Source organism: Nostoc sp. PCC 7524, from assembly GCF_000316645.1.
Classification (GTDB): domain Bacteria; phylum Cyanobacteriota; class Cyanobacteriia; order Cyanobacteriales; family Nostocaceae; genus Trichormus.
On sequence record NC_019684.1, the window covers coordinates 922,745 to 980,415 of the forward strand.

Consider the following 57,671-nt stretch of genomic DNA (forward strand, 5'->3'; position numbering starts at 1 on the left):
TTCGTTGAAACGTAAAATTACTGCTTATCTTCAGGAACATGGCGTTAAAGATGCCAGATATATTGCTGATCTATTAATAGACATGGGTATCGGTGAAGAGCTAGAGTTTTTGTTACCTATCTTAAAAGGTGATCATGGTGAATGGGCGGTGCAGTTTGCCTATAACCTTACTTGCTGCTTTAGTAACAATCAAATGATTCTCAACGCTGTTGATCGCTCTTCCAAGATTGTTTTTGCCCTCAAAAGCTATTCGCATTTTGATCACAGTGGCAAGAAACAGTTAATGCAAGTGACGGAAGGAATAGAAACCACGATCGCAATTTATCAAAATCAACTCAAACGCAATATTGATGTGGTTCGAGATTATCACAATCTGCCCGACATTTGGGTTTACTCTGACGAACTGGTTCAAGTTTGGACTAACCTGATTTTCAACGCAATTCAGGCGATGGAATCAGGGGGAACATTGACTATTGCCACCCAAACCCAGGAACAAGGCATTAATGTCAGCATTACGGATACTGGTTCTGGCATTCCTCCAGAAGTACAGCAAAAAATCTTTGATGCCTTTTTTACCACTAAACCAGCTGGCGAGGGAAGTGGACTAGGGCTGCACATTTGCAAAAAAATTATTGACAAACACCAAGGACATATAAAAGTAGAGAGCCAACCAGGGCATACTCAATTTAGTGTTTGGTTGCCGATAGAATCTGTTTAGAGGAAATTTAACTATGTCTGATGCAGCTATTCTCTGTGTTGATGATGAAGCTTCAATTTTAAAAGCTCTCAAAGAACAATTAAAACGATTATTTGGCAATCAATATGTCTATGAGGTTGCCCAAAGTGCTGAGGAAGCCTGGATTGTAATTGATGAATTAGAAGAGGAGGAAATCAAAATTCTGATTATTGTCTCTGATTGGCTGATGCCAAATGTCAGAGGAGATGAGTTCTTAACTCAAGTTCACGAACGCTTCCCTGACGTGATTACCGTCATGCTGACTGGACAAGCTGACGAAGCAGCAATTGAGCGTGCCAGACAGCAAGCCAATCTTTATGCCTGCATCCGTAAACCTTGGGCTGAAGAAGAGTTGCAACAAGTGATTAACACAGCTTTAAATTAGACTGTAAAGTGAAACTGTCTTCAGGTTATTAGTGTTAAAGATTGGTTTTTGAAGACGCGATTAATCGCGTCTCTACAAATTTTTTGCAAATGATCTGGTTTTGGGGATTTAAATCTTTGGCAGAACTAACTGAGTTTTTGATCAATAGGGTGATTTTGAATAGATTTGGTTAAACCATCGGTTAAGCTGCGGAAATACAAACCGCCAACAGTCAGTAAAAATATAATATATCCTACTGCTTGTACAAGGTAGAGATGTTCTCTGTAGCCAAATAAAGATTTGAGAATAATACCAGGAAAATCTTGATCAGGTAATATTTTGTCAGTATTCCAAACCATTGGCCCCAAAATACAAGAATGGATTTTGGTAAAGTGTGCGTAATAAACACACAGACTTTCGGAAGCGCGACTGCTCAGAGCCAGATTAGCTACAGCATCGTCAAAATGTTTTAAAGCAGAAACTACTAATCCGGCGACAATCAACACCAGTAACACACCCATTACTTGGAAGAACTGGCGGATATTGATTTTGACACCTAATTTAAATAAGAGTACACCTATGGCTGCGGCTGTTGCTAAACCTGCAAGAGCGCCAATTGTCGGGATTAGTCCCTGTTGAAAATTGGCCGCGATAAACAGGACTGTTTCAAAGCCTTCACGCACAACAGCAACCAAAATTAAACTAAAAACTCCCCAAGCAGCATGAGAGTTTTGTTTGAGTGCGTCTGTCACTGCTCCTTCAACTTGCGCTTTCATGAATCTGGCTTGCTTTGTCATCCAGATTAGCATCCAACTGAGCATAGCGATCGCTAACACACTAAACACACCTTCTAGCATTGGCTCAACTACAGAGGTGTATTGTGGATTAGCTGCTCCTATGGCTTTAATTAACCAACTGAAAAGTACACCAATCAGCGCGCTGACGACAATCCCCACGCCGATACCAGCATATACCCAAATATTCAGGCGGGATTGTTTAGCTTTTTTCAAAAGTGCCAACACAATCCCCACCACCAAAGCAGCTTCAACTCCTTCGCGGAGTGTAATCACAAAAGTAGGTAGAGCAGTGCTAAAGTTCATTGTTATTTAGTCATTAGTCATGGATCATTAGTCATTAGTCCATAGTTTTTGACTATTGACTATGGACTATTAACTATCAGCTAAAATCGCGTAACATTTTTTTCAGTTCGAGGTTATGTAGTTCTTCTTGCCCAATCATGGTACGGGCAAATTCTTCCAAATAAATACTAGCATCGGCAACAGTATCGAGCAGGGTTTTATACATTTCTAATGCTTTTCTTTCGTGATTTAAGCTTTCTTCCAAGATATCTTTGACAGAATGCTTGTAAGTTTCTTCCATTGGTGCAATTCTCAGGGTGGGATGTCCATCTAAACCTGTGAGAATTTCACCTGCTTGTTGAGCATGAAGTAAAGATTCACTGGCTTGGGCTTTGAAAAAAGCTACAATGGGCAGGCGGTTAGGGCCAGTCACCATCAGGGAATAGTGTGTGTAGCGCACTACTCCTGCAAGTTCAAATTCCATGATGGCGTTTAATAGGTCGATGGTCTTTTTTTGATCAAGCTCTTGCATTAGTCGTTAATTACAATTACGAAGGGAAATTTATGAGTAAGGAGTTATCGTGTTAAAAGTCTAGTTGTAACTTTTCAAAATCACCTCACTGCTTACTCATTTTAAACTCCTTAGTTTGTTACTTATGGTACTTGACAATACTATCTTGGACACTATTTTTGTGCTTGGGGGCTAAATTAATCCAGGACTTACGCAGGTGTCACACTCAACCTATCTTGTAGGGTGCGTCAGATGCCAAGAATCTTTTGAGAATCGCGAAAAACTCTAATCTGACGCACCCTATGAATATGCCAGTTGCGTAAGTCCTATAAGTATTGGCAGTAATCAAGCTTAGTAAATCTCATTACCGTAAGCAACATTGATCTAATACAATCTCTACCTATTTTCTCATGAATCTTTCATGCTGTGCCTCCAATACACCGGCTTCTATTACGAATACAAGGCTTTCGGAATTAGATTTAAATAATACTCATGTACTATCTATTGGCGAGCGCATTGTGCCAGTTGCATAAGTCCTGAAATCGTTATCAGCAGAATATTTTATCAATGAACTAAATTACGTGAATATATTTAGTTTACAGTATTAATTAATGATGGTATTTATAACTGTTTTAGACCTAATTTTATGCTTTCACTTTCTCTATAGTGCTAGTAAGGTAAACAAGAGTATTCAGACATATCAGCATCAAATACCCTTGGTAAGCTTTAATGCAGTTATTTTAGTTGAATTCTTATTCATGAAATGAGGAATTGTCTGGAATTTTTAATTTTTAGTGGGAAATTGTTGACTAAGAGATATGCTGGTTTAAACTAATTCCTTGAACTACAATTTTTGAGGTATAAAGTGTGCTGAGAATGGTTCTCACGTCAAAACGCGCCTCGCTCATCTTGATGGGAGCTTTGAGTTTTTATGTAGTTATGAGTGCATCTGCACCAGCTTATGCAATGCACATCATGGAGGGTTACTTACCCGCAGGATGGGCAACTTTTTGGTGGGTGGTGGCTTTACCGTTTTTAATTTTGGGGGTGCGATCGCTAACTCGCATCACCAAAGCTAATCCAGAACTCAAATTACTGCTAGCGTTGGCAGGAGCCTTTAGTTTTGTTTTATCGGCTCTGAAGTTACCCTCAGTTACAGGTAGCTGTTCCCACCCCACAGGAACAGGGTTAGGTGCGATTCTGTTCGGCCCTTTAGCAATGTCGGTATTGGGGACGTTGGTACTATTATTTCAAGCGTTGCTGTTGGCGCATGGTGGCTTAACTACACTGGGAGCAAATGCTTTTTCGATGGCGATCGCCGGGACGTTTGCGGCTTACTGGATATATCATCTAACAATGCGGCTCACTGGTAAGCAAAAAATCGCCATTTTCTTAGCCGCCGCACTAGCAAATTTGCTCACCTACATTATTACCTCTATCCAACTCGCTGTAGCTTTTCCTGCACCTGTGGGTGGTGTGATGGCTTCGTTCGTCAAGTTTGCCGGGATTTTTGCGATTACCCAAGTTCCCTTAGCTATTAGTGAGGGATTATTGACTGTCTTGGTATGGAACTGGCTACAATCCTACACTCCTCAAGAACTAGAACTATTGCAATTAATTCAACGGGAACCTCAAAGCAATGAATCAATCTAAACAAGGAATGAGCAACTGGTTTTTGATATTAGCAGTCATCGCCTTAGCAGTTACACCTTTAATATTTGTCCGGGGGGCGGAATTTGCAGGTGCAGATGGCGAAGCAGAAGCAGCAATTGGTGAAATTAAACCAGGATATCAACCTTGGTTTAAACCATTATTTGAACCGCCTAGCGGGGAAGTGGAAAGCTTATTGTTTAGCTCACAAGCTGCTGTAGGTGCGGGAATTATTGGTTACGCAATTGGTTTATATAAGGGGCGTTCTCAGCAACAAAGGAATAAGGAATGACCCTGCAAATAGACACACTAGCTTATACAAATAAATTGCGGCGATTAGCACCAACACAAAAATTGCTGTTTGCGATCGCCTTACTCATTATCACAGCCTTTGCTCATCCCCCAGTGCAAATCTTGATTGCTATTTGGATTAGTATTTGGACAATATTTTATGCAGGTATCCCAGCAAAAACTTATCTGAGGTTAGTCTATATTCCGATAATTTTCTGGTTAACCAGTTTACCAGCGTTAGTAATTAATGGTATAGATACTTCTCAGATCAGTTTAGCGCAAAATGATACCATCCTAGGATTGAAGCTTGGTTCAAATTATATTTATATTAGTAGCCACGGAATTGAGCAAGGATGGCGAATTTTAACGCGGGCGATCGCTTCTATTTCCTGCCTGTATTTTGTCATGTTAACTATTCCATTTACTGACTTATTACAAACTTTAAGAAGAGTAGGTTTACCAGCACTGCTCACAGATTTATTATTATTAATGTATCGGTTTATTTTTGTTTTATTAAATACCGCCTCAGAATTATGGATTGCCCAGCAATCTCGCAGTGGCTACCGTACATTTAGCCTAAGCATAAAAAGTTTATCTTTATTAATTGGACAATTATTTCAGCGCACCATAGAAAAATATCGCCAAGTTTCCCTAAGCCTAGAATCACGGGGGTTTAACGGAGAATTTCAAGTGTGGCATTCTTCTCGTTATCATCTATCAAAGCGTTACGCCCTAGAAGCCATTATGGGATGTTTAATATTGTTAGAATTAGAATTTAGAATTGCTTTTTTATAAAAAATGCAGCAATCATTACTAGAATTTCAACAGGTACATTATAGTTATCCTGGTACACAAAAAGCAGCTTTAAATGGAATCACGCTGCGAATTCCATCAGGAAAGAAATGTGCCTTAATTGGTAAAAACGGTTGCGGCAAAACTACACTATTTCTATTAGCTAACGGTCTATATAAACCCCAAAAAGGTGTCATATCTTGGCAAGGTCAGCCTTTACAATATGAGCGTCATTCTCTCATGAAGTTGCGCCAAAAAATTGGGCTAATATTTCAAAATCCCGAACAACAATTAGTAGCCTCTACTGTAGAAGAAGATATTTCCTATGGCCTGTGTAATTTAGGATTACCAAAGACCGAGATTCAACAACGAGTTGAGCAGGCTTTAATAGAATTTGAACTGACTGAATTGGCTGAAAAACCAGTACATCACTTGAGTTTAGGTCAGAAAAAGCGCGTTTCCCTAGCTGATGTCATGGTGTTAAAGCCAGAATTACTCCTACTAGATGAACCAACAGCGTATCTAGATAGACCACAAACTCGTAATTTCATCGCTATTCTAAAAAAAATTCATACATCCGGTACAACGATACTCATGGCCACCCATGATTTAGACTTTGTTTATAGTTGGGCAGACTGGATTTTTGTCATGGATGAAGGCAAATTAGTTTTAGAAGGACAACCACAAGATTTATTTGCCCAAAGGGATATTCTCGAACAGCTACAGTTAGGCTTACCACTCATATATGACATATTATTTTCTGAAGGAAGAATTCCAGAAGAGTTAGTTCTAGATCAGTTTCGTCAAAAAATATTAAATATGTTGCTGTAGTTGTTGGGTTCATATACAGATAAAAAATGATTCACATCTTTTCCTCTGTTTCTTAGTGTCTCTGTGGTTAAAAAAACTGAACCCAATATTTTCAGAAGTTGATAATTTCTGCAATTTACAATTATTATGTTGGCAAAATAAATAAAAATTAATAACTTGCTAAATAACTACATTATTTGATGTGTATTTTATTGTCTATCTTCCCTAAGTAACAGGCTAAAATCCCCCAATAGGGCATTGAAAAAAAGTGAAAAATATTGTTTTTTATTAGTTTGATGCCTGAATTTGCACAATTAAAATTGTGTGACCTCATACTTTCGATACAGGGCATATTATGCACATACCTGATGGATTTGTTTCTGTACCAGTGGCTGGTGCTACTGGTTTAGCGAGTTTTGTAGCATTGTTTTTTGCCTGTGAGCGATCGCAAGCAGCATTTGGTGTCCGTCGCGCCCCTATACTAGGCTTAACTACTGCCTTTATTTTTGCGGCTCAGATGATTAATTTCCCTGTGGCGGGGGGTACAAGTGGACATTTGCTAGGAGGAGCTTTAGCAGCAATTGTCTTGGGTAGCCCTTGGGCGGGGATGCTTTGCATCGCCACAGTCTTAATTATCCAAGCTGTGTTGTTTGCCGATGGTGGGATCACTGCCTTGGGAGCCAATATCTTAAACATGGCAGTGATTGGCGTTTGGGTAGCCTGGATATTAACTCAAACTTTGCAAAGGTTACTTGGCGGTTCTAAAGAACGCTTACCATTAGCAGCTGGAATTGCGGCTGGTGTGAGTGTCGTCGTAGCAGCTATAGCTTGTGCTATTGAATTACTGCTGTCTGGAACCGCATCTATAGCCGTTTTACCAGCGATGGCTGGTGTTCATATCTTGATTGGTGTGGGTGAAGGGATAATTACTGGCGGCGTGTTGACATATTTAGCCAAAGCACGTCCAGATTTACTACCAGGGGAACAGGAAGAGATGCGCGGCTGGGTAGTACCTGTCGTTAGCATTGTCTTAGTGGCTGGTTTACTATCACTGGTTGCCTCAGCTTGGCCTGATGGCTTAGAAAAGGTAGCAGAAGACTTAGGCTTTATCGACTTAGCTGAACAAGTCAGGGTAGCTGTACCAACACCCTTAGCAGACTACGGAATTGAAGGGTTGGGTGTAATTGGTACAAGTATCGCTGGGCTGTTAGGTGCGGCAGTTTGCTTTGTTGTTGCCTTTGGGATAGCCAAAATAGTGAGTCCGAAGAATGCTTAATTAGGGGATAGGTGACAGGTGACAGGTGACAGGTGACAGGGAAAGACTAAATCTGATACATCTTAATTTTGAATTTTGAATTGCGTATGGCTTTACCGTTACGCTTGCATCTATCTCTGGTGATTGTTGTTGGAACAGCCTTATTAAAGCATCATGCTTGGTATTGGCTGGGTGTGTATGGTGCGATCGCTCTCATTTGGTTAGCAGTTTTACGCCCACCAATCCGTCAAATGGGAGGACTACTAGGCACAGAATTAATTTTCTTATCTCTAGTCGCCTTACCCTTGGGATGGGAACGAGCCAGTTTTCTTTTAGTTCGTTCTCTTGTCTGTCTCATCACCATGAATAGTTTTTTATTAACACTACCCCCCCACAGTTTCGGTATCGCCCTCAAGAGTTTACCTGTACCCAACGCTTTAAAGGAAAATTTACTTCTGGCTGGACAATACCTAGAAATATTACTAGCGGAAGTCAAACGGATGCAGCGTAGCGCCCAACTCAGAGGACTCAATGGCGCATCTGGCTGGTTGCGCTATGCCAGTGCAGCCATGATTGGCACTTTGTATATCCGCAGTTTGGAAAGGGCAGAACGAGTCTATGGTGCCATGATCCTTCGGGGTTACAACGGGCAATTACCCATAAATTCGACATTCCAAGCCAAAGAACGTTTTATTTTGCTGATGGCTTGGGCTTTTGCTATTTGTTTTACCCTCAGTTCCTATTGGCACAGTACAGTCGTGATATAGAGTTGTGAATTTTGAAATCTTTGACTTCTCACCCCCAACCTTTCACCCATAATCCCCACGCTGGCATAGTGGAGGTAAAAAACTTAGTGTATGCCTATCCGCACCAAGAACCTGTATTACAAAATATTTCTTTTACTTTAAATGCAGGCGATCGCGTGGCATTGATGGGTGCAACTGGTTCTGGTAAAAGCACCTTATTAGAAAACCTCATTGGCTTAAAACAGCCGCATTCAGGCAAAATATGGATTAATCATATCCCTTTAGAAGCCAAAACCTTACCCCAAGTCCGGCGATACATCGGCTTTGGCTTTCAAGATGCCAACGACCAATTATTTATGCCCACTATCTTAGAAGATATTACCTTTGGTCCACGCAATTACGGTGTACCAACAGCCATAGCTAGCGATCGCGCCCACCAATTATTAGCAGATTTTGGTCTAGCAGCCTACGCCAACCGTTCCGCCCACGAACTATCCGGGGGACAAAGACGACTAGCAGCCCTCGCTGCAATTTTGGCACTAGAGCCAACAATTTTGATTTTAGATGAGCCAACAACAGGATTAGATCCCGCATGGCGGCGACACTTGGCGCAAGTATTATTAAATCTACCAGTGCAAGTCATATTAATTGCTTCCCATGAATTACATTGGTTAGGTAAAGTAACTCATAGAGCTTTGGTACTATCTGGTGGTAGCATCGCCATCGACAGTGAAATTCAACCACTGTTACAAGACGGGGAAACTTTAGAACAATTAGGTTTACCCATAGGTTGGTAAGTGTTATGACTGTAACTGCCACAGACAGTCCCTGTTCACCATTAAAGCCACTCCTACTACTCCCCACAGGCTACAAGAGCCTGATACCCTCTTAACTAAGAGTTGAAATCTGGGGAATTTATGGTTAACGCCCAAGAGATTAAATTGCTAGTTGTCGATATAGACGGCACTATTTCAGGAGAGTCAAATACTGTTAGTCAGGCTGTCAAGGAAGCGATCGCCGCAGTCCAAGCTAAAGGTATACCAGTCGCGATCGCCACTGGTAGAATGTATCGCTCGGCGTTACGCTTTCACCAAGAGTTAAATTCTACTCTGCCGCTTATGGCCTATCAGGGGGCTTGGATTCAAGATCCCACTAGCCAAACAATTCATCAACATCTACCTGTATCTAGAGATGTTGCCGAGCAGCTACTAGACTATTTTGAACAGCCAACGCTGCGATCGCTGCTCTCTGTTCATTTCTACATCAATGATCAGCTGTATGTCCGGGAAGTCACCCCAGAAACTCAAGCCTATGCCGCCCGTTCTGGGATTACTCCCATTGCTGTAGGAGATTTGCGCCAAACTCTCTCTAATGAACCTACCAAGATTTTAGCCCTCTGTGACGATACCACTGTGATCACAGATTTACTAGGCAATTTACGCCGCCAGTACACTCCGGCTGAACTGTATATGACAACCTCCGTCGCCACTTTCTTTGAAGCTACCAATGCCGTTGTTAACAAAGGTAATGCTGTACGTTACCTCGCAGAAGAAATCTTGGGGTTAAAAAGTCACAATGTCATGACTATTGGCGATAACTTCAATGATTTAGAAATGCTGCAATATGCCGGTATTGGTGTGGCCATGGGAAATGCACCGGAGGATGTGCAGGCGATCGCTAATTGGGTAGCTCCTAGTGTAGAGGTAGATGGAGTAGCTACTGCGATTGAAAAATTTCTACTGTCTTAAGAAGACTCACTAAAATCAGAAAGAACACCGACGACTGGCCGTGTTTCGTCTCGGTGTCCTTGCTGGTTCGCTCCTCACACACCTGCTAATATAACCGAGGTCAATCATTGAGTCAATACCTAGTTATAAAAGTTTTTCTTTTCTTGCTCAGAAACAACACTGATCATTGACACAAAGTAGGAAAACCCAATTGTGCGGGTGTGATTGCAGGAGCGGAATCTAGAGTTAGCAAAACACAGTAACAAGATTTCACTTCCGACTGGAGTTATAAAATTAGCTGTATCGAAAGTTATAGCTCCCAAGGTGCGATCGCTCCTAATTTGTTGACTAGCAAAAATCTCAAAACTGACTGCGTGATCATCAACAATCCCAATCTTGCTTGGGTTAGTTCTGGTAAAGCCGTTTTGACTGCACCCCAAATGCGACACTGACACCAAAAATCCTCAAAAGCTTGACTCAAATCTAGTCCTACTTTTTCCCAGTTGATCCTATCCCCATGATCAGGAAACTCTAATTCATCTACGGTTTTGACTAATTCCGCAATCAAACGACTCTCAGCTGGATGATTGAGACGAAGTTTAGCATCACTATTGAGCCAAGGTATGGATGCTGTTGTCGCCAAACTTCCTAGTTGATATTGATCGCTGGGTGTGTGGAGTTGAATCAACCCCTCACGGTGAGCCAGCAAAATTAGCGAATAGCAACGCGCATGAGCATATTGAATTGCAAATAAGCGAGATGGATTGTGAAGTTTTTCACGACTTTTCTCATTTTCCAGTGGCGTTGAGATGTAAATTTTTTTTACAACCAAATTTTGTAACCAAGTAGCTAAAAAAAAGTGACTGACTTCTAAATGAATCCAACCTGGAGGCACAATCTGCACATTCAAGGTTTCACCACAGGTATCCGATAGGTGGTTAACAATGGCTCTACCTATCTCTAAAGCATCTTGATTATGAGATTTTGCTAGCTGCAAAGCTAAACCTGAAATATACAGAACCCGCTCACTGTCTCTAGCTCTATGTAGAGGTATCTTTCTATTTTGTAGATGTAGCTTTTCCCTACACTGATCGTAAGCATCTAGAGCAGTTAGTAAATAACCGTATACTAACTGCTTAATAGCAGTATTTTTACTTATTAATCGATTGTCGTACACTTAGCTTTTCGTTAAAAGCACTGTCGCGGAAATTACTGGCATATCTGTCATCTCTCTGAAGATATAATATTCTTCTGTAAGGAGAAAAATGAGATTAGCATAAAATTTGATAAATATTCGATGAATAATATGTAAACTTTACTACCATCATTGTACAGTAAGAAGTATAACAAAATAGTAGGGCGCAAATTGCTCTCTACTTTTTGGATGGCTGGCGCTGTTAGGCGTTAAGCCTACTTCAAAAAACACAAAGACACTCCTTGCACTTTTTTTATGTCGTCTTTGTCTTCAGCCGAACGCTCTTTGTTACCTATGCAATCTCCATCCTCCTTTTCTGAGGCATCACGCCCTTTTCTAACTTGGCAACGCATTCTTGACTGGGCTCAAGAACACTATCGCTGCCGCACCTTTAGCAAAGATGAACGCATTCCAGCCCGGCCTGGTTTGCTGTACTTGGTGCAAAGGGGTGCGATCCGCATGGTAGGAACCGCCCAGGTTAGTGCTACTGCGAGCCAGTTAACATCTCGACGCATCAACAGAACTCCAGAAGAAGCTTTCTTGGGTTTTGTAGGAGCAGGACAGCCATTTGAAATCGTGGCTCAGTCGCCATTCACCCTGCAAGCATACGCTCATGTTGACCAAACAGCAGTGCTATGGATGTACTGGCATGATTTAGATAACTGGCCTCACTTCCGTCGGGAAGTTATGGATGCCTTCAGATACCAGCACCAGCGTAAACTTTTGTGGCTGAGTGCCTTGGGGCAACGGCGCACCATTGACCGACTCTTAGGATTCCTCACTTTGCTAATTGAGGAATACGGAGAGCCTGCCATGAGCGAAACCGACCCCGATGTGATTCGTGGCTATTGTTTGCCTTTCCCCCTTACCCATGCCCAAATCGGTAGTGCGATTGGTTCCACCCGTGTAACCGTCACCCGCTTAATGGGCAAGTTACGTCAACGCGGCTTAATTCTTACCCAAGGGGATAATCTGATTTGCTTGCCAGCAGAGTCGATTAATAGAGCCAGCTAAAGTATTATTGACTGTCTTATGGGCATCTACGGTTGGGAACTGCCGCTCTGGCTATCAGCAATAGCAAACAGATGTCGGTGAGTTGTGATGGTCAAACTTAGGTAATCAGTTCCTGCCCCCGATTCAGTCAGCAGTAAGTCAGCGCCAGCAACACTCGCTTACTGCTAAGTTTAAAAAAATCTGTTTGACCACCACAAACAGATTATGCAATCGGGCAGATTTCTAGTGAAAAGGCCTCAATGTTCAATTTGTTCCATTGATCAAGGCAATTAGGGAGGACGAATCGTTCTTGGTATGGAACAGGTTATAGCCCTGCGTTCGCCCCAACGGCAAGGGCTAGATTGAACATTGAGAAACCGCCTTTGATTAATAGACCATCGTCCATAGTCAATGGTCTAAAGTGCAAAGTAAAACTTATCACTAAATTAATAAAGATTTTTTAATAACACAGGACTTACGCAGGTGTCACACTCAACCTATCTTGTAGGGTGCGTCAGATTAGAGTTTTTCGCTATTCTCAAAAGATTCTTGGCATCTGACGCACCCTCTGAATGTGCCGATTGCGTAAGTCCTATAACAGTATGAGGTTTGAATACTGAAGATATATTTGTCGCCATATTAGAGTTACTTAGTCAATAGTCAATAGTGATTATTGACTATTGACCATTGACTTATTGACTAATCCTCTTCAGCAGAATTCGGTAACACTGCATCTAGTGCGCTGACCACTAATTTTTTCTGTGTCAATTTCAACACATCCTGATTCCAGTCAGGCGTAGCAAACTGGGGCAATATTTCTTGACTAAAAGCTTCGGCTGCTTTGGAACGATAGCGATTAGGATTACAGATTAGCCATAGTGTCCGCTTAACAACAACACCTTCAATGGGGGTGCAGTGGAGTACACCCATCTGCAATTCTTTGGCGATCGCGCTAGTGGAAACAAAGGCTGCACCCAAACCTGATTGCACAGCATTTTTAATTGCTTCGATGGAATTGAGTTCCATTTCTATTTTAAAACGCCTAGTATCAAGCTCACAGCGTGCTAGCACCTGATCAATGACTTTGCGAATTGTGGATTGTGAATCTAAAGCAATGAATTGTAATTTATATAGGTCTTCTTTTTGGATGGTTTCTAGTTTGGCAAAGGGATGAAAGATGGGTAGAATCAACGCCAGTTCATCTTCAGCGTAGGGAATGATTTCCAAAGATTCTGCCAGTTCCCCAGGGATTTCACCGCCAATAATGGCCAAATCTACCTGACCATTAGCAACACTCCAAGCAGTACGTCGGGTCGAGTGGACGTGCAGTTGCACAGCGACATCGGGATATTTTTGACGAAACATCCCAATCATTTTAGGTAAGAGATATGTCCCGGTAGTTTGAGAAGCACCCACAATTAAAGTGCCACCCTGGAGATTTTGTAAATCCTCAATCGCGCGGCAAGTTTCTTGACACAAACTAAGGATTTTTTCACCGTAACTCAATAGTAGATGCCCTGCTTCGGTTAATTGTGCGCGTCGTCCGCCACGGTCGAATAAGGGTACATCCAACTGCCGTTCTAAATTCTGCACTTGCAAGCTGACGGCAGGTTGGGAGACATAAAGACTATCAGCGGCGCGCTTGAAGCTCCCTTCTACGGCGATCGCTTTGAGAATGCGTAACTGATCTAAAGTGAAAGGAAGGTCAGACATAAGGCTCAACCCACAAACTTTGAAAGGAGCAACTTTGGCAACCAATCCAGCATCACAGCTAGCAAGCTGGGCATGATTGGTTGCATTTTACACTTGAAGGCTTAACTCGAAAAAGACAGTACCACAACATTTTGATCAAAGTCCCCTGTGGAATACTTTGTGGTATTGGTTGTATATACTTAACGTTTCTTTAAATAACTTCACCTGTGTTTATGATGCTTAATACTTGGTTAACTCCGAGTCACTTTGTCATGTTGGGGTTACTGTTAACATTTGCGATCGCTCACAGTGGGGGAGCGGCTTTGCGACCTTGGGCGGAGAAGGTCATTGGTCCAAGGCTTTATCGCATTGTGTTTGCATTAATTAGTTTACCTTTGGCTGTGATTGTCATTATTTACTTTTTTAATCACCGTTATGATGGCTTGCAACTTTGGCAGGTACAGGGTGTACCAGGAGTGAAAGCGATCGTTTGGGTGTTATCAGCGATTTCATTTTTATTTTTGTATCCTGCCACCTTCAATCTACTAGAAATTGCTGCTATTCAAAAGCCCCAAGTACATTTGTATGAGACAGGGATTATCCGTATAACCCGTCACCCCCAAATGGTGGGGCAAATAATTTGGTGCCTTGCCCATACATTGTGGTTGGGTACTAGCTTTACCCTAGTGACATCCATTGGCTTAGTTTTGCATCATTTATTTGGAGTGTGGCATGGCGATCGCCGTCTGAGTTATCGTTATGGGGAAGCCTTTGAAATAGTAAAACAACGCACTTCTATTATTCCGTTTGTAGCAATTATCGATGGTCGCCAGTCGCTTAACTGGCGGGAATTTATTCGTCCTGCTTACCTAGGTGTAGGTATTTTTGTCGCCCTGCTTTGGTGGGCGCATCCCTTTTTGCTGGTAGCAACTAGCAAAGTAAGTTGGTAGGTTTATCATGATCCCCAATATCCAAAAAAAATACCAACTTAGTGAAATTTCCTACTTATCAATTGCTACCAAATCAATGTAGGATGAATGGAAACAGCTGTTAGTGGGGGTACGCTCATTCGTTTTAATCTTGTTTATAGTGGTAGGTCACTGAGCATTTGCTTCTGTGGGAGAGTATACGGCACAGCATTTAAAATATCCTCTCCAAGAGAGCGTGCCAGGACTTGAAAAGCCAAAAAGCCACCATTACAATCGTTCTGGCTTTTTTGTCACAGCCAAAAGCAATTTTGAAATATAGCTGCTATAAGGCGTTGACTAGCTTGCTAACTTCTTCTGCTGATAGCTAGTTTGATAATAAAACCCTATAATTCTAGAGGCGTCATGGTGTTGTCGGTTAGTGAGCGGACATTTACTCAAGAAGTTTTAGAATCTCCGATTCCGGTTTTAGTTAATTTTGAAGCACCTTGGTGTGGTTTATGTCGGATTATCCACCCTTTGCTCCTGCAATTTCAAGCTCAATGCGGTGAGCAAATTAAATTAGTGGGGATTAACGCCGATGAAAATTTTAAACTTTCCAACACTTATCGCCTAAAGTCACTGCCAACTTTAATTTTGATTGAAAATGGCATGATTCGGCATCGTTTAGAAGGTTTTCGAGGTAGAGATGACTTACGTCTAGCTTTAGAAGAAATTAAACTCAGTTATAGTCATCGTTCCCCAGCTTACAACAGCTCCAAAACAGCAGACCTGGAATATCATTTAGCATGATTGAGGATTGGGCATTAGTGATCAGGGATTAGGTCATGCTTATGGGAACTCCAAAACAGAAATTATCTAATCTCTGGAATCAAAACAAATTTCTCTCCCCCTGCTTCCTGCTCCCTGCTTCCTTGCTCTCAAAGCAATGGGATATTTTTTTAATTGGCAGTCCCGATTTGCCCGTACCCATTACCCCTAATTCCCAGTTCCTAGTCCCTAAATCTAAAACCATGCTTAATTACCCCACCCAAATGTGATTGAGTGGGGTATTTTATCATCTAGGGTGTGTGTCACAATTGTTAACAGTTCCGACCTGGACATTTGCTGGCAGCGATGACTGTACAGTAAAGTCCAAAGTTAGTCAAGAATCCTAAAAGTACGCCTCAGTGATGGAAGTAATCTATCAATACGCCTGGCTGATTCCGGTATTGCCACTTTTGGGGGCAATGCTAGTTGGTCTAGGCTTAATTTCGTTAAACCAGACGACAAACCGCCTGCGACAGCTAAACGCTGTGTTGATCATTTCCCTGATGGGCGCAGCAATGGGACTGTCGTTGGCCTTACTTTGGAGTCAACTCCAAGGACACGCAACCTATCTCCGCACCCTGGAATGGGCAGCAGCAGGCAATTTCCACCTGAGTATGGGCTATACCATCGACAATCTCACAGCTTTAATGCTGGTGATTGTGACTACAGTAGCATTCCTAGTCATGGTGTATACCGATGGCTACATGGCTCATGACCCAGGCTACGTGAGGTTTTACGCCTATCTCAGCTTGTTTGGCTCATCCATGTTGGGTCTAGTTGTTAGCCCCAACCTTGTGCAGATTTACATATTTTGGGAACTGGTCGGGATGTGTTCCTACTTGCTGGTCGGCTTTTGGTACGATCGCAAGGCAGCCGCAGATGCTTGTCAAAAGGCATTTGTGACCAACCGCGTTGGTGACTTCGGTTTACTCCTCGGCATTCTGGGGCTATTTTGGGCTACAGGCAGTTTCGAGTTCGATGTCATGGGCGATCGCCTAGCACAGCTAGTAGAATCAGGCTCGGTGAGCAATTTCTTGGCTGTTGTATTTGCGATTTTAGTTTTCCTCGGCCCAGTTGCCAAGTCTGCTCAATTTCCCCTGCACGTCTGGCTACCAGACGCGATGGAAGGCCCCACTCCCATTTCTGCCTTAATCCACGCGGCCACAATGGTAGCAGCAGGCGTGTTCCTAGTTGCCCGGATGTACCCCGTATTTGAACACGTCCCAGCTGCAATGAACGTGATTGCCTTTACGGGGGCATTTACGGCGTTTTTGGGTGCTACCATTGCGATTACCCAAAACGACATCAAAAAGGGCTTGGCTTACTCCACCATCTCCCAGCTAGGCTACATGGTCATGGCTATGGGAGTAGGTGCTTATAGTGCGGGTTTATTCCACCTGATGACCCACGCCTATTTCAAGGCGATGCTGTTTTTGGGTTCTGGTTCCGTAATTCACGGCATGGAAGCCGTTGTTGGTCATGACCCAGCCTTGGCCCAGGATATGCGCTTAATGGGTGGACTGCGGAAGTATATGCCCGTGACCGGACTGACCTTTTTGATTGGTTGTTTGGCAATTTCTGGGATTCCTCCCTTTGCTGGCTTCTGGTCAAAAGACGAAATTTTGGGTGCAGCCTATGCCGCTAACCCCCTGTTATGGTTTATTGGCTGGATGACTGCCGGAATCACAGCTTTTTATATGTTTAGAATGTATTTCTCGACATTTGAAGGCAAATTCCGGGGTAATGACGAGAAAATCAAAGACAAGCTCAAAAAAGCTGCCTCTACAATTGTTCTAGAATTAGGTGCAGAACAACCAGCACCAAATTTTGGCCCTGGGGCAATGAAAAAAGGAGAATTGGCAGCCACAGAGGATCATCATGGTTCCCACGGTCATCACAGCGATTCTCCCCATGAGTCTCCCTGGACGATGGCCTTACCATTGCTAGTGTTGGCTATCCCTTCAATGTTGATTGGTTTAGTAGGTACACCCTACAACAATTACTTTGAACGGTTCATTTTTTCTCCCACAGAAAGCCTCACGGAAATTCTAGAAAAAGCTGCCGAGTTTGATCCCCATGAGTTTTACATCATGGCGGGTGGTTCAGTCGGTGTTTCCTTAATTGGGATTACCTTGGCTTCTTTGATGTACTTGCAGCGTGTGATTGATCCAGCTGCGATCGCTGCTAAAATCAAACCACTCTATGAACTATCCCTGAACAAGTGGTACTTCGATGACATTTACCACCGTGTGTTTGTCCTGGGTTTACGTCGCCTAGCTAGACAAGTCATGGAAGTAGACTTCCGCGTTGTGGATGGTGCTGTTAACCTCACTGGCTTTTTCACTTTAGTTAGTGGTGAAGGTTTGAAATACCTGGAAAACGGACGTGTTCAATTTTATGCCCTGATTGTGTTTGGGGCAGTGTTGGGCTTAGTAATTTTCTTTGGTGTTACTTGATTTACATAGGGGTGGGCTGCTGTCTGCCCCTAAGTTTTTTCCGAGTCTTAATTTAGACTCCTTTTTTTGGTTGCTAGTTCAGTAAATTTAACTAAGTACCTAAACAGAATTAATTACACATATTGTTTTTCTGTAACCTGTTCCCTCTCTCCACGAATGAATTTAATTTTATGCAACTACTTATACAGAATTGATTCTAGTGTTCTAGAAGGCAAATGCTAGAATCAAAAGCGTGTGGAGTGAGCGACTTAAATGCCTACTGATGCTCAACTAAGAGGTTTATATCGTTTTACTTATTGGCTAACGTATATTCTGTTTCAGCCTATACATCTTGTCTGTATTGATGAGCGCACAAATAATCTGTATGTTTTGGCTGGAAATACTGAAAATCTAGAGTTCCAGATTACGCCAAATGGAGAGGTGTTCTGATGAGTCAAGTCAACTATGCTGCTATGTCAGATCAAGAGTTAAGACAACACTTTCTCAGACATCGTGAGGATAAGGCAGCTCTTCGAGCTTATTTAGATAGACTCGGCGATCGTCCACGCAACGTTATTACAACTGTAGATGATCCTGACTTTGATAGTAAGATTCATGCAGCTGTTTTACAACAAATGCAAGCAGCAGATGATCATGGTGAGGCGGAAGTTTAACAGTGAATGGTCAATCAATCATGCTCTTCGGGAGTATTTCTTCTGAAGGCTGGCTGGAAGATTTAGCTATTCGTTTTGTTTCCTTTAATGAAGTGGAATTGCCAATAGATAGCACGCGATAGGATAGTTTGGCGATTTGCTCAAGAGAATCAAATGATTTTGCTAACAGCTAACCGTAGTATGAAGGGTGAAGATTCCTTAGAGCAAGTTCTTCGAGAAGAATGTTTACCAACTTCATTGCCTGTAGTTACCATTGCAAATATTAATCGGATTGTTGAACGGGAATATCGAGAACAATGTATTGACCGCTTGATTGAGATTGCACTTTATCTTGAGAATTATCGGGGCGTAAGTCGTTTGTTCATCCCATAGATTTGAATTTGGCGATAGCGTTTAGCCAGAGTTTTGATACGACGCTTGAAGGGAGTTGTAAACCGAACTTCTGCCATAAATTCAGGGTTTTATATCGTCCCAAAGTTCTGATACTGGGAAAGTTTGTCCTGCTGCTGCTTGTCGCACAGATTCTTGTAGCTCGGCTAATATTTGTGCTTTTGGCTCTTGTTCATCAATCCAAGCTAAACCACTGACGTTATCAGAATTGACGGAACTCATGAGATGTTGCCACAGTTCTATAGGGACAAGTACATCTGTGGTTTCTCCATCTACGTTGGTGACATAACGAATCTGACTGGCAATTTTGGAATTAACCATAGGGTGTTGCTCCTGTCAAGCTTTTGCAACAAATTGCTGTTTTCGATAACCACCAAACAGTATGGTCTATTCTAGTAATGCCTGGGTTGCGCTACGCTATTGCATCCCTAGAATTTTAGTCTAAAGGCTTTTTGAGGAAAAATTTTTGACTTGAGGACACATCAGAAATTAAATTACCGCGATCGCGCATCATACCCCCCAGCCGATATTCAGTAACCCATCAAGTGAAAAGAGACTCGCAATCACAAAATAGGGATTGCCAATTTGATTAAATCAAACTAACAATAAATGCCAAATCGTCAAAAAGCTGTTAGTTAATAACTAGTGGCTTTTTGGCAACCATGATTTTGATAGCAGACGAATTGTAATGAATACAGCTAATTTTCCGTGGCTGACGACGATTATCTTATTACCGATCGCTGCGTCGCTACTGATCCCGATTATCCCAGATAAAGACGGTAAAACAGTGCGCTGGTACTCCCTGATTGTGGGGCTGATAGATTTTGCACTGATTGTTTACGCTTTTTATACCGGGTATGACTTCTCCAATCCCGATTTGCAGATGGTGGAGAGTTACCCTTGGGTTCCACAACTAGATTTGAATTGGTCAGTAGGGGCAGATGGCTTATCTATGCCCCTGATTATTTTGACTGGATTCATCACCACCTTAGCGACTTTAGCAGCTTGGCCTGTGACCCTCAAGCCCAGGTTATTTTACTTTTTACTATTGGCGATGTATGGGGGTCAGATTGCCGTGTTCGCCGTCCAGGATATGCTGCTATTTTTCCTGGTGTGGGAGTTGGAGTTAATTCCGGTTTACCTGCTATTGGCGATTTGGGGTGGTAAAAAGCGGCAATATGCAGCGACAAAGTTCATTTTGTACACCGCAGGCGGTTCGCTGTTTATTTTGGTGGCAGCGTTGACAATGGCCTTTTATGGCGATAATGTCACCTTTGATATGCGATCGCTCGCTCTCAAAGATTACGCCCTGAATTTCCAATTGTTACTGTATGGTGGCTTGCTGATTGCTTACGCCGTTAAGTTGCCTATCATTCCCCTACATACCTGGCTACCAGATGCCCACGGTGAAGCTACAGCCCCTGTACATATGTTGCTGGCTGGGATTTTGTTAAAAATGGGTGGTTATGCCCTGATTCGGATGAATGCCGGGATACTACCCGATGCCCATGCCTACTTTGCCCCAGTTCTGGTAATTCTGGGGGTAGTTAATATCATCTATGCTGCCTTAACATCCTTTGCCCAGCGCAACCTCAAACGCAAAATTGCTTACTCGTCTATTTCGCACATGGGGTTTGTCGTCATCGGGTTTGCCTCCTTTACCGATTTAGGCTTGAGCGGGGCAGTGTTACAAATGGTATCCCACGGCTTAATCGGGGCGAGTTTGTTCTTCCTTGTCGGTGCGACTTATGACCGGACACACACCCTCATGTTGGATGAAATGGGTGGTGTTGGTAAGCGGATGCAGAAGATTTTCGCCATGTTTACCGCTTGTTCAATGGCTTCCTTAGCACTGCCAGGAATGAGTGGTTTCGTAGCGGAGTTAATGGTATTTGTTGGCTTTGCTACCAGCGATGCTTATAGCCCTACATTCAAAGTGATTGTGGTATTTTTAATGGCAGTGGGTGTGATTTTAACACCTATTTATCTGCTGTCGATGTTGCGGGAAATTTTCTACGGACAAGAAAACGAAGAATTAGTTTCTCACCAGGCGTTGATTGACGCTGAACCCCGTGAAGTCTTCATCGTTGCTTGTTTGTTAGTACCAATTATTGGAATTGGTTTCTATCCCAAGTTACTCACTCAAATGTACGACTCTACAACTGTACAAATGACAGCTAGGTTGAGAGATTCTGTACCCACCTTGGCACAGGAAAAACCAGAAGCAGCAAAAGTGTCCTTCAATGCACCAGCAATTGGTAATTAATTGGAAATTGATAGCTGCAAGAGAAGATTGTCTGAGAGTAGGTTTGATACCTGCTCTTTTTTTGGGCATTGGGTGAAAGTTTTTCTTCCCTACTCCCAATCCCCAATCCCCTTACTTAAAAGACCATAGCGAGTTATAGTTTAGATGCCATTGGTAATAGTTACCAAAATTTCGATGTTCATCGAAGCGATCGCTAGTTACCAAAATGCACACATTAGATCAATACTATCGTGGCAAATTTCTCTATCTAGAACTAGAACCAGAGAAAACCTCTCATGTTAAACTACAACTTGTTACACTGTTTACCATCTTCAGAAGAACTACCGAACTCTGAGGATACACCTGTGGATAATGAAATACAAGATTTAATTCCTAGTTTACTGAAAGCTACTTTGGCTTTAGTTTGGTCAGACCGATGGGATTGGTACTTTGGTGTAGACATGGGTATTTATTATGACCCAAAAAAACCCGCGATCGTCCCTGATGGTTTTCTCAGTGTCGGAGTCAAACGTTTTATAGATGGCGATTTGCGTCTTAGTTATGTCCTCTGGGAAGAAGAAAACCCGCCAATCTTAGCAATAGAAGTAGCATCTCCTAAACATTTAGGAGAATACAGTACCAAAAAAGATATCTATGCTGAAATGGGAGTATTGTACTACGTTGTGTACAATACTTTCCGTCGCAAAAAGCCGCCTTTGGAAGTTTATCGCCTAGAAGATGGGGAATATTTCCTCATGACAGGAAATCCAATTTGGTTGCCAGAAATTGGTTTAGGAATTGGTAGAGAACGAGGACTTTATCAAGGGATAGCCAGGGAATGGCTGTACTGGTATGACGAACAAAAACGCAGATTACTGACACCAGAAGAACGGATTATGGAAGCGGAAGAACGAGCCAGTATTGAAGCACAGGGTCGTTTAGATGCAGAGGAAAGGGTACAAAAGTTGGAAGAAAGGTTAAAGGCGTTAGGTTATGAGCCAGAAACTATAGTGTGACATAACCTTTGGATGCGATCGCGTAATTATTGATGTTTGACCTCGCTTTCTGTCTGGGAGTGAGGTTTTTTTTAACGCAAAGCAGCGCGGAGGTTAACGCAGAGGGTGATTTTTGAATGTTAGTTAGTTTGGTGGTTGGGGAATTATATCTATATTAGGATATTCGGCAATTGATGATGTAATTTATCAAGGTTGGGTGTCTGCTTAGTCTATTTAGGCAAAGTTTTATGGATGTTCAATTAGGGTTCGGTTCTATCCCCAAACCTCAATATGTTTTTGTCAGCAAAGAAAATGATTATTGCTGGTATATGCTGTCGGATGATACTAAACAAATTCCTATTTATGATCGAGCTTTGACAGGGTTAATTACAGGTATTGAAGTAAATAAAAAAGTTGAGACATCACACGGGGAAGCAGAGAAAACAGATTTACATATTTTGGCAGATAAACCTTATGTGGTTCGCTCAGGTAGTGAATCTTATTTTTCTAAAAGTTTATTGCTTTCTCTTGATGCTTTAACATACGAACAGTTATCTCAGCCTCTGACAATTGCTGTTAGCCCTGGTGATAAAACTATAGTATTTTGTACAATCTATAATCCTGTAACTTATCGTGCTGTTGGTGTTAGTTGGGATGGACATAAAGAAATAGATTGGCAAGCTTTAGGGCTAAAAGTTAGTTGTAAAATTAACAATATTCAAAATTCTCATCAAGAGCTGACATTATCTGAAAACCGTGCAGGGTTCATAGCTCAAACGGATACGTATTTATCACAATTAAATTGGACATCACAACAGGGAAGAGAGTATTTACAGCAAAAATATGGCAAGCGATCGCGCTATCATCTTTCTGAAACAGAAATGCTCGATTTTATCGATTATCTCAAGCTACAACTAACCCATAGTTAACTTGCATTAGTTATAGCTAATACAAGCTAAAATATCTTCTTGCGTTAAATAAGGAAAATCATCAAGTATTTCCTCGTATGTCATCCCAGAAGCAAGATAAGATAACACATCATACACAGTTATTCGCATTCCCCGAATACAAGGTTTACCGCCTCTTTTTCCTGGTTCAATGGTAATAATGTTGTGGTAATTTACAGCCATAATCACAAGCTAGCATTAAAAATTTGTTGTGCAGTTAAATTCAAATCAGGGAAGGTTACAGATTGAATAAGGTTGTCACTTCTAAATTTTCTTACAGTATATTCACCTTCTTCTAAACAACAAACTAAAATAGTAGGCTGTTTAGGATTACCTATAAACTCTCTACCTCCCAATCCTGCATAATCTACAATCCAGTATTCAGGAATCCCCATTACTTCATAATCAGCGTATTTTTTCAAATAATCATCACGCCAATTTGTGAGGCAGTGCGTTGGACGGGTTTCCCGGCTTGTAGCAACTGCCGTACTTACAACTTCAATAATTAGTGGGATTGATATTCCTTGAATGACAGTAGATTCTTTTTTCCATAGAGGTTCATTGGTTAAATTGGGTCGATTTAATAACAGCACATCCGGCGAGTAAGCTGATTCATTTTCAGGTGGTTTGACTAATGCTGTCTTGGGTATGAAATAGGGGAGATTTAACCGGATACACTCTCTAGTAATTTCAAAGGCTAAAAATCCAGTTACTTCTTCATGTTCTCCTGTTGGTTGTGGCATTTCAACTACTACTCCATCATGGAGTTCATAACGTTTCCCTGTTTCATCTGGATATTTAGCAACAAACTCATCAAATGTAGTCAGCTTGCGTAGGGCTTGAGTCATGGTAAGTCACAAATAACTTAGTTGTATATCTCTTGAGCAGTGTTATGTATGATTTAACCTCCTGTTTGTTATTTTAACTGTCATTACTTTCAGGAAAATTTGCAGATGCGTACTGCAAAGAGAATTGTTAACAATGTATTGCATTGCAATGCAAAATAGTGCAAAGTAATATTATGGAAAATAATCTAAGCTAAAACAGTTATGAGTAAAGAAAATATTACATTTCGGATAGAGAGTGACAAAAAGCTGGCACTGGAAGCAATTGCCAAAGGTATAAACCGCGATCGCTCTTATGTACTCAATGAAGCTATAGATGCTTATCTAGAGATGCACCAATGGCAAATAGAAGAAATTCACAAGGGAATTGCTGAAGCTGATGCAGGAGACTTTGCCAGCGATGAGGAAGTAATGGCAACTTTTGCAATGCTTACCAATGCAGATTAAATGGCTACGTCGCGCGCTGCGTAATTTAAAACAAGCACATGATTACATCCTCAAAGACAATCCACAAGCAGCGCGAGAAGTCATATTGAGGATTCAAAGTGCTGCAAACCAATTGGAGAGTTATCCCTTGATGGGACGACTAGGACGTGTGGAAGGTACAAGAGAATTAGTAATTGCTAATACGCCATACATTCTGATTTACCGAGTCAAACTAGAGTCTGTGGAAATTCTTCGCGTTCTCCACACTTCCAAACGCTATCCAGATTGAAGCGAACTTGAAAAATACTCATCATTAACGAAAATTGTATAATCCCGCTATTGATTACATATATCTGGGTGTGAATTAGGCTCATCTAATTCAGCAAAAGCTATTTTCAGACTGTAAAGAGAATAATGTTAAGTCGATTTGGTCTTGCTCAGTCCATGTATCGCTTTCGTCGATGATAGCTAAATTATTCTGCACTAAATCATTAAGAATTAAGTTTGCCAAGCGTAGTCTTTCATTTGGTGGTAAGTCACGAATCACTTGGTTGTATATTTCCTGAGCAGTATTAGACATGATTTAACCTCCTGCTCGTTATTTTAACAGTCATTAAACTGTATTGAAGTGTATTTTTAATGAGTGCGTAGACGCAAAGCGGCTTGTCTCTGACATCGCTTTACACCAAACTTAGGCGATCGCTACTAATATGACTTATTCTGTATGATCAGGACAAAGCAATTTATATTGGGTTACTAAATGAACTCAAAAGTTGAATTATTAACACGTATTACCCAAACTCCTGGTCAATGTGGAGGTCGTCCTTGTATTCGCGGTATGAGAATCCGCGTGAGCGATATTTTAGAAATGCTGGGGGAGAATGTTACCGTTTCTGAGATTCTAGGAGATTTTCCCGACCTCGAAGCAGAAGATATTCAAGCCTGTTTGTTGTTTGCTGCACGCCGAACAGATTTTCCCCGACTGACAGCATGAAAATTTGGATTGACTCTCAGTTTTTATTACAAATTTTCTGGTTTATTAGCAACTTCTAGCCAGCCTTGAATCGCATCTTGTAGCATCTCTAATAGATGTTCGTAACTATCTCCCCAAGTGTGACATCCTGCTAAAGCTGGTACAGAACCACACCATACATCATCTTCTTGTCAGATAACCGCTTTAATTTTCATTACTCATCATTTTTACAAGACGACGCTTCATTATTTTAGATTGAAGTCAATTGCGATCGCTAATCATATATATTTGGACAGCAAGACTCATTGTCTGTACGTCTGGATTGCCTGTGCATAAGGTACAACCATCTATTCATTAGCAACGCCAAATTTCCAATATTACTGTCTCATAAGATTTTGAAATAATATTACCAACCATGCTCCTATAAATATCCAGGGTAACGCTACCCAAGGTCTAAGAACAGTGAGTTTACGATTATATAGACCAATAATAGGAGATCCTGTGTATTGTTCACTTTTGTTGTTTTCCCACCATTTTACGAGGTTCTCAAGAGCTGAATCAGATAGTTTGAGCGCAGACCATGTAGATATAGCTACCAATATACCAACTAAGCAGAATATTGTAACTAATCCCATAGCATCTTTTTTATCCCATGCAAACCCCAAACCTGTAAACAACAAACCTTGAATTGTCATTAACCAAGTTAGTCGGTAATTTTGTAAATTATTTTCATGTTCGATCATTGAGCGAATGCTTTTGGCATTTTCGTAATCAAGTTTAAGTTGCTCTATGTCGTTCATAATATATTTTCCTTTTTTAACTGATATACAAATCAATAACCTATAGCCAAGCTAACTAATTAAAGTAAGAGAAAAGTGAAAATTTAAAAAGCAAAGTATAGCGTTTCCCTGTTGACTGAGGTAAATCCTGTGATTAGGAAACTCTATAAACAATGCTTATGTTGTGAATTTTGTGCCTATTTTACATTGTGGCTTTATTTATCCAGTTTTTGATTACTTTAAAAGGTATGTATTAGATTGCAATATAATGCAATCTAATGCAACGTAATATTATGAAATTCAATTACAATTATCTCATCATCTAGACTAATTGTAATTTAAGTTTTGCCTGGCGTTTTTGGTTCAATCGCTCCGCGCTGACCCTGGCTAAAATCATATTCAGTTTCCATAATTAAAAATCTTCATCATCAACGAAAAATTCCGCGTCTTCTTCCAAACGGGAGTTACCAGAATCCGCTAGACCCCAGAGGGGTTGTAGGATAGCTACACCAATCAACCCCACACCAGCACTAAACGCCAGCACTATACCGACTGGGATTTTAATTGATTGGAATGTTAAGAATTTTAAAGATACTGGCTCGAAATTTTGGACGGAAAGAATAGCGATCGCCACTACCCAAATCGCCACAATTAAAGATATCAGCAAATTAGCAAAACTTTTCATAAAAAAATCAAACCACAGATAGATGCAGATGTACACAAATCGTCTCAGTATTCACCTGCGTACATCTGCGGTCTCAAGTCCTATCCTAACTTAGCGATCGCATTCTCCATTTCTTGGGCGAGTTGGCTAAGTTTCTCTGGTGAGTTGGTTTCTAAATAAACGCGTACCAGTGGTTCTGTACCAGAGGGACGTAGTAATATCCAGCTACCTTCTGCTAAATACAGCTTAATCCCATCCTTGCGTCCGGCTTCTTTGACAGCAATCCCGGCTACCTCGGAAGGAGGATTTTTGGTGTAGGAGTCAATGACGGCATTCTTATGGGCTTCTGTTAAGTGTAAATCCAGACGTTTGTTATAGAGAGGGCCGTCGGCTTCGGCGATCGCTTCTTTGACTAATTGACTCAAGGGTTTACCTTCGTAGGCGATCGCTTCGGCAATCAGCATATCAGCTAAAACACCGTCTTTTTCAGGAATATGCCCAATTACACTTAAACCGCCGGATTCCTCACCACCAATTAGTACGGTGGTTTCGCGCATTTTTTCACCGATGTATTTAAAACCTACGGCTGTTTCATAAAGGGGTAAGCCGTGTTTTGCAGCAAAGTTATCTAATAGGTGCGTTGTCGCCACTGTGCGGACAATTGCGCCGCTTTTACCTTTGTTTTTGATTAAATGTCTCGCTAACACCAAAAGCACCGTGTTAGGGGTGAGGACGTTGCCTAATTCATCCACAATACCAAAGCGATCGCTATCGCCGTCTGTCGCCAGTCCTAAATCTGCATGATCTCGGCGGACTGCTTCGACTAACTCAACTAGCTGTTCGCCCTTGGGTTCTGGCATTCCGCCACCAAATAACACATCCCGCCAAGTGTGGAAACTTTCTAATTGTGTGCCACTTTGTTGCAGAACTTCATCTAAATAGCCACGGGATGTAGAATATAACGCATCATACTTGACTTTTAGCTGGGCGCTCTTAATTCGTTCCAAATCCAGCAATGTATAGATAAATTGGAGATAGGCTGGTTTGGGATCGAAAATAGAAATAGAACCTGATGGTTTGCCACTCGGCAACTCATCCGATGCAGTTTCTATATTTGCCACAATAGTATCAGTAATTTCTGGAGTGGCAGGACCAGCATAGTCAGGGATATATTTAATCCCACAGTAAGGTGCTGGATTATGACTAGCAGTAAACATCAACGCACCAGCCGAATTCAGGTGACGGGCGTTATAAGCGATTACTGGTGTAGGGCAATCCCGATCAGTAACTTTGACATTCCACCCTAAGTCTGCCAATACCTGGGCTGCTGTCTGGGCAAATTGGTCAGCTAAAAATCGCGTATCGTAGGCAATTAGAACTGGTCTATCTTTTGTATAGGCTGTCTCTAGGTAACTTGCGATCGCTCTTGTCACCTTCCGCACGTTGGGAAAAGTGAAGTCATCGGCTATAATGCCGCGCCAGCCATCAGTACCAAACTTTATCTTGCTAGAATTGCTACCACTCATGTTTGCCACTTTCTCCCATCTATCTTGACCACTATAGGAAGCTTCCCGCAAAGCGTGCGTAGCCGCAAGCATCCTCCACCGTATTTTTTCTCACTGCTATTGAGCAATGTCAACCCCCGAACGACTTTTTGTTAGTTATCACCTTTGGTCTTTAGTTGCCCCAGCTAGAGGACAAGAACGTTTGCACTGCCAAATGAGACGGGGGTTTATCAAAGCACGTCAACACGAACCGCAAGTCAAAGCATTATTAAATCAGGCTACCCCACCTCAGCGAATTGGTATACTCGCTCAAAAAGGCATTTATGAGTTTCATCATAATCGACATTTGTTAACTAGCTCAGATGGAGTAGAACAAGTTGCGAAATTACTAAAATTGAGTAACTCGGCTGTACAAGTGCAACAGCGAGTCATACAAATTTTGAAAAAATATTATGAAGCTCCCTTACTTTTAGGTAAAAGAATTCTCCAGTTAACTCGCGGTGATGAAGGGTTTCCCAAACCGATTTTGATTGAACAAGACAATAACCGTTTCCGGTTATATGCAGCAATGGACTGCGTTTTTACTGAATCGGATGCTCAAACTTTACATATTGTAGATTTTAAAACTGGCAAATCTCATTTCGATAGAAGACAAGCATTAGTTTATTTGTTAGCAGCTCGTTATCTTTATCCCGGCAAGGAAGCTGTCGCCTCATTTTATAATCTCGAATTTTGTCACGAATCGGAATTAATTAGCCTGAAAGGTCATGAATTAGAAGCGTTAAAATTTGAGTTAGTCAATATCGCCAAAAAGCATCAACAAGACTTACAGCATTATCAAGAATCATCTCAAAGTTTCCATCAAATATTTCCACCTAATCCTGGTTATCACTGTCGTTTTTGTCCTTTTCAATCCATCTGTGAATTTTCTGCGTACTCCTTACAACCACAGCCCCATGCAGGAGACATCAAAATTAAAAACTCAAAATTGAGCAGTTGAGCAAAAAATATCCAATATGTAGGGTGCGTCAGTTAGAGAAACTCTTGAAGTACGACGAATTTATTTGCACTGACGCACCCTTGTATATTAAGAGAAGTAGTAGAGTGAGTTTAGCTACTCTTTAAGTTGGAAACATCACAATTACATAATTTAAGCTTGGTGTAAGGGAATTGCAATAATAAACTCTGTTCCTTTTCCTAAGATGGAATCACAAGTTAACGAACCTTGATGTTTTTCCACAACCACTTGGTAGCTAATAGATAATCCCAAACCTGTACCACTTCCTATAGGTTTAGTTGTAAAAAATGGGTCAAATATTTTCTCTAGGACTGCTTTTTTCATTCCACAACCATTATCAGCAATCTTAATTATTACTTGATTATTATCTATTTTTTCGGTAGTAATACGTATTATGGCATTAGAAGACTGAGTGTTTTCTAGTTCCAATTTTTTGGTGACTAATTTATCTTCTAAAGCATCAATCGCATTACTAATAATATTCATAAACACCTGATTGAGTTGACCAGCATAACAACTAACTAGAGGAAGTTTTCCATACTCTTTAATTACTATAATCTGAGAACGGTTGCTGTTTTCCTTGAGTCGATGTTGCAAAATCATCAAAGTATTATCAATACCTTCATGAATATCAACAGGCTTCATTTCTGATTCATCCAGTCGGGAAAAATTGCGTAAGCCCAGAACAATATTGCGAATCCGTGAACTACCAACTTTCATAGATTCGAGAATTTTTGGTAAGTCTTGTGTGATAAATTCTAAGTCAATTTCTGTGGCTCTTTCATCAAATTTAGGTAGAGGATAGATACATTCTTGCTGATGGATACCAAGTAAATCTAGCAAATTTTGTACATATTCACTAACATGGGTGATATTGCCATGAATAAAATTAATGGGGTTATTAATTTCATGAGCAATGCCCGCCACCATTTGACCCAAAGAAGACATTTTTTCACTTTGTATTAGTTGAGTTTGGGTGAGTTGTAACTCTTGTAAGGTTTGCTGTAAAGATTGATTTTTTTCTTGAAGTTCTTGAGTTCTTTCTGCAACTTTTTTCTCTAGGGTATGGTTTTGTTCTTCTAAGCTTTGATTGGCGGTAGCTAAATTCTCGTAGAGGATGGCATTTTCGAGAGATATGGCAACTTGAGTGGTAAGCAGCCTGAGAACTTCTACGCGATCGCGGGTAAATGCTCCCGTCGTTAAATCATTCTCTAAGTACAGAATACCTATTAATTTACCTTGATTAATAATGGGGATGCACAAGATACTTTGGGGTTGCTCACGAACAATGTAGCGATCGCCTCCCAGGAAAGCAACAGTATTGGCATCATCAGTTACAAAGATTTCTAAAGAGCGTTTAACGTAGTTAATCAAAGTAATCGGCACATCATAGCTAGATTCTAAACAAGTGGATGGAAATTTCGTAGAGATAGATGCAAAACTTTCACTATAACTGACGGCAATAACGCTTAAGTCCAAATTCTCACCTTTACTCAAAATCAGAGCCGATTTAGATGCTCCTGCATTCTCCATCACAACCTGCATCAATTTAGATAGTAATTGTTCCATCTCAATTTCTCCAGAGAGTGCTTGAGAGGCTTTAAACACAGATGCTAAATCCAGAGAATCTGAAATACTGGTTCTAGATCCAAAAAAGGTTGGGTGATTAGTCCGGTTGGATATTGATTGATAAGTGGAAGAGGTAATTTTTTCATTCAATTGGGAGCTAAGTTTTTCTTGCTGAAGTATGGGTGCGAGTATTTGAGGATAGCGTTTTGTCAACTCATCAACTTTGGCTTTCGCGCCCCAACGACTATAGCCATAGTAAGCGTCGGTTAGATAGGTTTGAGCAATCTTCTGTTTACCCCATTCTAAATAAAATTTGGCTGCCAGTTCATTAGCTAGAGCTTCTTCATGAATGTATTCATTTTCTTTGGCAAGGATAATGGCGCGATCATAATAATCTATTGCTTCCAGATGTTTACCAATAACACGATACCGCTCCGCCTCCACTAAACAGAATTTATGTAAATAATTCATTGGGGCATGATAGGCCCAATTTTCCATTTTTGCTTGATTAGCTGTGACTTTTTCAAGAATCTGTTTTTGTTTAGTTTCTTGAGCTTCAGAATACACCGCTATTTGTACTAATGAATCATAAAAATAGAACAGAGGAACAACCACCTTACCGATACCACCATGCAGATACTGTTCTAGCATTACAGCATTGTCTATAGCTTGAGGATAATCGGTAAACAGATAACATAGTTGCATTTTACAGAAATAAAAATACAGAAGTGCAATGCCATCATTAGCTTCAATATGAAGCGGTAACATTTTTTCTTCATCATAAGCGTCACCAATTAACTTGCATAAGTCTTTAACACTTCCTCTTAAATTCAAAACTGTCTGCTGATATATTTGATGCCAATGCAATATTCTTTCTTGTTTGATTTGCTGTATATAGTTTGTATAAAGATCCATTTCTCGACCAAGCTCTCCTAGTTCCTGCCCTATAAAATAAGTATGGCAAGAGCAAGCATAAAGACCATAAGCAGCAAATTCTAAATCTCCTAATTCTAGAGCAGCAGAGTAGACTTCTAACAAAGGCTTTAATGTTTCTCGAATATGTTCTTTGCTAGGTCTGATCAATTGATTAAAAGTCTCAATAACTTTAATATTTACTTCTTGAGCTTGGAATTTGGTAACAAGACTTTCCGCCAGTTTACCAAACTGATAGCCAGACTCAATATCTTCCAATACACCACAGAGGAACAGCCCATAAACACTATATGTAAAGGCCGACAAGGGTGAATTACCATATATAAGTGATAAATTAATTTCTTTTAAAAGAATAACAGGAAAAAGCTCAGGTACTGCTTGATAGGCAAGAGCGATCGCACTTGATAAAATACGCATCACTGCCAACGGTTCTTCCTCTATCATTTCTGGCAGGTGAATTAAGTCTTCAATCATCCTGCCATTCATGTTGGTGTTTATTTCTGACATTGCTAGTTGAATATCAGCTTGGCTTGGATGTTCAGGAAACTCCACTCCCAGCAATTTCAAAAAAGCCAGTGCAGTGTTGACAGCTTCTAAAGCTTTGTTCTGCGCTCCATAGGCTTGAATTTTAATTTCATAAACTTTTACTTGCTCTAGTAGTGTTTTAGCCTGTAACAACACTACCTGAACAAATTGCTCCATCTGCTCAAAGTCACCAGCTAAGTAAGCTGCTTCTGCTACTGTCTCATGCAATGCTAGAGTGAGTTCATATTTTGTTTTCCAGCTAGTATCAGAAAGTAGCCCAATTCCTGTCTTTAAATACTTAACAGCTGCTGTATAAGCTGTTGATGCTAAAGCTTTACGCCCGGCAACTAAATTCATCTCAGCTAGTTCATCACGTTGAGTCTGAACTGTAATTAACTCTACTGCTATATTTAATTGATTAACTAGCGGAAAAATATTTTCTTCCCGTTCAGTAACTGGAATATTACTCAATAGTAGCTGCCCAATTTTAAAATGAATTTGCTTTCTTTTAATTTCAGGTATCAAAGAATAAGCAGCTTGCTGGACTCGATCATGGATGAATTTATATTTAGGAGGTTGTAAGTTGATTACTGGTAATTTTGTGGCAACTTTGCCAGCAGAAACGTCAGATATAAAATTACCATCTTGAAAAATTTTATAAAGTTCTGTTTTAGGTAAAATTATTCCTTCATGTAATGCTTTCCATATATCAGATGCTGTATCTACTACAGATTTTTCATGTACGATCGCCAGAGTTTTTAAATCAAATTCATTACCAATACAGGCTGCTAACTTTAGCACATCCTGAGTCATTTTTGGCAGCTTTTCTATTTGCAAAGCCATGAATTCTACAACATCATCTGTGAGAGCTAATTCTTGTATTTTGTTAATGTCATACTGCCAATATCCTACATCAAAGTTAAATTTAATTATGCCTTCATCATGTAAAAACCTCAGAAATTGTGTAGCAAAAAAAGGATTACCTTTAGTTTTAGCAAATACCATTTGGCTGAGGGGAACAGCAATTTCTTCTTGGCAGCAAAGGGTATCAGCAATTAAAAGATTTAAATTACTTTGATTTAAAGGTGGTAGTTCAATGTAGTTAATTGTAGTACCCGTTTTAGCAATTTCCTGTAGTGTTAAAGCAAGTGGATGTGTCTGGGGAACTTCATTATTCCGATATGCACCAATGAGTAGTAGGGTTGCTGCTGATTGCCCACTATTTTCCGATTGCTCAATTTGCCAAGGTTCACCATCAAAAATGGGTGTCCATACATTATCTTGAATTTCACGATTTAACAGAGAAGAGTTTTCTTTAACTGCATTTGTTTGACCCATTAAGAATTGCATAAATTTTAAAGAAGCCGTGTCTGCCCATTGCAAGTCATCCAGAAATATCACTAAGGGATGGGCTTTAGTATGAAATACTTGAATAAATCTTTGAAATAATAGATTAAAGCGATTTTGGCTAGCTATCCCAGAGAGTTCAGCAACCTGTGGCTGTTTACCGATAACTTTTTCTAGTTCAGGGATGACATCAATAATTACCTGAGCTTGTTCACCTAAAGCTGACAGAATTTTGCTGCGCCATTGCTGAATTTGATGATCAGTTTCTAGAAGTATTTGCCCAATTAAATCACGAAATGCTTGGACTAATCCCGATAAAGGAATATCACGTTGGAATTGATCAAATTTACCTTTAATGAAGTAACTCTGCTGCCTGACAATAGGTTTATGAATTTCATTAACTACAGCAGTTTTACCAATACCAGAGAATCCTGCCACTAACACCATTTCTATGGCTCCCCTAGTTACACGCTCGAAAGCTGCTAGCAAGGATGCAACTTCTTGCTGACGACCATAAAGTTTTTCAGGGATGAGAAAACGGTCATAAACATCCTTAAGCGCCAACTCAAAGGGTGCAATCTTACCAGTATCTTGCCATTTGTTCAGACAAATTTCTAAGTCATGCTTGATTCCATAGGCACTCTGATAGCGGTCTTCGGCATTTTTAGCCATTAATTTCATGACTAGATCGCACAAGACTTGAGGAATTTCTGGCTTTGTGTTTTGTAAAAGAGGTGGCTGTTTAGCAATGTGGCAGTACACTAACTCCATTGGATCAATGCTAGTGAAGGGTAACTGTCCACTCAAAAGTTCAAAAAATGTTACACCCAAAGAATAGAAATCACTACGGTAATCGATACCTCTGTTCATTCTTCCTGTTTGTTCAGGGGATATGTATGCTAATGTCCCTTCTAAGACATTAGGATTGGTCAAGTTTTGGATTTCTCTTGGTAGCAGAGTCGCAATACTGAAATCAATCAGCTTGACTTGCAGAGTGCTGGGATTAATGAGGATATTGGCAGGTTTGATGTCTTTATGGATGATGCGATCGCGATGTAATCCATCTAAGATAGATGCTATGGTTATGGCGATCGGAAAAAACTCTGGCAGAGTTAGACTGTATCTTTGTTGCTCCTTACTCTGTTGAATCCAGTCTTTGAGTGAGATGCCACCAAAGTCCTCCATGACTAAGGCATAGCCATTACGATAGTTCTCTAAACTTAGAGGTTGAATAATCCCTTCAATGTCTAAATTTTTGGTAATTGTATACTGATTACGGAATTGAGCAATTTCATTGAAGGTAGGATATTCATTCCGCATCAATTTGATGACTACGGGTTTTTGGTCTTGTTCTCTAATACCCCGATAAACTAGGGTTTTGCCACCACAATAAAGTTGTTCTGTTATGCGATATCCAGAAATAGGAAATAAAGTATCGGATAATACTAGCATTTTGGGTGACTTTATAATTTATCTTTATTGTTTTGCTTTATTATTCCCTGTGTTTTATGCTTTTTACCATTTTTTACGAATATTTTTTAAATATTTTTTTAAGTAGTTTTACACAATTAAATTAAATATTGGCAACCGATTTAAGTATAAATACTAGGATTATATTCTGATTAATTTGTTTGTTAATAGGTAATGCCGTGTGCAACTTTCTCTCAAACCTAACCCCCAACCCCTTCCCTACATAGCTTGCTTCTCCGAAGGAGTGGGAAGGGGAGCAAGAATCAAAGCCTCTCTCCTTGCAGGGGAGCCAGTTGCGTGGGCGGGTTTCCCGACTTGTTCGCGGAGCGTCTCGTTGGCGCAGCCTCTGTCTACGACACGCTCCGCGAACGTAGAGAAGAGAGCAAACTGGCGTGAGAGGTACTCTAACGAGAAGCCGCTCCGCGTCTTTGGAGAGGGGTTTCAAAAATAAGTTGCACATCGCGTTAGGTAATAACCCAGAACTACTGGAGTTGAGCTATTACCTATGAATTTAAATTTCTGCCACAGCGCGTTCAATCAAGCGACGTGCGAGAGTTTGTGTCCCTGTGTGTTCGTAGTAATTGGTGGCGACATCTAAAAATGCTGCTAGGTAGTCTAACTTATCATCAGTAAGTTGAATAAAATTTTGCAAGTTACCAACAACTTTCTGCGGTGTTAAATCATGGGCTGTAACAATCCCATTCATCCATCCTTTTACTGATTCAAAACTTTCGCCAATAAAATTGAGTTTACTACTAGCATTATTTCCGGGAATGACATCTTTAATGCTTTGGAAAGTGGAATTTTGATCCAATTCATTCGGATTAGTTTGATTCAATCCAGATAAAGCTTTACTAATGAAGTCTGGCCCCAAGGGTATTAAACCATCAACGCAAACTAATGCCACCATGCGAATTAAAGATTCACCACTATACTCTCCTAAAGAAGCGACGAAATCGCCAATACTATCGCCAGGTATCCCGTTAATTTGGCAGAAAGCAACTAATTCAGCTACTAATTTCAGGGATAAATCGATAGTTTGAGCTTTGTCTGGTTTGGGAGTAATAGAGTTTAAAAAACCCAGAAGCGGTATTTTTTCACCGACTTTGTTAGCTAAAGCTGCTGCACCTAACGCTTTATCTGTACCGTCAACGGTTTGATAAAGCCACATTGCTGTTTGATATCCTTGGGAGCGATCATTATAAAGATAAATCGCCCGTTCACCAATTTGTTGAATCAAATCCTCATCAGTTTCACCAGTTACAGTTTTAATGGTATTGACGAAGCCGACAGTATTTTGCCACTCACCAGGGGCAACAAAATCTAAAGCGTTTAACATCGAAATAGTCAAGCCGCTAGTTGGTAATTCATCAACTAACTCAAAAATTGGTTTGCTCACAATTTTCTCCTGTTTTGAAAGTAGGGAATGTGGAGTAGGGGAAAGAGATTTTTTATTTGAGTTTCGCTAGTCCATCAAGATTAAATTTTTCAATCCAATCGGCGCGATCGCTAGCTGTAAATGATGGCGAACGAGATAAAACTTTTACCTGATATTTACCTACGAGAATCGCAGTTTGTGTATTACCGACTTCCACTGCCGGATAACCAGCAATATTTTTGGTACTATTGGAGAATTTAGCTGCTGCTCCCGGTGTACTTGTGGTGTCTGAGATAGCTAGCATCGCTAAATCTTTACCGTCTTTTTTTAACTTAGCTTCAGCAAAGCCTTTTTTCTCTTGGGTAAAGACACGCTGATAACCAGTTTCCTCACCTGGAAAGAATTTGTTGAACTCACTCCCTTGAGTTGCATTTTTCGCAACCGCTTGCCCAGTTTTTTGGCGACTACTTTCTTGTTGTACCTGATCAAAACGTCCTGGTGCTTCGGCAGTACAAGCTGTAGTCAGTAATAAAACTGACAGCAACACAGCAGCTAAAATTCTACGTGTACGAGGAACAATCATTTCTAGCTTCTCCTTATGCTTGAGCATTGAGGCAATTATCTGTGCTGCTGTCAGGTTCTACCCTGAAAATTTACTTTTTGATAATTATCTCAACGTTGGCGGTAAGCGATCGCGGCATAAAACGGATCTCCCCCTGGCGCACCTAACCACTGCAAGAAATTAGGCATTGTTGACTTGTTAACAATAATTTCTGGCGCAGTAAATCCCGATACTGAGGCAAAGTAGCGTTTGACTAATTCCACTCGCGCTATTTCCGAAGCATCTCGCCAAGCTTGAATCGCCTTTTGAAAGAACATTCGGTTAGAAAAGCTGAAAATGGCCACACCACCAGGTTTGAGAAGGCGGTGAATTTCTGAAAAGACGGCCTCTGGATATTGCAAATATTGTACTGATACGCAATTGATCACCGCATCAAAATCTTGATCTGGTAGAGGTAAAGCCGGATTATCGTTGAGATTCTGCACAAAGTAATGATTTAACCGAGGATTGCGGGCTAATTCCTCAGCATTGAGTCCGTGTCCCTCAATATGAGCAAACGCCATCTCTTCCGGTAGATGAGATACCCAACTGCTCATCAAATCTAGGATGCGTGTGTTTGGTTGCAATCGTTCTCTATATAAATCAGTTAGCTGTTGGATAAAACCTTCATCAACATGGGTAACGAAGCGGGGATAAGCATAAAACAGCTGATCATCAGTGTCATCTAATTTCAAACGTTGATCCGGTCTGAGCAACATAATTACAAACTTTTAAACTAAATTTGTGCAACTTCAGGTATTCTTTTAGACAAGCTCTCTTTAACATATTTTAACAGTCAGATACTTAAACAAATTTACGCAAGATTTCATGTTTTATAGACTACAAGCCTTGCAACCTCTGTGGCGGCATATCAGTATATCAACAACATTCCCTTACATCAGTTTGCTAGTGTGGACAATCCCCTTATTACTATTTAGTTCTGGGGATAGTAGTGTGATGGCTCATGATGAAGGGCTTTATGCTTGGCGATCGCGTCAGATGTTTGATTCCGGTGACTGGATAGCACCTTGGGGGAATGCTCATCATAAAACCCCTGGCCCTTACTGGTTAATTGCTGCTTTCTACAATCTATTAGGAATCAGCGAATTTAGTACACGTCTACCTAGCATGATCACTGGCATTCTTTGCTTGTTACTAACTTATGAAATCGGCAAAATTATGCTAGGTAAAAAGTTAGCTTGGCTAGCTGGGGCAATTTTAAGTGTGGAATTTCTGTGGCTACAATACTGTCGGTTAGGTACTCCAGATGTACCAATGATTTTCTTGGTACTTTTAACTATTTATGCTGTAATTAAATCGGAATTACATCCTCAATATAGATATATATGGAGTTTTATCGCTGGTTTAAGTTTGGGTTTAGGCTTCTTAATGAGAAGCTTCATGATTTTTCTGCCAGCTATCGCTTTATTACCTTACTTAGTTCGTCAACATCGTCGTTATCGTCATCTGACTAACCCCTGTTTATATGTCGGTTTACTTGTAGGTTTAATGCCTACACTAATTTGGTTATGGTTTAATTGGCAACGCTACGGCAATAATAGTTTTGCAGCTTTATTTGGCTTTGTTTTTGAGTTAGGCTCTCAGGAACGTGCTGGAAATGGCATCATATTTTATGTTTGGAACATCCCTTTAAAAGCTTTTCCTTGGTTATTTTTTAGCCTTTTAGGATTATTTTTAGTTGTCCGTCGCCCAATTCCTAATTATCAATTAATCCTCGTTGGCTTCCCAGTTATTTTATTTGCCGAATTAAGCGTTTTTTCTACTCGTCTTTCTCACTATAGTCTTACCCTTTATCCCTTCATCGCTTGGTTAGCGGCGGTAGGTTTAGACTGGTTAAGTAGAATTTATCAGATGGGATATGTTAACCGAAAACCCATTCTGCAAAAAGGCAATATTCCTAGGACTCTTAGCTATGGTAGCGGCGTATTAGCAATTTTATTTTTGTTAGCTGCAATGGTGGCTTTTGCCTGGGGCGATCGCCAATATGCAATCATCGGTTTAATTGTAGGATTAAGTTGGTTAATTCTCCCTATAGTCTGGATTAGCCGCTACCATTTTGGATGTAAGTTTCTCACAGCTCGTTATTGGGTGGCTGGTTGGTTAATTCCCTGTTGGTTAGCATTGGCACTGGTTGGTGGCTTTGGCTTGTTGAATGACTATAACCCTGTTTACAGAACTTTTTTACAACAACCTGCGATCGCTTCTATTTTACAAACTCACCCCATCCATTTTGTCCAATTAGGTGGTAAAAACGCCGTTTTACTGAGGTTTTATACCCCCACTCACGGACAAAAAGTAGAGACAATAGCCCAACTACCTGCCCCCAGTTATGCTTGGGTTTATCAACAACCTTCCTCTCAACTATCCAGACAACACCGCATCATCGGTGAAATCCAAGACTACAAATTAATTCAAATTTTACCTAGTGAATAGGGATTGGGGATTGGGAATGCCTCTAAAACATTGCCAAAACCATTAAATCAATTTATGATAAATACTACGTACACTAAGTAATTATCCTAATGATTGCTCAACCCGATCATTCTCCTAATTCAGAATCGTGGCAGCAAAACCTTGCCCCTTATAATTTGGGCTACAGAATCAAATTACTTTCACAATTACTCACCCGCAAGTTTACTGAAAGACTAGAACCCTTTGGGCTAACGCCATTTCATTGGCTAGTTCTATGCTGTTTATGGCAAGAAGATGGTTTACCTACATCCAGCATTGGGGAGAAACTCCAGCAAGTTGGAGGTACACTAACAGGCGTACTAGATCGCATGGAAGAACGCGGCTTAGTGCGTCGAGAACGGGATGTAAATGATCGCCGCATCTGGCGCATCTGGCTAACTGATGCTGGCAAGGAATTAGAAACGGTTTTACCACCAATTGCCGCCGAGTTGCGTGATGAAGCAATGCAGGGGATTTCTGCGGTGGAACGTGAAGTTTTCTCACAACTTTTGAATCGTGCGATCGCTAATCTCTCTTAGGGGATTTTGACTTAATCATCCACTTGGGTGAAGCCATTTAAAGCTTTTTTACAACACAATACTACGCATACTAAAGAAACACAAAAAAAATTCTAGTAAATGATGAATAAGTGACAGGTGACAGGTGATAGGTGACAGGTGACAGGATAGGAAGAAAAGAGGTGTTTCTTTCATTCATAGGGGTGCGTGCCGCCTGTACTGCTGTTCACAAAATATCTCACAACCAAACCAGAAAAGTTCTTTTCGCCAATCCCCATTCCCCAATCCCCAATCCCTAGTTATTATTGATGAATATACAAAATTGGCTAAACATACCAGCTTTTAGATCAAGGAATTATCGCCTGTTTTTTGCGGGGCAGGGAATTTCTTTGATTGGCACATGGATGACACAACTGGCTACAGTTTGGCTAGTTTATGATTTAACACACTCAGCATTAATGTTAGGAATTGTCGGATTTACCAGCCAAATTCCTAACTTCTTCCTTGCGCCTTTTGGGGGAGTGTTTGTAGATCGATTTTCTCGGTATCGTACCTTAATAGGTACACAAGCATTATCGATGGTGCAATCGCTAGCATTAGCTGTACTCACTTTAACTGGTGTGATTCAAATTTGGCATATTATTGTTTTGAGCTTGTTACAAGGATTTATTAATGCTTTAGATGCACCAGCACGCCAAGCATTTGTGCCGGAACTGGTTGAACGTAGAGAAGATTTGGCTAATGCGATCGCGATCAACTCAACTATGATTAATGGAGCGCGTTTAATTGGCCCAGCCGTTGGCGGTGTATTAATTGCTGGTGTTGGTATTGCCTACTGTTTTTTAATTGATGGGTTGAGCTATATTGCAGTTATTGCCGGCTTATTAGCAATGAAAGTTAAACCTTGGCAAATATCAGTCAGTGCTGGTAATCCCTTGCAGAAAGTCCAAGAGGGATTTGTCTATGCCTATAGCTTTCCACCAATTCGTGCCATTTTATTACTATCGGCTTTAGTCAGTTTGATGGGACTGCAAAATACAATTCTTGTACCAATTTTTGCGGAAAAGATTTTAGCAGGTGGCGCAGAAACCCTAGGATTTTTAATGGCAGCATCAGGACTAGGAGCATTATCAGGAGGTATTTATTTAGCCACACGCAAAACAATTTTAGGTATTGGTAAATTAATTGCGATCGCACCAGCAATTTTAGGTATTGGTTTAATTGCTTTTGCTGTATCCAGATTCTTACCATTATCTCTATTTACAATGTTGTTTGTTGGTTTAGGAACAATTCTGCAAATAGCTGCTAGTAATACATTTCTCCAAACCATCGTAGAGGAAGATAAGCGCGGTAGATTGATGAGCTTATATACGATGTCTTTTTTAGGGATGATACCAGTAGGTAGTTTATTAGGTGGTGCATTAGCCAGTCGTATCGGTGCGCCCAACACATTAATTATTGACGGTATAGCCTGTATTATTGGCTCTATCGTTTTTTACAGAAAATTGCCTACTTTAAAGAAATTAGTCCAGCCAATTTACGAACAGAAAGGTATCATAGCAATTCAGAATAATTCTTAATAGTGAGGCAAAAGACAGGGGTGCAGAGGAGATTTAAGCCCAATGCCCGATAATCTACGGTATTTGCATAAGTCTTCAGGTAAAATCTTTGACTATTTTCTGGAAACAGTAATATGCTGGTTGTAGATCCATTTGTCATTAATTACGCTGATCGCATCCTATGTCTAGCCAACAACCCAATTCCAACCAGCCATCCAACAAAAAATTAAATGAAAATAGCAAGAGCAGAAAAAAACCTCTAAATAATGGTAAACCAGATAAAACTGACCACTAAATCTAAATATAGATTATATAAATTACAGTAAAAGAGACGTAAAGCCTATTACGTCTCTAAATCTATTGTTACCTAAAACTATAACAAACAAAATTTATTTATTTTTCATTTGGCTTTTGGCTTGTTCTAAAGCTATTTCTTTGATTGCTTGGTAAGAATTCACATTGGCAGTACCTTCAATCGCTTTAACTGCTAAATCTTGAACTTGTTTGAGTGCTGATTCTAGCTGTTTAGAAAGATTTTGTATGCGTGTCTCTTGATTAGTAATTGTTTGTTCTAGAGACTGCAACCTCTGTTCATAAAACCGCTTTTGTCCTTCTACTTCTTTAGCATACAAATCAGCTTTGACTTTAGCTTGGTAGTGAGCGATTCCTTTACCTTCCTCTGTGGCTTTTTTAATAGCTGCTTCTTTCTCTTTCGGAAAGGCTTCCACTTTAGCTTTGTACTCTTCAAATTGCTTTTCTCTTTCAGCAATTAACTTTTCGTGTTCAGTCCACTGTTTTTCTGCTTCCTGTTGTAATTCTTCTAATTGTTTATATAAAGCTTTTTGTTGTTGCTCATATTCATCTATTTCTAGTTGACGCTGGTGTTCTAAATCATATTTATACTCTGCTGCATCTCTTTGACGATTTTTATTGAGATGATCATTGCGTTCTTTAATAGTTCTTTGGTATTCTTCTTGTGATTTTTGCCAAGTATTCCTTTGTTCTAATATTTCTTGCGAAAGTAATTCATAACGCTGGCTAAACTCATCTTGATAAGCTTTAGAATTATCTTCGTAGGTAGTAATCAGTATATCTAACGTCGTTTCAGATACTTCTAAATTGTGTAATTGTTTTAATTGTTCAATTTCATTCTCTACTGTTTTTCTGATTTCTCCTAAACGAGAAGCCTGTGTAGTTAATTTTTCAGATAATTCATTAACAGCACTACCAAAACCCAATTGAATTTTGACTAGATTTTCAATTGTATAATTCATTTTTTCTTGGATAGTAGCAGACTGATTCATAAATTGATTTAGCTCTGTTTGCGGTTTTTCTTTATTTATAGACTGATTATCTTTTAACACTTGATTGAGTTGCAACTTGATTGCTGATGTTTCTTTAGTCAAATCTTCATATGCTTGCAAAATCTCAGCCTTGGTGTTTTTATCTGTTAACTTTTTCACTGCCATAGAAACCTCTTGTTAACCACACACAATTAATGGATTATTTAGCTATAGTTAGTAGAGTGCGTTAGTGTAATAAAACCTAGCTGTACCAAGAAATTATTCATGCTGACGCACCCTACATTTTGTGCCTAACACAAGGAAAATTATTTAGCTGTAGAGCTATCAAAGGCTCTCATAGCCAAGTCTTGTGCTTGTTTCAATGTAGCTTGTAATTGAGTTGATATACTTTCTATTTGTTCAGTTTGTTTTTGAATGGTTTCTTCCAGTGATTTAATTTTTAATTCATAACTTTGCTTACTGGCTTCCCATTCTTTGTCAAATAAATCGGCTTCAACTTTAGTCTTCTGATTGGTTTCTTTAATCGCTTCTTCCCTGGCTTTTTTAACTGCTTCTTCTAATTCGTTAGGGAAGGCTGCAACTTTTTGTTGATATTCATTAAATAAGGCTTGGTGTTCAGTAATAACTTTCTCTCGTTCAGCCCAGTCTTTATCTTTTTGTTGAGTTGTTTCTAAAATTACTCTTTCTTGACTACGTTTTTTAGATTCATAGGTATCGGCTTTAAGTTTGCGATCGCTTGCTAATTTATATTGATATTCTTCTTGCTCTTGCTGGCGTTCTTTGACCAAAAAATCATTATATGCTTGTAGGGATTCTTCATACTCTGTTTGTTCTTTCTGCCACTCTTTGCGCCTAGTGGATATTTCTTTTTCTAAGATTTCCCGTTTACTAGCAGTATCTTGCTCTAGGATTTTTAACTTTTCTTGATGTTCCTGATTTAAGATATCCAAAGCATCAGCAACAATTCTAATTTTTTGTAATTCTTGTAAATTTTGGCTTTCAATCTCTATCGCCCGATTGAGTTCATCTAATTTGGCATTTTCTTGAGTTAATTTCTCTGATAGGGTATTGATAGTGCTACCGAATTCTAACTGTAAATCTGCTAGACCTTTAACAATACTATCAACAGTATATGTAGAAGCAACTGCCACAATTTCTTGATTTTTGGCTTTATCTGCTTCTTCTTGTTTCGTAGCTAGTTTTGATTCTAGTTTCTTCTGTTCTGTAATAATTTGTTGAAATGCTTGCATTAGTTGCTGTTTACTATCTCGGATTGCAACTGTTGTCATGTTTCCACTCCCTTAAAGATGTAGTGATTGATTGAGTAGCAAGCCATACCAATAACTACCCGATGCAGATATCAGGGTAGCCTTGAAATTATGATTGTTAACGCAGTGCAATTACGGAAATGGTGCAACAACTGATACTAATAGAAAGTAACCGTTGTCCACGGCGATTTTTAGTGATTTTTTGGCAAGCTTTATAGTATTTATGTACTAATTAAATATATTCAAATTCATCTGCTATTGTCAAGATAGAATTTGTTTGGCTGAAAAATTGAAGACCTAAGTTGCACTCAATACAATTGATTGCTTGCAATGAGAGTAATTTATGATATATGTAATATTGTTACAAACATTACTCTTTTGCAAAATAATTCACGATGGTACAAGCGTGAATGCACTGAGGAGCGATAATTAACTCAACAATCATATTGATACAAGCACAGGGCTAGAGTTTTGTGATATCAATGTATACCAGTGAATCAATCAAATATTCTCCTAGAGCAGACATTGGACAAACGAGCCGTGTTCTGGTTGTAGAAGATGAAGAGCTAATCCAAGAGATGCTAGCCGTAGCATTAGAGGAAGAAGGTTATGGAGTGCTGACAGTTCCTGACGGGCGTTCGGCGGTGGAATATATCAAAGGCTTTGAACCCAATGGGGGAGAATTTCCCTTTGACTTAATTATTCTAGATATCATGTTGCCTCAGATTAATGGGTTAGATATTTGCCGCTTGTTACGTCATCAAGGCAACCCAGTACCGATTTTGATGTTAAGTGCTAAAGGTAGCGAAACCGATCGCGTGTTAGGTTTAGAAGTCGGTGCAGATGACTACCTGACTAAACCCTTTAGTATGCGGGAATTAGTGGCACGTTGTCGCGCTTTACTCCGTCGTCAGCGTTTAAGCACCCTACCACAGCTACCCGTACTTAAATACAAGGAAGTAACCTTGAACCCTCAAGAGTGTCGGGTGTTAGTGCGCGGACAAGAAGTGAATCTTTCCCCCAAAGAATTCCGCTTATTAGAATTATTTATGAGTTATGCGCGACGGGTTTGGTCGCGGGAGCAATTACTAGATCAGGTTTGGGGCCCTGATTTTGTCGGTGATAGCAAAACTGTAGATGTTCATATCCGGTGGTTGCGCGAAAAGCTAGAGCAAGATCCCAGCCACCCAGAATATATTGTGACTGTCAGAGGATTTGGCTATCGGTTCGGATAATCTATTGAGATAGTTGTTAGTTTTTATTAATCACCAAGCAACTAACAACTCAAACTCAAATGCTTTTATTGGGATTTTTTCTGGGTTTAGCGGTAGGCATTGGGTTTTGGATTTGGCAACAGGTTCAACTAAATCGCTACCTGTGGCAATTACTCCAGCCGTTAAATTCCCGTTCTTCTAAATTGGCGCTGTCTTGGCTTCCTCGTCTACGGCAAGAAATCACTACCCTTAAGCAGCAACGCCAAGACTTGCAGCAGTCGCTACAAACTCACCAAGATCTCCTGGATGTGGCACCAGTGGGATATTTGCAAGTCGATGAAGAAAATCAACTGCTCTGGTGCAATCAGCAAGCCCAGAAAATGTTGTATTTACAACGATGGCAACCAGGGCAGGTACGTCTGTTGCTAGAATTGGTGCGGTCATATGAACTTGATCAGCTGATTGAACAAACACGCGATCGCCAAAAAGCCCAAACCAAAGAGTGGGTTTTTCACCCTTCTTGTGATAATGCGGCGGAAATGCCCACCATCAAATCTCTAACTTTGCGAGGCTCTAGTTTACCTTTACCTCACGGACAGGTGGGAGTATTTTTAGAAAACCGTCAACCCTTGCTAGATATGAATCATGTCAGGGAGCGATCGTTTTCGGATTTAGCCCATGAATTAAGAACACCCCTGACTTCGATTCGCTTAGTTGTAGAAACCCTACAAAATCGCCTAGAACCGCCTTTAAATCGCTGGGTTGACCGTTTGATGCAGGAGGTAGATAGACTCATTAACTTGGTGCAAAGCTGGCTAGAACTCACCCAAATTGAAATCAACCCCGCCATGCAACTGCAAGCGGAGGATGTGGAAGTGCGATCGCTCATAGCCTCTGTTTGGGAAACCCTAGAACCATTAGCACAGCGCCAACACCTGTCTCTAGCTTATTCCGGCCCTGAAGAGATTTGGATGAAAGCTGATCCAGCCCGTATTTATCAAGTCTTCCTGAACTTGCTTGATAACAGCATCAAGTACAGTTCTCCTGATACCAGCATCCAAATTCAGGCAAAAATTTTATCGTCACAAGATATTCCCAGTTTAGAAATTAATCTCATTGATTCTGGTGTAGGCTTTGCTTCAGAAGATTTACCCCACATTTTTGAGCGATTTTACCGGGGAGATAAAGCGCGGACTCATACCCCAATGCCAGAAAGTAATTCTATGGGCGCAATGGTTGGGAATGGTTTAGGATTAGCGATCGTGCGGCAAATTGTTCTAGCTCACGGTGGTTCAATCAAAGCCATGAATCATCCCGAAACTGGTGGCGCATGGATGCAACTTCTCTTCCCTGAAGTGATGGCAAACTCATAGAGCCAAGACTATAGTTAAAAATATCTTCACGTTTGAGACTACAAGTGTGAAAGCCGTTCTTTATAGTCCCAACCCAGACAGTCCCCAGTTAGCACGCGCCATTAGGCGTTTAGAACGGGATGTATTACGCATGGGAGCTTTGGTAGAACAATCATTTCGCCTCAGCCACCAAGCGTTATTTGCCCGTGATTTAACAGCAGCTGAGGAACTGCCACGATTAGATAAAAAAATTGATCGTTTTTATAGACAAATAGAATCAGACTGTACGGCCATCATGACACTACAAGCACCAACAGCTCAAGATTTACGCTGTTTAAGTGCTTTTATGCAGCTTGTGAGAGATTTAGAGCGGATTGGAGATTATGCCAAGGATTTAGCTGACATTGCGGTGAAAATCTTTCCCTATCCTCCTCACACGTCTTTACCAGAAATTGCAGTCATGTCTCATCATGCCCAAGCCATGTTAGCAACTAGCTTAATAGCTTTGGCAGATTTAGATGAAGTCGGTGGGCGAAGTATCAAGCACTTGGATGATGCCGTAGACAATGCTTATGATCGTCTTTATCAAACTTTAGCTCAACAACGCGATGTCCCAGGTGTTGTGGAACCAATTATATTGCTAGCATTAGCAATTCGTTGTTTGGAACGTATGGCAGATCATGCAACTAATATTGGTCAACGAGTGGCGTATATTGTTACAGGTCAACGCTCTTAAATTAAGCTCAGAGCATGAGAGATAGGGGATTGGTAATTAACCAATCCTCTATTTTTTTGTTGGGGCATGGGGCAATCTCCAGAAATTAAATATGCGTTTTCCAGAAACCTTGTAGAGACGTTCCATGGGTAGGGATTTTCGTCTCTACATTCTTTTTTGGAGATATAGTATTCACATTTAGATGAAAACTTAGTTAATCACAGTGAGATTTTACTAAATGCTAACCTTTTCTTAATCTTACGCGATTAGATTGGCGTAGTAACCAGAGAAAATTAATTCTAATCCTCAACTTGCGCCAGCTTTCTATCCCGCCAAAAAATTTATTCCGAGGCGGAATATCGGGTAGGTGCAAGAGATAAGCTAATCTCCTGCACAATGTTTATCTTCGTAAATTTATGTAAAAGTTTATACTAGCGTACATGAAAATATACATAACTCAACAAAGAAAATTGCTATAGGTAAAACTCAACAATAATAGGCAAAATATATTACCTACTAATTATTTGACTATTAGCATTAATTATCAGATATATTACTCACTATAATGTATGTATAAATATATCAATCATTGTTTTTTATATATACATTACCGATGAACTAATTATCATTAAAAATACCAAAAAGTGATAAAAATATGATAATGATCTTTACAAGAATCATTCACTATTAATATATTTAATATTAAATAAAATAATATCCCATTATACAAATATTAAACAATATCTATTAAAAATAAATTACCAACTTTATTCTCTATTGAAAGGTAGTATTAATAACCAGTTTTTGAATGACTCAGAAGCTTTAAAACCATCCAAAATTTACTAATCACCATCTAGCAAACACTCCCACAATGTCATCGATAATTTTTACACCAGATTCTGCCACCGCATTAGACAAACCTAACTTTAGTGGGCATTTATCACAAAGACTATTTACCCGTCGAGAAGTCCTACCAACCCGTAATGATGTACTGTGGCTGATTGAACGTGGGGCAGTTCGCACTATAACTTGGGGTGAAGATGGCACATTTATCACTTTGGGATATTGGGGGGCTGGTGATGTCATTGGGTATGCTTTATCTAAAGTCAAACCATACCAAATTGAGTGTCTGACCAGTGTAGAAGCGTCCACCTTGCCGCCACATCTTTGGCATCAATATACAGATGCTTTAATAGCTCACATTCAAACCTCAGAAGAGCTTTTAAGCATAGTAAACCGTAAACCCATTTCATTACGGTTGTGGCAATTTTTGTTGTGGTTAAGTGAAAGATTTGGACGGAATGTCGAACAAGGTACTCTGATTGAATTATATATCACTCATCAGGAAATTGCAGAGGTCTTGAATACGACAAGAGTAACAATAACAAAGCTGCTACAGGAGTTTGAAACGGAAGGAATGCTGTTACGCCATCAGCGTCGAATTATTTTGCGTTTACCAAATAATTAAATGGAAAATTTAATAGAAAAAATTTAGTTTTGCTCTTGTGCTAATGGCTGTAAAATATGTATAATCACTACTGATATCATGTGTAAATTCCCTTATAGACATTGGGGTTATAGATTTTACCATGTATTCAAACGAGTTGGTGTGAGTGAAAGATAAAATCATGACAAAATTATTTTGGAACGCTTTAAAGGTAAGTCCAGCGATCGTTGCTGCCACCTTTGTTGCAGCTAATGGTGCATACGCTGCGGAAGCTAATGAAAATGTGACAAGTGTTGCCCAATTGACCCAAGCTTCTCAAGAAATGGGTCAGGTAACATCCGTATCTCAATTCTCTGACGTACAACCTACAGACTGGGCTTTCCAAGCATTGCAATCCTTGGTTGAGCGTTACGGTTGTATCGCAGGTTATCCCAACCTCACATACCGTGGTAATCGTGCTTTGACCCGGTATGAGTTTGCGGCTGGTTTAAATGCTTGTTTAGACAGAGTAAATGAGTTAATTGCTACAGCTACAGCTGACTTGGTAACTAAGGAAGATTTAGCTACCTTACAACGTTTGCAAGAAGAATTTTCTGCGGAATTAGCTACCCTGCGCGGTCGCGTCGATGCTTTAGAAGCGCGTACTGCTGAATTGGAAGCTAATCAGTTCTCTACTACCACCAAACTCTCAGGGGAAGCAATCTTTGGCTTGTCTCAAGTATTTGGTGATACAAGAGCTGATGGTGACAACGACTCAACTAATAATGGTGATCTAGAGAGCAACACCACCTTCTCTAACCGTGTACGGTTAACACTGAACACCAGCTTCACCGGTACAGACAGACTACAAACTCGTTTGAACGCTGGTAACTTCATCCCCAATAATGGCACAACGGGTACTAGAATGACCCGTTTGGGCTTTGATGAAGAAACTGATAATCAAGTTGTAATCGATAAAGTTAACTACGCTTTCAATTTAGGTCCAGCACGGGTCAAGATTGATGCTGTTGGTGCTGAGTTGAACGATAACGTCAACGTCTTCCATCCTGACTTCAGCAGCAGTGGTTCAGGCGCGCTCTCTCGCTATGGACGTTTCAGCCCAATTTATCGTTTTGGTGCTGATGGTGCAGGTTTGACAGTTGAATTCAATCCTGGTGGTCCTTTGACATTGAGCGCAGCTTATTTAGCACCTAACGCCAATGACCCATCTGCTCGTAATGGTTTGTTCGATGGTAGTAATGCTATCTTCGGTCAAGTCGCTTTCAAACCAAATGACGCATTGAATATAGGTTTTACCTATGTTCGTGCTTATCAGAATAGTGCAGGTAATGGTGTAAACCTGACCGGCAGTACAGGAAGCAGTATAGCACCTAACTCTGCTCGCAGACCTTTTGGTAATGATGCTACTTCATCTAACAACTACGGTATCCAAGCGACCTTCCAACCTAGCTCTAAATTGACTTTTGGTGGTTGGGTAGGTTACACCGATGCGAAAGCAGAAGCTGGTGCTGACAGAGATGCTGATATTTGGTACTGGGCTGCTAGCTTGGCTGTGAAAGACTTTGGTAGAGAAGGTAACACCTTTGGTTTAATTTTTGGTCAACCACCTAAATTAACTGGTGGTAGCGGAATTACCAGAGATCCTAACACTTCCTATCACTTAGAAGGACTGTACAAAATCAGCCTGACCGAGAACATTCAGGTCACACCTGGATTGTTGGTGATTTTCAACCCTGAACACAGAGACAGCAACGATACCATTTATGTTGGTACTCTCCGCACAACCTTCAGATTCTAAAAAAATGACAGTGGGTTAGTTAGCATTTGACTGCTGACTAACAATGACAGCCCGCCTACAAGCGGGCTTTTATTTTTTTAAAGTGAGTTTTCTGACCTCTCCCCCGACCCCTCTCCGACGCGGAGAGGGGAGTAAAAAGCTTAATTTAATTTGGCGTTGCTCCTTCTTTTCTCGCAGGAAAGAGAGATTGGGGCAGAGAGGAGTAAAAATTTATTCAGCTTCCAAGTCTGGTTGCTTAGATAAATCTGAGGGAGGCCGATCGCTACTCCATGCCCACCAAGCACAACCACACTGGCAACTATAAAACTCCTGCCATTTGCGACGATGGTTTTCTGTCAGCACAGGCGATCGCCGATTAATCCAAACTTGCAAAGCCTCTAAACTACTAGCACGGCAACTAGGACAGCAAAACTCATAAGCGTGAACTGCCTTATCTGTCCATTCAGGTGGTGTGGGAGCAAAAGCGTCCATTGGTATAATTCTTAAATCGTAATAATAGAATACACGGGGTGGGGAGCAGAGGTGCAGGGGAAGCAGGGGAAGCAGGGGAGGTAGGGGGAGCAGAATGGAACCAAAGATTGAAATTCGCCGATTGTTAGATGTGATGCCTGCTTCTGGGCGCATGACTACTAAAATTGTTAGTAAACCAGAACAGTCTCAGGTGATGGATGCTGCTTTTCCCTTACCTTGGAATCAGGAACGACCAATATATATTAATTTTGATTTGTGGGGTCGTCTGCCGAAACCACAACGAGATTTACTGTTATTACGGAAAGTTTCCTGGTTGACAGGTGTGAGATGGTTTAAACCTGATATTTATCAAGGTGTCGCCTTGGCTGGGTTATTGGGTGGATTAGTCGAATTCACCCAGTCAGATTTTGTGGGTGTGGCGGTAGCTGGGGGGTTAAGTGCGATCGCTCTCACACGGATTTGGCGCAGCAATAAATCTCAGGAATCAGAGATAAATGCTGATTTAGCCGCAATTCGGGTAGCACAAAGACGGGGTTACTCAGAAACGGAAGCTGCTCAACATTTGTTGTCTGCGATTGAGACAGTCAGCAAAATTGAAGGTAATTCTGGGTTAAGTTTTATCGATTTAATTCGTTGCCAAAATTTGAGAGCGATCGCTGGATTATCGCCCATTGGTGTACCAGATGATTACGATAAATAAGGGACTTCCAGAGAAAAAATATTCCAAATGTAGGGTGCGTCAGTATGAAGAATTTCTTTGTGTAGTTAGGTTTTCTGACACTGACGCACCCTACTAAACTATCAAGTCCTCTCTGCGAGACGCTGTGCGTAGCTTGCTTCCCCGGAGGGGTACACTACGAACACCTTATTGGTTAATCATCTTGGCCAGAATATTATGTGTCATCGTCTGTGCATCAGGACTTAATACCGAGGGGCGTAACTTGGGCGCATTGTAATCATCTAATCCCCAACTCCACTGTATTGAACCAGTGGCAAAGACTATTGCTCCAGAATCTGCCGTGTACATAGTCATATCGGAATATCTAGTTCTGCCCTTATATCGATAAGGAGAATGAGCTAGACGTATTGTATTAGCTGGGGCGTGGCGAAACATTCGATCTACTTCGTAGCCTAATAGTCCTTTTAAACGCATCTCTTGGGGGGGGATTTGGCGAGCATTCTTCACAGATGCTGTATTATCGGGCTGTAATTGCGTACCAGCTAACAACCAATCCGGTGCTGTGTTATTCACAACAATGTCGTCATTTACTTGAAATGTTTCATACATCACCCCTATCAATGCTTCCTCTGGGCGATTTACAGGTTTACTACGCCACTGAGTTGTGACTAAGAAATCGTTTGTCGGATCATTGTCTCTCGCAAATGGATCTAAAGCCGCACTTTCTTTGTAAGCAACGATAGTACGGTTCATGTCCTTAGTAATTCGACTTGGCTCAAAACGAATCTGCCAGTAGCAGGTGTTAGCAGAGAAAAATCCCAGATTTAAACCGTTATCCCTAGCTGTTTCTACATTTTGGCGCATTTTTGCTGTCCAATATTCGTCATGCCCTACTGACAGAAAAACCTTGTGCAACCACAGCATGGGTTTGGTGGTATTGAGGTCTAAACGATTTTCATGGGTATCAATATTTGTGATATATGTAACATCATAGCCAGAACGTTCTAGCCACCTAACCATGTTATATTCCCAGCCGGCGTTAGAAGTTTTATTTGGTGGTTGAACATTGGTTAAAAATTCTCCTGCACCAACTCCATAGGCGGCGGCTGGATTGGGACTAGCAGCATAGGGACGGTTGAAAGAAACTTTGTATGCTTGTTTACCGCGACTATTCCAACGGTATAGGGACATTTCACCCCAGTTGTTGTAGGCTTGATAAGTTGTGATGCTTGATTGAAATACGAGATCAGAAGGGCGACTGTCATCACGCACCACAAAGATAATGTAGCTTTGCTTACCACTTTTACTAGCAGTCAGTTTTGCTAAATAAAAACCACTAGCCCATTGTGTGGGATCTTGAGAGTTATACGGGATTTCGAGAGTGTATGGATTTTTCCAATTACATTCAATCAGACCAGTGCTTTTATCTATAATTGGCGGTGGTTGCTTAACTCCTACTCTTTGAATAGCAGCAGCCATTTGCCTACCACCAGCACCACCATACCAACCCATCCGAAAGATTTCTATGGTATAGTTTGGCTCTTTAGTATTGACAAATAACTTAATTGTGTCGCCACGATTCACGCTTGTGAGTGAAGCATAGCCTTCTATCTCTCGCCTAGTGGCGGGATTAGTCAACTGCCAAGCTGTAGTGCCAATTTTTTGATTTTCAATGATGATGGGATTATTTTTTTGATCAGCAAACTCTACAAGATGATCCGCGATCGCATCTGGTTGGTAAAAAACGATAACAGTAGTGAAAATTAATAATACTGGTAATACAACCCTGGTAATCAGGTTTAATCGTTGTCTCAATAACATCAGTAGTGAGCAATTAAATCGGTACGATGTTTTAATTGTTTCACGTTTTGTATAAGAGCAGGTAGTTTCGATCAATGTCTATGCCTCTGTGCCTCGGTGCCTCTGTGGTAAAAAAACTACAAAGACACGTAGACACAGAGAGCATGAAAATACCTCTTCTCTAGCCCCTAGACTCTACTTTTAAACAATGATAAAGTTTGTACTCATAGCCATCTACGGATGGCAAAGTTTGAGTATCGGCTGCACATTTTTTGACTGCTTTGTCTACAGGTGCATGAAAATTTACCAGCCACAAATCAAAGGGTAGTGGTAATGCTTTGACAGTATTTTCTAGGGTAGTAGTTGCAGTATGAGAATCTTGGTCTTGATGTGCCAGAAGAAATAGAGAACCGGGAGACTTAATATTTTGTATTCTCAATTCCCTAGCTATTCCCATCATTTCACCCATCTGCACATGGGTGATTTGTGTAGTGGCAATGAGAACGGGAACTTGGGATGTTTGTTGAATTAATTTGATGAATAGATCAGGGCGGTAGTATTTCTGATAACCAAGATTGCAAATCACTGTTAGGGCGCTAACAAATCCCATCAACCAAATCACCATGACGGCTTTTTTACCTTGATAACTGTGCCAAGCCACGGCTAGACTAGCTCCTAGTAAAACAATCACACATGGGAAGTAAACAAAGTTATAACGCGCACCTCTGGTTAAGTCTATACCTAGAAAATAGGTAAACATAAAAAATAAAGCGATCGCTCCTACAACAACCCCCGTTAATACCTGTGTTGTCAAACGGGTTTCTGGTTGCTGTAAGTTTGCTTTCAACCCCTGGACTAAAATTGGTGCTGCCCAAATGATAAAGATCAGCATCACCAAACCAGAAGCAATCACAACTACCAAATCTGGTGATTCTACGGGTAGTAAGTAAAGCATAGTTACCCAAGCCCCAAAAGCCTGAAACAACGGACTTAACCAAGCAAATCCTTGACGGGGCTGCTGTATCCATTCTGTTAATTGCTCACCGTAGCTATTCTGTAAAAAAACTGGTAGCCAAACTATACCAGTGATAAAAGTACCTAGTGCAACACCATAGATCCGTCGCCAAGGGGGAGATAAGAAAACTTTGGGGTTAATTGGGATTTGCCGCCCAGCCAGAACTATCAACACCAAGCCTTCTGTACACAAAGTCAGAACAAAGAAATAATGAGTAGCTATTCCCAAGGCATTAATTATTAGCCAACCTAGTGCGATGGTAATAGGTATTTGTGTCTGGTTTTGAATGTGGCGAGTAGCTATAACAAAGCAGGCGAGGGAAGCAATCACCCACACAATTGCCAAAGTGTAGTGCCGGGCTTCTTGTGCCAAAAAGATGGCGTATGGTGACACAGCCATTATGGCTGCTGCTAAATGAGCTACTAAGCGGGAGCGAAAGGCAATCCAGCTAAAGATATAGATAGCGGGGATAGATACCGCCCCTAAAATCGCCGCTAGCGATCGCGCCCCCCACAATGAAACTAAACCCTGTTGCGTGGGAAATAACTGCATCCATAAGTGGGCTAAAGCAAAGTACATTGGGGGATGGTTGGTTTCATGACTCAGGTGTGTCCAGACATCATGAAGATTTGCAGCTGGTTGTGGTTGCAGTGGTTGCAACAAAATCTCAGGTGCGATCGCTTGATTTAAAGGTACTCCTAAAAAACTGTTGCCCAGACTAAACACCAAGGTGGAAAATTCATCAGTCCAAGGAGGCTTGGCGGTTAAGTTGGTTAAACGTAAGCCGAGTCCGATGATTACCCACATCAGCAACAGTAAAGGATGAAACCAACGAGCCGGAATGGTAGAGTGCCAATTATACAAACGCATCTATTCCTTGCTAGAAGCCAAGTACCAGAACAAGTCAATCTGTATATATTAGACCTCAGATTGGCCGTTTAATTTGTTCGCTATATTTTACGGTAAATCTGCGTTCCTTCGATGTTGTTCAAAAGTACGTACTGCGTTTGTAGAGTTTTTTCCAATAAAGCCACAGCATCTGGATGATCCTGTAAATACCAGACACCTTCTTTCTTGACAATAAATTCGGGTTTTTGATTAAGAATTTGGAGTAACTCTTGGTTGGTAGTAGCAGTTTGACCTTTCACAGCACGCAATAAATATTCTCTACTAATATTCGACGGATGTGTGACTATCTTCGTTGGTGGTTTAATGTCAAGCAGCCAATAAACAAGATGATGCTCCATCATATAGATTGTAGTATTGCGCCCCCCTTGTTGAGATAAGTATTGGGCTAACTCATATTCTCTGCCATAGGAGAGTGGTTGTTGCGAGAAAAAGCGAGTTCCAACTACTTTGTATTCATTTAATGTTGGTAGTGCCACTAGAGTCAAAGTCAATATCAGAATAAAATATCCTGCTTTGAGGTTGAATTTTAAAAGACCAATAAACCAAGATGAAAATATGACAGCGAAAAAAGGAGCAAGTTGAATCATATAATGATTATGCGCTGCCCCACTCTTTAAAATCGACAATTCGGTACCAAAAAAGAATATAGTGCAGTATATTAATTGATTTTGTTTTAATGACAAGTTTTTCTCTTGTTTAATCAGCCTAATTATTTGTATTATTCCAATTAAAAATACAATACCCCATACATTATAAATTTGCTGAAAAATAAGTTGCCATAATGATGCTTGAGAAGTAGAATAAGCTAAAGAGGCATCAATTATTGATACCTTAAATATTTGAGTATTATTGGTTATTACATAGGGCAAGTATAACACTATAGGTGGAATTAAAAAGCCAATGATATAAGCAATAATTTCAAAATATTTTTTCTCATTGAAATTTATACTTTTGGCTAAAATGTATAAGCCTAAAATTAATGTTACATAGGCTAAATTTAGGCGAATCATACAGGCAAATGCCATCAACAACCCAACCAGAAAAAATTTAATATTCCCTAACTTATTACTTCTCACCAGTAAGGCTAAAGCACCGAGTAAAGGCACAAGAGCTATATGCTCAGTCATGACAGATTTACCATCTGTCAGAGGACCACTTAGCATGATAAAGAGCATAGCAGCCGATAGACTGATTTTTAAACTCCAGAGAGAGCGACAAATATAATAGGTTAGGATTGCGGCAGCGATGACGCATAGAGTTCCAAATAAGCGAACAGATATAATAGATTTACCAAAAGCAAACATCGCAAAAGCATAGCTAAAGAATGCCAGTGGAGGTTTGAGATCCCAGAGTTCTAAATAGGGTAGGTTGCCGTCTAAAATAGATTGACCCATAAGAATAAACGTACTTTCATCCCAATTAAATACGGCACGAAAGAAAAACGGCAGACGAAACAAAAAGCTAAATAGAACTATAATAATTAAAATTCTTGATTTAGATAGGTGTAGGCATTTCATTACAGTTCTTGGCTATCCTCTAGGGGCAATTTTTATGTATGTTTGATTACAGTATTTGATCATACTGCTAAAAGTATAGTTTACAGGATTTATGTAAGTGTCTGATTTAACGGCAGTGATACAATTTGTACTCATAGCCATGCACATATGGCAATGATTTAGTTTCAGGTACACATTTTTTCACTTCTTCGGGTGTGGGTGCATGAAAATTCACTAGCCATAAGTCCAAAGGTCGTGGTAGTTGCTTTAAGGTATTTTCTAAGGACAAGGTGGAAGTATTGGGGTCTTTCTCTTGATGAGCTAACAGAAATTTGGTACTAATAGGTGAATCAGAAAA

At 40.5% G+C, this 57,671-nt stretch carries 55 protein-coding genes and 2 pseudogenes (2 of these 57 running past the window's edge); 34 read left to right on the forward strand and 23 right to left on the reverse strand.

What is annotated here, in order from left to right:
- Both NOS7524_RS03865 and NOS7524_RS03870 read left to right on the forward strand, forming a co-directional pair.
- Positions 1-718, forward strand: partial view of an ATP-binding protein gene (locus tag NOS7524_RS03865; protein ID WP_216087504.1) — the 3' portion only. 833 nt of this gene lie to the left of the window's left edge; the window shows 718 of its 1,551 coding nt (coding positions 834-1,551); the start codon falls outside the window, past its left edge; it ends in the stop codon at positions 716-718.
- A 13-nt stretch (positions 719-731) separates the two neighbouring features.
- Positions 732-1,121: a response regulator gene (locus tag NOS7524_RS03870; protein WP_015137162.1), complete on the forward strand. Its 390-nt coding sequence runs from the start codon at positions 732-734 to the stop codon at positions 1,119-1,121.
- Between the two features lie 125 nt (positions 1,122-1,246).
- Here the strand turns inward: NOS7524_RS03870 and NOS7524_RS03875 are convergent, their stop codons facing one another.
- Both NOS7524_RS03875 and NOS7524_RS03880 read right to left on the reverse strand, forming a co-directional pair.
- The gene (locus NOS7524_RS03875) at positions 1,247-2,200 is read right to left on the reverse strand and encodes an FTR1 family iron permease (protein WP_015137163.1); all 954 of its coding nucleotides are present in this window, start codon (positions 2,198-2,200) and stop codon (positions 1,247-1,249) included.
- Between the two features lie 76 nt (positions 2,201-2,276).
- Positions 2,277-2,711, reverse strand: coding sequence for a ferritin-like domain-containing protein (locus NOS7524_RS03880; protein WP_015137164.1), 435 nt, complete (start codon positions 2,709-2,711; stop codon positions 2,277-2,279).
- Positions 2,712-3,602: 891 nt separating this feature from the next.
- Here NOS7524_RS03880 and NOS7524_RS03885 point away from each other — a divergent pair.
- From NOS7524_RS03885 to NOS7524_RS03920, 8 genes are all read left to right on the forward strand, one after another.
- On the forward strand, positions 3,603-4,343 hold the full coding sequence (locus NOS7524_RS03885) for an energy-coupling factor ABC transporter permease (RefSeq protein WP_171815404.1): 741 nt from the start codon (positions 3,603-3,605) through the stop codon (positions 4,341-4,343).
- On the forward strand, positions 4,330-4,632 hold the full coding sequence (locus NOS7524_RS03890; protein WP_015137166.1) for an energy-coupling factor ABC transporter substrate-binding protein: 303 nt from the start codon (positions 4,330-4,332) through the stop codon (positions 4,630-4,632). Before NOS7524_RS03885 ends, NOS7524_RS03890 begins: the two co-directional genes overlap by 14 nt.
- Entirely contained in the window at positions 4,629-5,426 is a 798-nt protein-coding gene (cbiQ, locus tag NOS7524_RS03895) for a cobalt ECF transporter T component CbiQ (RefSeq protein WP_015137167.1), read from the forward strand. The genes NOS7524_RS03890 and cbiQ overlap by 4 nt, the downstream gene beginning before the upstream one ends.
- Positions 5,427-5,429: 3 nt before the next feature.
- Entirely contained in the window at positions 5,430-6,254 is an 825-nt protein-coding gene (locus tag NOS7524_RS03900; protein WP_015137168.1) for an energy-coupling factor ABC transporter ATP-binding protein, read from the forward strand.
- A gap of 334 nt (positions 6,255-6,588) precedes the next feature.
- Positions 6,589-7,509 (forward strand): energy-coupling factor ABC transporter permease, encoded by a 921-nt coding sequence (locus NOS7524_RS03905; protein WP_015137169.1) that lies wholly within the window; start codon positions 6,589-6,591, stop codon positions 7,507-7,509.
- A gap of 86 nt (positions 7,510-7,595) precedes the next feature.
- Entirely contained in the window at positions 7,596-8,255 is a 660-nt protein-coding gene (locus NOS7524_RS03910; protein ID WP_015137170.1) for an energy-coupling factor transporter transmembrane component T family protein, read from the forward strand.
- A gap of 11 nt (positions 8,256-8,266) precedes the next feature.
- Positions 8,267-9,031, forward strand: a complete 765-nt coding sequence (locus NOS7524_RS03915; protein ID WP_015137171.1) for an energy-coupling factor ABC transporter ATP-binding protein — start codon at positions 8,267-8,269, stop codon at positions 9,029-9,031.
- A 120-nt stretch (positions 9,032-9,151) separates the two neighbouring features.
- Complete coding sequence (locus tag NOS7524_RS03920) at positions 9,152-9,982, forward strand: Cof-type HAD-IIB family hydrolase (protein WP_015137172.1); 831 nt, start codon at positions 9,152-9,154, stop codon at positions 9,980-9,982.
- Between the two features lie 289 nt (positions 9,983-10,271).
- Here NOS7524_RS03920 and NOS7524_RS03925 read toward each other — a convergent pair whose 3' ends face one another.
- Positions 10,272-11,138, reverse strand: coding sequence for a DALR anticodon-binding domain-containing protein (locus tag NOS7524_RS03925; protein ID WP_015137173.1), 867 nt, complete (start codon positions 11,136-11,138; stop codon positions 10,272-10,274).
- A 273-nt stretch (positions 11,139-11,411) separates the two neighbouring features.
- Here NOS7524_RS03925 and NOS7524_RS03930 point away from each other — a divergent pair, with 273 nt between their 5' ends.
- Positions 11,412-12,170: a Crp/Fnr family transcriptional regulator gene (locus NOS7524_RS03930; protein ID WP_015137174.1), complete on the forward strand. Its 759-nt coding sequence runs from the start codon at positions 11,412-11,414 to the stop codon at positions 12,168-12,170.
- Positions 12,171-12,848: 678 nt separating this feature from the next.
- Here NOS7524_RS03930 and NOS7524_RS03935 read toward each other — a convergent pair.
- The gene (locus tag NOS7524_RS03935) at positions 12,849-13,862 is read right to left on the reverse strand and encodes a LysR family transcriptional regulator (RefSeq protein WP_015137175.1); all 1,014 of its coding nucleotides are present in this window, start codon (positions 13,860-13,862) and stop codon (positions 12,849-12,851) included.
- Between the two features lie 212 nt (positions 13,863-14,074).
- On the opposite strand from NOS7524_RS03935, the gene NOS7524_RS03940 reads away from it, so the two are divergent.
- The 6 genes and pseudogenes from NOS7524_RS03940 to NOS7524_RS03965 all read left to right on the forward strand — a co-directional run bounded on the left by NOS7524_RS03940 (position 14,075) and on the right by NOS7524_RS03965 (position 19,058).
- Positions 14,075-14,791: an NnrU family protein gene (locus NOS7524_RS03940; protein WP_015137176.1), complete on the forward strand. Its 717-nt coding sequence runs from the start codon at positions 14,075-14,077 to the stop codon at positions 14,789-14,791.
- A 381-nt stretch (positions 14,792-15,172) separates the two neighbouring features.
- A complete protein-coding gene (locus tag NOS7524_RS03945) occupies positions 15,173-15,559 on the forward strand; it encodes a thioredoxin family protein (protein WP_015137177.1) in 387 nt (128 codons plus the stop codon).
- 380 nt (positions 15,560-15,939) lie between these two features.
- On the forward strand, positions 15,940-18,033 hold the full coding sequence (locus NOS7524_RS03955; protein WP_015137178.1) for an NAD(P)H-quinone oxidoreductase subunit 5: 2,094 nt from the start codon (positions 15,940-15,942) through the stop codon (positions 18,031-18,033).
- A gap of 252 nt (positions 18,034-18,285) precedes the next feature.
- Entirely contained in the window at positions 18,286-18,462 is a 177-nt protein-coding gene (locus NOS7524_RS31135; protein WP_015137179.1) for a DUF6888 family protein, read from the forward strand.
- On the forward strand, positions 18,462-18,686 hold the full coding sequence (locus tag NOS7524_RS03960; RefSeq protein WP_015137180.1) for a DUF6887 family protein: 225 nt from the start codon (positions 18,462-18,464) through the stop codon (positions 18,684-18,686). The genes NOS7524_RS31135 and NOS7524_RS03960 overlap by 1 nt, the downstream gene beginning before the upstream one ends.
- A 20-nt stretch (positions 18,687-18,706) precedes the next feature.
- Positions 18,707-19,058: pseudogene (locus NOS7524_RS03965) on the forward strand (DUF5615 family PIN-like protein).
- An 81-nt stretch (positions 19,059-19,139) separates the two neighbouring features.
- Here the strand turns inward: NOS7524_RS03965 and NOS7524_RS03970 are convergent.
- Positions 19,140-19,397 carry a hypothetical protein gene (locus NOS7524_RS03970; RefSeq protein ID WP_015137181.1) on the reverse strand — a complete coding sequence of 86 codons (258 nt, stop codon included), beginning with the start codon at positions 19,395-19,397 and terminating at the stop codon, positions 19,140-19,142.
- A gap of 367 nt (positions 19,398-19,764) precedes the next feature.
- Between NOS7524_RS03970 and ndhD1 the strand changes: the two genes are divergently transcribed.
- The 4 genes from ndhD1 to NOS7524_RS03985 all read left to right on the forward strand — a co-directional run bounded on the left by ndhD1 (position 19,765) and on the right by NOS7524_RS03985 (position 23,245).
- Positions 19,765-21,342, forward strand: coding sequence for a photosynthetic/respiratory NAD(P)H-quinone oxidoreductase subunit D1 (ndhD1, locus tag NOS7524_RS03975; protein ID WP_015137182.1), 1,578 nt, complete (start codon positions 19,765-19,767; stop codon positions 21,340-21,342).
- Between the two features lie 205 nt (positions 21,343-21,547).
- Entirely contained in the window at positions 21,548-21,676 is a 129-nt protein-coding gene (locus tag NOS7524_RS30905; protein WP_015137183.1) for a hypothetical protein, read from the forward strand.
- Positions 21,618-22,337, forward strand: coding sequence for a Uma2 family endonuclease (locus NOS7524_RS03980; RefSeq protein ID WP_015137184.1), 720 nt, complete (start codon positions 21,618-21,620; stop codon positions 22,335-22,337). Before NOS7524_RS30905 ends, NOS7524_RS03980 begins: the two co-directional genes overlap by 59 nt.
- A 227-nt stretch (positions 22,338-22,564) precedes the next feature.
- Complete coding sequence (locus NOS7524_RS03985; protein ID WP_015137185.1) at positions 22,565-23,245, forward strand: hypothetical protein; 681 nt, start codon at positions 22,565-22,567, stop codon at positions 23,243-23,245.
- A gap of 6 nt (positions 23,246-23,251) precedes the next feature.
- Here NOS7524_RS03985 and NOS7524_RS03990 read toward each other — a convergent pair whose 3' ends face one another.
- Positions 23,252-23,446 (reverse strand): DUF433 domain-containing protein, encoded by a 195-nt coding sequence (locus NOS7524_RS03990; protein WP_015137186.1) that lies wholly within the window; start codon positions 23,444-23,446, stop codon positions 23,252-23,254.
- Positions 23,447-23,448: 2 nt separating this feature from the next.
- Entirely contained in the window at positions 23,449-24,111 is a 663-nt protein-coding gene (locus tag NOS7524_RS03995; RefSeq protein WP_015137187.1) for a Uma2 family endonuclease, read from the reverse strand.
- 201 nt (positions 24,112-24,312) lie between these two features.
- Here NOS7524_RS03995 and NOS7524_RS04000 point away from each other — a divergent pair, with 201 nt between their 5' ends.
- Together NOS7524_RS04000 and NOS7524_RS04005 are read left to right on the forward strand one after the other, a co-directional pair.
- Positions 24,313-24,555, forward strand: coding sequence for a CopG family ribbon-helix-helix protein (locus NOS7524_RS04000; protein ID WP_015137188.1), 243 nt, complete (start codon positions 24,313-24,315; stop codon positions 24,553-24,555).
- On the forward strand, positions 24,545-24,823 hold the full coding sequence (locus NOS7524_RS04005) for a type II toxin-antitoxin system RelE/ParE family toxin (RefSeq protein ID WP_015137189.1): 279 nt from the start codon (positions 24,545-24,547) through the stop codon (positions 24,821-24,823). Before NOS7524_RS04000 ends, NOS7524_RS04005 begins: the two co-directional genes overlap by 11 nt.
- A 90-nt stretch (positions 24,824-24,913) precedes the next feature.
- Here NOS7524_RS04005 and NOS7524_RS04010 read toward each other — a convergent pair whose 3' ends face one another.
- On the reverse strand, positions 24,914-25,114 hold the full coding sequence (locus tag NOS7524_RS04010; RefSeq protein ID WP_015137190.1) for a hypothetical protein: 201 nt from the start codon (positions 25,112-25,114) through the stop codon (positions 24,914-24,916).
- Positions 25,115-25,294: 180 nt separating this feature from the next.
- On the opposite strand from NOS7524_RS04010, the gene NOS7524_RS04015 reads away from it, so the two are divergent.
- Positions 25,295-25,528: a DUF433 domain-containing protein gene (locus NOS7524_RS04015; RefSeq protein WP_015137191.1), complete on the forward strand. Its 234-nt coding sequence runs from the start codon at positions 25,295-25,297 to the stop codon at positions 25,526-25,528.
- Between the two features lie 26 nt (positions 25,529-25,554).
- Here NOS7524_RS04015 and NOS7524_RS28170 read toward each other — a convergent pair.
- From NOS7524_RS28170 to NOS7524_RS04030, 4 genes and pseudogenes are all read right to left on the reverse strand, one after another.
- A pseudogene (locus NOS7524_RS28170) lies at positions 25,555-25,683 on the reverse strand (type II toxin-antitoxin system HicB family antitoxin); the annotation flags it as partial.
- A 201-nt stretch (positions 25,684-25,884) separates the two neighbouring features.
- Positions 25,885-26,307 (reverse strand): hypothetical protein, encoded by a 423-nt coding sequence (locus NOS7524_RS04020; protein ID WP_015137192.1) that lies wholly within the window; start codon positions 26,305-26,307, stop codon positions 25,885-25,887.
- A 391-nt stretch (positions 26,308-26,698) separates the two neighbouring features.
- Positions 26,699-26,971, reverse strand: a complete 273-nt coding sequence (locus NOS7524_RS04025; protein ID WP_015137193.1) for a lipopolysaccharide assembly protein LapA domain-containing protein — start codon at positions 26,969-26,971, stop codon at positions 26,699-26,701.
- Positions 26,972-27,051: 80 nt separating this feature from the next.
- Positions 27,052-28,476, reverse strand: coding sequence for a phosphoglucomutase/phosphomannomutase family protein (locus NOS7524_RS04030; RefSeq protein WP_041555543.1), 1,425 nt, complete (start codon positions 28,474-28,476; stop codon positions 27,052-27,054).
- 106 nt (positions 28,477-28,582) lie between these two features.
- Between NOS7524_RS04030 and NOS7524_RS04035 the strand changes: the two genes are divergently transcribed.
- Positions 28,583-29,455: a PD-(D/E)XK nuclease family protein gene (locus NOS7524_RS04035; RefSeq protein ID WP_015137195.1), complete on the forward strand. Its 873-nt coding sequence runs from the start codon at positions 28,583-28,585 to the stop codon at positions 29,453-29,455.
- 150 nt (positions 29,456-29,605) lie between these two features.
- Here NOS7524_RS04035 and NOS7524_RS04040 read toward each other — a convergent pair whose 3' ends face one another.
- The 4 genes from NOS7524_RS04040 to NOS7524_RS04055 form a co-directional block, all read right to left on the reverse strand.
- Positions 29,606-35,299, reverse strand: coding sequence for a trifunctional serine/threonine-protein kinase/ATP-binding protein/sensor histidine kinase (locus tag NOS7524_RS04040; RefSeq protein WP_015137196.1), 5,694 nt, complete (start codon positions 35,297-35,299; stop codon positions 29,606-29,608).
- Between the two features lie 529 nt (positions 35,300-35,828).
- A complete protein-coding gene (locus NOS7524_RS04045) occupies positions 35,829-36,716 on the reverse strand; it encodes a hypothetical protein (protein WP_015137197.1) in 888 nt (295 codons plus the stop codon).
- 52 nt (positions 36,717-36,768) lie between these two features.
- Positions 36,769-37,278, reverse strand: a complete 510-nt coding sequence (locus NOS7524_RS04050) for a hypothetical protein (protein WP_015137198.1) — start codon at positions 37,276-37,278, stop codon at positions 36,769-36,771.
- A gap of 89 nt (positions 37,279-37,367) precedes the next feature.
- A complete protein-coding gene (locus NOS7524_RS04055; RefSeq protein WP_015137199.1) occupies positions 37,368-38,015 on the reverse strand; it encodes a class I SAM-dependent methyltransferase in 648 nt (215 codons plus the stop codon).
- A 109-nt stretch (positions 38,016-38,124) separates the two neighbouring features.
- Between NOS7524_RS04055 and NOS7524_RS04060 the strand changes: the two genes are divergently transcribed.
- The 3 genes from NOS7524_RS04060 to NOS7524_RS04070 all read left to right on the forward strand — a co-directional run bounded on the left by NOS7524_RS04060 (position 38,125) and on the right by NOS7524_RS04070 (position 41,866).
- A complete protein-coding gene (locus NOS7524_RS04060; protein ID WP_015137200.1) occupies positions 38,125-39,750 on the forward strand; it encodes an ArnT family glycosyltransferase in 1,626 nt (541 codons plus the stop codon).
- Positions 39,751-39,839: 89 nt separating this feature from the next.
- Complete coding sequence (locus tag NOS7524_RS04065; RefSeq protein ID WP_015137201.1) at positions 39,840-40,307, forward strand: MarR family winged helix-turn-helix transcriptional regulator; 468 nt, start codon at positions 39,840-39,842, stop codon at positions 40,305-40,307.
- Positions 40,308-40,594: 287 nt separating this feature from the next.
- Entirely contained in the window at positions 40,595-41,866 is a 1,272-nt protein-coding gene (locus NOS7524_RS04070; protein ID WP_015137202.1) for an MFS transporter, read from the forward strand.
- Between the two features lie 368 nt (positions 41,867-42,234).
- Here NOS7524_RS04070 and NOS7524_RS04075 read toward each other — a convergent pair whose 3' ends face one another.
- Together NOS7524_RS04075 and NOS7524_RS04080 are read right to left on the reverse strand one after the other, a co-directional pair.
- The gene (locus NOS7524_RS04075; protein ID WP_015137203.1) at positions 42,235-43,314 is read right to left on the reverse strand and encodes a hypothetical protein; all 1,080 of its coding nucleotides are present in this window, start codon (positions 43,312-43,314) and stop codon (positions 42,235-42,237) included.
- Between the two features lie 140 nt (positions 43,315-43,454).
- Entirely contained in the window at positions 43,455-44,438 is a 984-nt protein-coding gene (locus tag NOS7524_RS04080; RefSeq protein WP_015137204.1) for a hypothetical protein, read from the reverse strand.
- Positions 44,439-44,899: 461 nt separating this feature from the next.
- Here NOS7524_RS04080 and NOS7524_RS04085 point away from each other — a divergent pair, with 461 nt between their 5' ends.
- The 5 genes from NOS7524_RS04085 to NOS7524_RS04105 all read left to right on the forward strand — a co-directional run bounded on the left by NOS7524_RS04085 (position 44,900) and on the right by NOS7524_RS04105 (position 50,943).
- Entirely contained in the window at positions 44,900-45,652 is a 753-nt protein-coding gene (locus NOS7524_RS04085; protein ID WP_015137205.1) for a winged helix-turn-helix domain-containing protein, read from the forward strand.
- A 59-nt stretch (positions 45,653-45,711) separates the two neighbouring features.
- Positions 45,712-47,004, forward strand: coding sequence for a sensor histidine kinase (locus NOS7524_RS04090; RefSeq protein ID WP_015137206.1), 1,293 nt, complete (start codon positions 45,712-45,714; stop codon positions 47,002-47,004).
- Between the two features lie 46 nt (positions 47,005-47,050).
- A complete protein-coding gene (gene phoU / locus NOS7524_RS04095; RefSeq protein WP_015137207.1) occupies positions 47,051-47,719 on the forward strand; it encodes a phosphate signaling complex protein PhoU in 669 nt (222 codons plus the stop codon).
- Positions 47,720-48,569: 850 nt separating this feature from the next.
- Positions 48,570-49,166 (forward strand): Crp/Fnr family transcriptional regulator, encoded by a 597-nt coding sequence (locus NOS7524_RS04100; protein WP_015137208.1) that lies wholly within the window; start codon positions 48,570-48,572, stop codon positions 49,164-49,166.
- Between the two features lie 160 nt (positions 49,167-49,326).
- Positions 49,327-50,943, forward strand: coding sequence for an iron uptake porin (locus NOS7524_RS04105; RefSeq protein WP_015137209.1), 1,617 nt, complete (start codon positions 49,327-49,329; stop codon positions 50,941-50,943).
- A 210-nt stretch (positions 50,944-51,153) separates the two neighbouring features.
- Here NOS7524_RS04105 and NOS7524_RS04110 read toward each other — a convergent pair whose 3' ends face one another.
- The gene (locus tag NOS7524_RS04110; RefSeq protein WP_015137210.1) at positions 51,154-51,414 is read right to left on the reverse strand and encodes a hypothetical protein; all 261 of its coding nucleotides are present in this window, start codon (positions 51,412-51,414) and stop codon (positions 51,154-51,156) included.
- A gap of 94 nt (positions 51,415-51,508) precedes the next feature.
- Between NOS7524_RS04110 and NOS7524_RS04115 the strand changes: the two genes are divergently transcribed.
- Positions 51,509-52,114: a DUF3318 domain-containing protein gene (locus NOS7524_RS04115; RefSeq protein ID WP_015137211.1), complete on the forward strand. Its 606-nt coding sequence runs from the start codon at positions 51,509-51,511 to the stop codon at positions 52,112-52,114.
- 165 nt (positions 52,115-52,279) lie between these two features.
- On the opposite strand, the gene NOS7524_RS04120 is transcribed toward NOS7524_RS04115, so the two are convergent.
- The 4 genes from NOS7524_RS04120 to NOS7524_RS04135 all read right to left on the reverse strand — a co-directional run.
- Positions 52,280-53,914 carry a N,N-dimethylformamidase beta subunit family domain-containing protein gene (locus NOS7524_RS04120; RefSeq protein ID WP_015137212.1) on the reverse strand — a complete coding sequence of 545 codons (1,635 nt, stop codon included), beginning with the start codon at positions 53,912-53,914 and terminating at the stop codon, positions 52,280-52,282.
- A 160-nt stretch (positions 53,915-54,074) separates the two neighbouring features.
- The gene (locus NOS7524_RS04125) at positions 54,075-55,778 is read right to left on the reverse strand and encodes a glycosyltransferase family 39 protein (protein WP_015137213.1); all 1,704 of its coding nucleotides are present in this window, start codon (positions 55,776-55,778) and stop codon (positions 54,075-54,077) included.
- Between the two features lie 80 nt (positions 55,779-55,858).
- The gene (locus tag NOS7524_RS04130) at positions 55,859-57,211 is read right to left on the reverse strand and encodes an ArnT family glycosyltransferase (RefSeq protein WP_041555144.1); all 1,353 of its coding nucleotides are present in this window, start codon (positions 57,209-57,211) and stop codon (positions 55,859-55,861) included.
- Positions 57,212-57,440: 229 nt separating this feature from the next.
- Positions 57,441-57,671, reverse strand: the end of a protein-coding gene (locus NOS7524_RS04135) for a glycosyltransferase family 39 protein (RefSeq protein ID WP_015137215.1). The gene runs 1,476 nt beyond the window's last position; 231 of the gene's 1,707 nt are visible here — the last part of the coding sequence; the start codon falls outside the window, past its right edge — the gene reads right to left on this strand; it ends in the stop codon at positions 57,441-57,443.

Bases quoted from the DNA above. Each gene is read 5' to 3' on its own strand.
- NOS7524_RS04110 (WP_015137210.1), bottom strand. From the start codon at position 51,414: ATGGACGCTTTTGCTCCCACACCACCTGAATGGACAGATAAGGCAGTT.
- NOS7524_RS03955 (WP_015137178.1), top strand. From the start codon at position 15,940: ATGGAAGTAATCTATCAATACGCCTGGCTGATTCCGGTATTGCCACTT.
- NOS7524_RS04010 (WP_015137190.1), bottom strand. From the start codon at position 25,114: ATGTCTAATACTGCTCAGGAAATATACAACCAAGTGATTCGTGACTTA.
- NOS7524_RS04100 (WP_015137208.1), top strand. From the start codon at position 48,570: ATGTCATCGATAATTTTTACACCAGATTCTGCCACCGCATTAGACAAA.
- NOS7524_RS04015 (WP_015137191.1), top strand. From the start codon at position 25,295: ATGAACTCAAAAGTTGAATTATTAACACGTATTACCCAAACTCCTGGT.
- NOS7524_RS03930 (WP_015137174.1), top strand. From the start codon at position 11,412: ATGTCGTCTTTGTCTTCAGCCGAACGCTCTTTGTTACCTATGCAATCT.
- NOS7524_RS04090 (WP_015137206.1), top strand. From the start codon at position 45,712: ATGCTTTTATTGGGATTTTTTCTGGGTTTAGCGGTAGGCATTGGGTTT.
- NOS7524_RS03890 (WP_015137166.1), top strand. From the start codon at position 4,330: ATGAATCAATCTAAACAAGGAATGAGCAACTGGTTTTTGATATTAGCA.
- NOS7524_RS04125 (WP_015137213.1), bottom strand. From the start codon at position 55,778: ATGCGTTTGTATAATTGGCACTCTACCATTCCGGCTCGTTGGTTTCAT.
- NOS7524_RS03985 (WP_015137185.1), top strand. From the start codon at position 22,565: ATGGATGTTCAATTAGGGTTCGGTTCTATCCCCAAACCTCAATATGTT.
- NOS7524_RS03880 (WP_015137164.1), bottom strand. From the start codon at position 2,711: ATGCAAGAGCTTGATCAAAAAAAGACCATCGACCTATTAAACGCCATC.
- NOS7524_RS31135 (WP_015137179.1), top strand. From the start codon at position 18,286: ATGCCTACTGATGCTCAACTAAGAGGTTTATATCGTTTTACTTATTGG.
- NOS7524_RS03935 (WP_015137175.1), bottom strand. From the start codon at position 13,862: ATGTCTGACCTTCCTTTCACTTTAGATCAGTTACGCATTCTCAAAGCG.
- NOS7524_RS04075 (WP_015137203.1), bottom strand. From the start codon at position 43,314: ATGGCAGTGAAAAAGTTAACAGATAAAAACACCAAGGCTGAGATTTTG.
- NOS7524_RS03875 (WP_015137163.1), bottom strand. From the start codon at position 2,200: ATGAACTTTAGCACTGCTCTACCTACTTTTGTGATTACACTCCGCGAA.
- NOS7524_RS04060 (WP_015137200.1), top strand. From the start codon at position 38,125: ATGTTTTATAGACTACAAGCCTTGCAACCTCTGTGGCGGCATATCAGT.
- NOS7524_RS04130 (WP_041555144.1), bottom strand. From the start codon at position 57,211: ATGGGTCAATCTATTTTAGACGGCAACCTACCCTATTTAGAACTCTGG.
- NOS7524_RS03900 (WP_015137168.1), top strand. From the start codon at position 5,430: ATGCAGCAATCATTACTAGAATTTCAACAGGTACATTATAGTTATCCT.
- NOS7524_RS04035 (WP_015137195.1), top strand. From the start codon at position 28,583: ATGTCAACCCCCGAACGACTTTTTGTTAGTTATCACCTTTGGTCTTTA.
- NOS7524_RS04065 (WP_015137201.1), top strand. From the start codon at position 39,840: ATGATTGCTCAACCCGATCATTCTCCTAATTCAGAATCGTGGCAGCAA.
- NOS7524_RS03910 (WP_015137170.1), top strand. From the start codon at position 7,596: ATGGCTTTACCGTTACGCTTGCATCTATCTCTGGTGATTGTTGTTGGA.
- NOS7524_RS04005 (WP_015137189.1), top strand. From the start codon at position 24,545: ATGCAGATTAAATGGCTACGTCGCGCGCTGCGTAATTTAAAACAAGCA.
- NOS7524_RS03995 (WP_015137187.1), bottom strand. From the start codon at position 24,111: ATGACTCAAGCCCTACGCAAGCTGACTACATTTGATGAGTTTGTTGCT.
- NOS7524_RS04030 (WP_041555543.1), bottom strand. From the start codon at position 28,476: ATGAGTGGTAGCAATTCTAGCAAGATAAAGTTTGGTACTGATGGCTGG.
- NOS7524_RS04080 (WP_015137204.1), bottom strand. From the start codon at position 44,438: ATGACAACAGTTGCAATCCGAGATAGTAAACAGCAACTAATGCAAGCA.
- NOS7524_RS04025 (WP_015137193.1), bottom strand. From the start codon at position 26,971: ATGAAAAGTTTTGCTAATTTGCTGATATCTTTAATTGTGGCGATTTGG.
- ndhD1 (WP_015137182.1), top strand. From the start codon at position 19,765: ATGAATACAGCTAATTTTCCGTGGCTGACGACGATTATCTTATTACCG.
- NOS7524_RS30905 (WP_015137183.1), top strand. From the start codon at position 21,548: ATGCACACATTAGATCAATACTATCGTGGCAAATTTCTCTATCTAGAA.
- NOS7524_RS04085 (WP_015137205.1), top strand. From the start codon at position 44,900: ATGTATACCAGTGAATCAATCAAATATTCTCCTAGAGCAGACATTGGA.
- NOS7524_RS04120 (WP_015137212.1), bottom strand. From the start codon at position 53,914: ATGTTATTGAGACAACGATTAAACCTGATTACCAGGGTTGTATTACCA.
- NOS7524_RS04000 (WP_015137188.1), top strand. From the start codon at position 24,313: ATGAGTAAAGAAAATATTACATTTCGGATAGAGAGTGACAAAAAGCTG.
- NOS7524_RS03870 (WP_015137162.1), top strand. From the start codon at position 732: ATGTCTGATGCAGCTATTCTCTGTGTTGATGATGAAGCTTCAATTTTA.
- NOS7524_RS03905 (WP_015137169.1), top strand. From the start codon at position 6,589: ATGCACATACCTGATGGATTTGTTTCTGTACCAGTGGCTGGTGCTACT.
- NOS7524_RS04105 (WP_015137209.1), top strand. From the start codon at position 49,327: ATGACAAAATTATTTTGGAACGCTTTAAAGGTAAGTCCAGCGATCGTT.
- NOS7524_RS03970 (WP_015137181.1), bottom strand. From the start codon at position 19,397: ATGGTTAATTCCAAAATTGCCAGTCAGATTCGTTATGTCACCAACGTA.
- cbiQ (WP_015137167.1), top strand. From the start codon at position 4,629: ATGACCCTGCAAATAGACACACTAGCTTATACAAATAAATTGCGGCGA.
- NOS7524_RS03990 (WP_015137186.1), bottom strand. From the start codon at position 23,446: ATGGCTGTAAATTACCACAACATTATTACCATTGAACCAGGAAAAAGA.
- NOS7524_RS04020 (WP_015137192.1), bottom strand. From the start codon at position 26,307: ATGAACGACATAGAGCAACTTAAACTTGATTACGAAAATGCCAAAAGC.
- NOS7524_RS04055 (WP_015137199.1), bottom strand. From the start codon at position 38,015: ATGTTGCTCAGACCGGATCAACGTTTGAAATTAGATGACACTGATGAT.
- NOS7524_RS03885 (WP_171815404.1), top strand. From the start codon at position 3,603: ATGGGAGCTTTGAGTTTTTATGTAGTTATGAGTGCATCTGCACCAGCT.
- NOS7524_RS04040 (WP_015137196.1), bottom strand. From the start codon at position 35,299: ATGCTAGTATTATCCGATACTTTATTTCCTATTTCTGGATATCGCATA.
- NOS7524_RS03960 (WP_015137180.1), top strand. From the start codon at position 18,462: ATGAGTCAAGTCAACTATGCTGCTATGTCAGATCAAGAGTTAAGACAA.
- NOS7524_RS03980 (WP_015137184.1), top strand. From the start codon at position 21,618: ATGTTAAACTACAACTTGTTACACTGTTTACCATCTTCAGAAGAACTA.
- NOS7524_RS03945 (WP_015137177.1), top strand. From the start codon at position 15,173: ATGGTGTTGTCGGTTAGTGAGCGGACATTTACTCAAGAAGTTTTAGAA.
- NOS7524_RS04115 (WP_015137211.1), top strand. From the start codon at position 51,509: ATGGAACCAAAGATTGAAATTCGCCGATTGTTAGATGTGATGCCTGCT.
- NOS7524_RS04050 (WP_015137198.1), bottom strand. From the start codon at position 37,278: ATGATTGTTCCTCGTACACGTAGAATTTTAGCTGCTGTGTTGCTGTCA.
- NOS7524_RS03920 (WP_015137172.1), top strand. From the start codon at position 9,152: ATGGTTAACGCCCAAGAGATTAAATTGCTAGTTGTCGATATAGACGGC.
- NOS7524_RS03940 (WP_015137176.1), top strand. From the start codon at position 14,075: ATGATGCTTAATACTTGGTTAACTCCGAGTCACTTTGTCATGTTGGGG.
- NOS7524_RS04070 (WP_015137202.1), top strand. From the start codon at position 40,595: ATGAATATACAAAATTGGCTAAACATACCAGCTTTTAGATCAAGGAAT.